Consider the following 42447-nt stretch of genomic DNA (forward strand, 5'->3'; position numbering starts at 1 on the left):
CACCGCGGGGTGTCAGGCTCCCCGCGTCATCGTTGACCTCCATCGCGAGCAAGCTCGCTCCTACAGGCTCTTCCAAGTGACCCGCCGTCAGGGCGGAACCCTAAGTGGCCGTTACCGCAGCAATGAATATGTACACCAGGAAGAAAATGGTCGGCCGTCAGTTGCCATCGCTGGCAAGTCGGATCGCCGCACCGCAGCTTCTACAGGTATCGGTGTTCCCCGGGATTGCGTGAAGAACCAAAAAAGGGCCCTTCACTGGCCCTTTTGTACTCAATCCAAATTCACTGGGTCAGCCAGGACTCGACGGTCGCGAAGCCGTGTTCTGCTTTCCATTCTTCAAGCAGGGGTAGCCTGGAGTCACAGTCCAGTCGTTACGCACATGCCCTCTCAAACACCTTCAATGCAGGCTCGCATTTGAACCCGGTGACTCCACTGGGTAGATCAATCGAGGCTCAATTGTTGGCGTATCTATCTCAAGAGGAGCCAGCGCGACTGGAAGCTTGAAGCGTCGTCGGCCCGACATACCCACGTAGACTGCAGTGCCGACGAAACAATCCTGACCAGATATCAATCCAACTGATGCCGAAAAGGTAAGTCCGGCCCGGTTTTACCGCAGGTCAGGGCAGCGGCGCTGACGGCAAAGGTGAGCATTGCGTCGATCTGTTCACGGCCCAAGCGTTGCAAGCCCTCTACCGAATCCAGCTGCTGCTCGGTCAGCCAAGCGATCAATGCCGCCTGGAAGGTATCGCCGGCGCCCACGGTATCGACCATCACCACGGCACGGGCCGGCACCGACCAAGTGCCATGGCGGCGGCTGAAAACTGTCGCTCCCTGACCGCCACGGGTGAGGAATACCAGTTGGCAGCGGTGTTCCAGCCAGCCCTCGATCACGCTCTGCGGATCACGCTCGGGGTAGAGCAGGTTCAGGTCTTCGTCACTGACCTTGATCAGATCGGCATGTTCGACCAGAGCGCCGATACGTTCGCGCCACAATTCGATATTCGGCTCTGGGTTGAGTCGCACATTGGGGTCAAGGCTGATCAGGCGTTTGCCACTTTCCCGGCAGACCAGAGCCAGCAGGGTATCGGCAATCGGCTGCACCACCAACGAGAACGAGCCGATATGCAGCCCTCGCACCTCAGCGCCCAACTCAGGCAAATGCCCCGGCAACAGCTGACGATCAGCGCAGCCTTCACCGCGAAAGCTGTAATGCGGGGAGCCATCGGCACCAACGGCGACCATGGCAAGAGTGGTCGGTGCGTCGAAATCCTGAAGGTAGTCCAGGCGCACGCCCTCCTCCTGCAATACTTGCTGTAAACGCCGGCCCAGGTAGTCGGTGGACAACCCGGCAAACAGCGCCACGTCGATACCCAGGCGCCGCAGCCCGACGGCGACGTTGAACGGTGAACCGCCGGCAATGGCCTTGTAGTTTATTTTTGAAGCTTGAGCTCCGGGGTCGTTTTCACTAAAAAAATCGAACAGCGCTTCGCCACATACCAGATACATAGTCGGTTGCTCTTTAAAAGTTCGCTACAGGTTGTTGATAGCGCTAATAGGCCTGTTGATAGGCAGCCACGCTGGCTGCAACACTCTCGCTCAAGGAGAAGAAGTGGGTTCTTCATCTGTGATCGTGAAGTCAGCTCTACTGCTGGCCGAAATCACAAATTCGGCATTCGGAAGGTCGTTGCAACGAACTTTTTCATAGGAAGCAGACTCATCGAACCCGAAGGATCGCCATCGATCAAGCAGTCGCGTCTCCAGGGTTTTACGGTCAACCTGCAGCATAATGGTGGTATCAAAACAGTCCCTTAAGGACGACCATGGGGCAAGATTCAATAGAAGGTAGTTTCCTTCTACGATGAGATATTTCACATCAGAGGAAACCAATCGTCCTGCGGCACGGGATATCTCCAGGTTACGATCGAATACTGGAACGGCAACCGTTGGTTCGTTGTTCGCACGAAGCCGCAGCAGCAGACTCCTGAAGCCACCCACATCGAATGTATCGGGGGAACCCTTGCGGTCTAAAAGGTTCAAGGATCCAAGAACCGCGTCATCATAGTGAAAGCCATCCCCGGGAATGACCGCTGCACTGCCCGGCGTAATACTATTAAGGGCCTCTACCAAGGCCTCAGAGACGGTGGACTTACCTGCACCAGGCGGCCCCGCTAGCGCAACGACAATTCGATTACCAGACAGAGACGTGACGTAGTCAAGTAGCTCTATGCTTACTATTGTGTTTGCGTTGGAAAACATGCCAGGTTTCTCGTCAGCAAGCGTTGCTCAGCCCCCCATACCGAGATACGTGAAGCTTGAACAATACTCATGGATACATAATGACAACAGGATCAGCAAACCTCTAAGAGGCCAATGACTGTTCGGCTACTGCGAGTACCTCGCAGCAGCCATTACCCGCATTCCAGATGTGGCTGGATACCCCTATGCCACCCGACTAAGCCGCCTATGAGTCATTGGTCAGCTTGCCAGCCTTTGTACTCCATAACATTAGTTCGGGTTACAAGTGAGGGTTGAAGCAGTACCGTTGTGCTTTCCAGGGATTTGCCATTCAGCAGGTCGTTACCCATCGTTACGGCCTGTTGTGCCTGGCCCCAAGGGGACTGAGAGGCAGAAGCCTGGATCTGTGTATCGCTTTTGAGTGCTGTCTCTATATCGGGAGCCCCATCCACCGATGCGATAATGATGCCTTTACGCTTGAGTTGTTTTGCTGCCAGGTCTGCACCTATGGCTTGGGGATCATTGATAGCGAACACCGCGTCGATTTTTGCAAAGCGAGTCAGGTCGCCTTGCATCACGCTGTAGCCACCTTCTCGCGAGCCTTTGGCATCCTGATTATCGGACAGTACCTTAATGTCAGGTGCCTGTGCGAAAACACTCTTACACCCATTGACACGATCCAGGACTGCTGAAGTCTGCGTACCATTCTGGATAATAACGTTACCCTTGCCACCAAGCTGCTCGGCAATGTACTGACAGACTATCTTGCCGGCTTCAACGTTATCTGTCTGTACCGTGGCGTTGGCACCCTGCACCATGACATCAACCCCCACAACCACTATGCCGGCCTTTCTGGCTTTGGCAATCGCAGGTGCAATCGCTACAGGGTCGACGGCATTGACAAGAATCAGGTTTACGCCCGCCGAAATGAAGTTATCGATCTGGGTGAACTGCTTGTTTAGATCGTAGTCGGCCGAAACTGAGGTGAATTTTGCGGCGGGGTTGATCTGCAATGCCTGCGCTTTGGCGCCATTTACCATCGCTACGAAATACGGATTTCCCAGCGAGCCAACGGTTATCCCGACGGATTTCAATTCTTGCGCTTGAGCGGTATTAAATGCCAGGAGTGCACAAGCAGCGGCCAATATTGTTTTTTTCATGAGCACAGTCTCTTATTGTTGGAGTATTAGAGGCGTTTTATAGAGTTCAGGTTCGTGCGCCGGTCTGCCGAAAACGATCGAGTGCTACCGCCCCGATGATGACGACGCCCTTGATGATGTATTGCCAGATATCCGAAACGCCCAGCAATATCAGACCGTTGGAAAGTGTCGCGATGATCAGGGCGCCAATCAGCGTACCGACGATGGTGCCGACGCCGCCGGTGAAACGTGTGCCACCCAGGATGACGGCGGCGATAGCGTCGAGTTCATAGGACTGGCCCATTTGCAGACCGTTGGCCGCCATCAAACGAGCGGAAGTCATGATGGCCCCCACACCTGCCAGCAAACCGGATATGGCGTAAACGAAGAGCAGGACTTTCCAGACCTTGATTCCCGATAACCGCGCGGCCTCAGGATTGCCACCCACTGCGTAAATCTGTACGCCTAAAACCGTCCGACGAAGAATGAGCCACGAAAGAGTCACCACTACCAGCGCGATGACAACCAGCCATGGCACCCCGAACAACGTATCGTTTCCAATGAAGGCAAATGACAAGTCGGGGTTGAACACCGTTTTGTCTTCGCCGATGAGGCGTGCGATCCCACGCATCGCCGTCAATCCGCCCAGTGTGACTATAAACGCAGGCAGCTTGCCAAAAGCGACCAATACGCCATTGACGAGCCCGAGCAACAGGCCGATTCCAAGCCCCGCAGGGATGGCCAGAGAGGACAATCCGGGAACTTGCGATACCAACAGCGCCACTACCGCGGAAACAGCCAGGATCGAACCCACTGAAAGGTCGATGCCCCCGGTCAAAATCACGAAAGTCAGGCCGGATGCCAATACCACATTGATAGAGGCTTGTTGGCTGATGATCGAGAAGTTCTGCGCCGAGAAAAAGCTGTCGCTCATCAGGCTGAAGCCCACACACAGGAGCAACAATACGGGGAGCATGCCCGCTACCCTCATCAGTTGGCGCATTTTTTCCTGTGCGCCAGGTCCGGCAATGTTCCGCGCATTGGGTGTGATGAAGTCACTTGCCACTTTGCGTTGCAGTGGGGAAGTCATTGAACTAAGTCTCCGTTGGCTAGAGTCAAGCTGTCGCTGCCTGTGGCAAACGCGATAATGGTTTCGGGTGTAATATCAACACCGCTGCGGCCACCGAGTTCGGCGACAAGTTTCCCTTCACACATGACCAATACACGGTCAGCGATTCCAACAATCTCTGGCAGTTCACTTGAAATCATCACTACACACACGCCGGAGGCGGCCAATGCATTGATTATTTTATATATCTCTGTTTTGGCTCCAATATCGACACCCGAGGTGGGTTCGTCCAGGAACAGCACTTTGGGCTTCATCTCAAGCAGACGAGCCAGCAAAACCTTTTGTTGGTTGCCTCCAGACAGCGCGCCGACATTGATGTCTGGAGATGCTTTGATATTGAGTGCCTGAATGGCTTGTTCGGTGCGTCCGGTTCCAGCCGTCCGGTCCACAAAACCCGTCAATGAAGCATCATTTCCCAATACACAAACATTGATATTGTCGTGGACACTCATATCGAGAAAGAGGCCCAAGGCTTTACGGTCTTCTGTCAGATAGGCGATACCTGCATTGCCTGCATCGCGAGGGGAGCGTATGGCTACAACTTCGCCGTCCAGTTCAATGTGTCCACCCGAGTATGCATCGACACCTGCAATTAATCGGGCAAGTTCTGTTCTCCCTGAGCCCACCAGCCCTGCAATCCCGAGAATTTCGCCGGCATACAGATCGAAACTGCAATCTCGAATTTTTAAACCATCAGTAAGGTGGCGGACACGTAGTACCGGTTGCTCGTAAGAACACGTAGCACGCTCATGGGCATAGAAACCGGAAACATCGCGACCCACCATCATCCGGACCAGGGTTTCAGCCGATAACGTGCCACGGTCCAGCGAACCCACGTAACGACCGTCCCGGAGCACCGAAACGAAATCGGACAATGCGTATATCTCAGCCATTCGATGGCTGATATAGATGATTGCGACACCGTCATCACGTAACTGGCGAATCAACGCAAATAGACTTTCAGTCTCTTTTGAAGACAGCGGCGTTGTAGGCTCATCCATCACCAGGATTCGCGTATCGGCATGAATTGCACGGGCGATTTCAACAAGTTGTTGGTCGGCGATCGACAATGTACCGACCAGCGCGTGCGGATCAAATGTGACGCCAAGTCGCTTTAGTACAACCTGCGCGCCTTCGGTCATTGCTTTGTGGTTTACAACTCCACATCGACGAATTTCCCTACCCAGGTAGATGTTCTCGACCACGCTCATATTCGCGCACAAGCTGAGCTCTTGATAGATAACTGAAATGCCATGGCGCTTCGCATCGTTCAGGCCATAGTTTCGAATATCACATCCATCGATTCGGATAGTGCCACTGTCGGCTATATAGGCTCCCGACAGGATTTTCATCAGCGTGGATTTTCCGGCGCCGTTTTCGCCCATTAACGCGTGGATTTGTCCAGGGAAAATATTGAGATCGATGTCATGCAGGACGCGTACCCCATTGAATGACTTCGAGATGGAGCGCATTTCCAATAGGGCAAGAGGTGGACTTTCAGATCCAGTGCTCAGCATAGCGGTTAACTCCTTATCTACCGATTTGAGAAGCAGTTGAAACCTCTCATCGGTGTTCTTGTTCGAGAAACATAGTCCAAAGGAAAGCGCTTGCGCAAGCGCTTTCCTTTGCGCTCGAAGGAAAGGTGAAAATGTTAGGAAAGCGCTTGCGCAAGCGTTTTCGTCTCGGCTATGCTTTTTTCAACAGCGTCCCTGCGTGCCATTAACGGTTCGCCAGGTGATCGCGACAATAATAAAAAGGAGTGCCCGGCTATGCTGCATAGCGGATTCCACCATCTCGCCTCACCCACTTCAGGTGCACAGCGCACCTCGCTGGGTTTCTCTCGAAATTGCGGGCCCGTCCCGGCATCAATTCCTGGAGCCAGCGACACATTTTCTCGCCGTGAGCTTTACAATGGCTTACCGCTGGGCATGAGTTCAGCGCTATCCATGAAATCACGTGAGAAAGGAGTGGTGCACAGTGGGCGCAAAGATGAGTGATGTAGCGCGAGCCGCGAACGTATCAATGTCTACGGTATCCCACGTACTCAACGGCACTCGCAAAGTACATCCTGACACCGTCCGTAGCGTGAATCAGGCTGTAGAGTCCGTAGGCTATATTCGAAACTCGCTCGCTCGATCTCTGGCTCGCTCCTCTTCAGGTGCTATAGGGGTGGCGATTGCTACGCTGTCGAACTATTACTTCAGTGAGACAGTACGTGCCATCGAAGCGGCATGTGCGAAAAGCGGCTTGATGATGATTCTGGTCAATACGCAAAAAGATCCTGAACAAGAGCTTAAAGCGGTCAAAGCACTGCATGAGAGACGTGTTGACGGCATTGTACTGGCCTCGGAGTATGACCCAGAAAGTAGAGTATTTAATTACTTAAAGGCCAACAAGATACCCACGGTTCTCATCGATCGACTTCTGTCGACGTCTTTCGATCAGGTGGGGGTAGAGAATCAGCAATCATCTCAGGAGTTGATTGCACACTTGATTAAACTTGGACATCGGCGTATCGGGATGGTATCCGGACGATTGACCCAGTCTTCTTCTCATGAGCGAATTGACGGTTACCGTGCAGCCTTGGTTGACGCAGGCATTCAGTACGAAGATCGATTAGTTTGCTGTGGTGAATCGGAGATTGCGCCGGCAATGGAGGCGACTCGCCGTCTACTGGCGCTAGAGCACCCGCCTACCGCAATAATGACCGCTAACAACTTGATGACCATTGGTGCAATGCAGGCCCTTCGTGAAGCCAGGCTTGAGGTGCCAAAGGACATCGCACTGGTCGGCTTTGATGACTTCGACTGGGCAGATGCTTTCAGCCCCCGACTGACAGTTATAGCGCAACCTCTCGAGGAACTCGGAGCCCAGGCTGTGAAGCTTTTATTGAAGCGTATCAAGCAACCTGATGGGAGACGTCAGACTATTCGATTGAAACCCTCTTTAATCCAGCGAGATTCTGGCGGCGTTCCCAAATGACTGTACTCAGGGATTTATCCTGAGGATCTAGCGGTTGCAGGCGTGAATTATTTTACTTTTGTCCACGTCTCGCCGCCTGGATAACTTTTAAACTAAATGACCAGCACCTGGTTTCAATTCGTCGTGCACGCATATGTATGTTTGCTTTTTCACTTAAGCGACCGGCTTTCGGTTTTTTTTGAGCTTTCAATAATTTCGCCAAAGAGATAGGCGTCTATTTAGATCGCGATTAAAAATCGCTGACCTCGTGGAACGGAGTCCGATAGCCGATTGTAACAACAAACCGCAGAACCTGTTTCTGTCGGGGCGTCTCTGCGTGTGCAGATTTACAAAACTCCCAAATTTGAATCGTTGATTGAGACGGCTGAAGCCGTATTGGCAAAGAGAGGCTGAGCATGAATAACTACAACAAAACGAATGATGTGACTGCATTGCCGGCATGGCGCAATCTGCTCGACCATCGGGAGAGCATGAAAAACTTTAGTATGCGCGATGCCTTTCAAGATGACAGTAAACGCTTTCAAGACTTCTCCTTGGCGGGCTGCGGGCTGTTTCTGGATTACTCCAAAAACCTGATCACTCACGAGACGCGCTCATTGCTGGTAAACCTTGCTCGCGAGGCTGGCGTGGAGCAGGCAGCGCATGCCATGTTCAGTGGAGAAAAAATCAACTGTTCCGAGGGGCGTCCTGTGCTGCATACCGCGCTGCGGCGACCAGTGGGGGAACCTTTGATGGTCGATGGCCGCAACTTGATGCGCGATGTGCATGGTGCTCTGGCGCAGATGACTGACGTTGTGAGTCGTATCCATAGCCATCTTTGGCGTGGTTACAACGATAAGGTCATCACTGATGTCGTAAACATTGGTATTGGTGGCTCATTTCTGGGCCCTGAGCTTGTCTCTGAAGCACTCGCGCCCTTCGCTCGGCATGGGGTGCGGTGCCATTACCTGGCTAACATCGACGGCAATGAATTCCGAGAGGTTACAGCCGATCTGAACGTAGAAACAACGCTGTTCATTATCTCAAGCAAAACCTTCGGTACTCTTGAAACGCTGAAGAACGCGCAAGCTTGTCGAAGCTGGTATCTGGCCAAGGGCGGGACGGAAGAGAAGCTGTATCGCCACTTCATTGCTGTGACAAGTAATCGTCAAGCTGCGCTGGATTTCGGCATCCGTGAAGCAAACATTTTTCCTATGTGGGACTGGGTCGGTGGCCGTTACTCACTATGGTCGGCAATTGGCCTGCCGATTGCTCTGGCCATTGGCATCGCTAACTTTAAGGAACTGCTGTCCGGCGCGTACGCTATGGATCAACATTTCCTGAATGAACCATTGGAACAGAACCTTCCCGTTCTTTTAGCAGTACTCGGCGTTTGGTATCACAACTTTTGGGGTGCGCAAAGCTATGCGTTCTTGCCCTATGACCATAACCTGCGCAACTTCGTGAAACATCTGCAGCAGATGGACATGGAGTCCAATGGCAAAAGTGTTCGTCATGACGGCACGTCAGTTTCCTACACCACTGGCCCGGTAATCTGGGGTGGCGTGGGATGTAACGGGCAGCACGCTTACCACCAGTTGTTGCATCAAGGGACGCCTCTAATTCCAGCCGACTTCATTGTGCCTGTGGTCAGCCACAACCCAGTGGCTGATCATCAGGAATGGCTGTACGCCAATTGCTTGTCTCAAAGCCAAGCGCTGATGCGAGGCAAAACCCGCGCTGAAGCTGAGGCAGAGCTAAAAGCCAAAGGCCTTTCGTCCAGTGAGATTGAACGACTGGCGCCGCATAAGGTGATTCCCGGCAACCGGCCAAGCAATACAGTTGCTCTTGAGATCATCAATCCACATAGCCTTGGTGCGTTGATCGCCCTTTATGAACACAAGGTCTTTGTTCAGGGTGTAATTTGGGGAGTCAATTCGTTTGATCAATGGGGCGTGGAGTTGGGCAAGGAGCTAGGCAACAGCGTCTACAACCTTCTGACTCGCTATGACGCGGAACCGGCAGATGATTCCTCGACGCAGGGCCTTATAGATTTCTTCCGGGGACGTCATCGTGGTTAGAGCCTCATAAGATTGGGTGGGACTAATGCCTTCCAGTCTTGGAGAAAACGAATGCCATGTAGTCGTGCCTCCGCGCATGTATTCACTCCTGTTGTACTTCTGAGGCTACAGGGTGATCGATCGGCCCTGCACCGTGATTAAGGAAGTTTGGGCTTCCAGGTTCGCGACCTGAAAATACATTCCAAAGGGTAAAACTTACGACGATCAACTAACTCATTGGTTAAGTAATCGCTTGCTTACCGTAGTCACTCCGCACTGGCACTGCCTGGGTTCTTCTCATGCTTTGGCTCAGGTAATACGGTGCGCTTTCCATTCGATTTAACCTATTTCCCATTCGGGAACTTGTGCGTGGAGCTAGCTGCGTACCTGGTTACAAAGCGTGCTGACTCGCGTTATCGACCTTGTCCAATAAATATAAAAAACAAAAGGTGTTATGAATGAACGTTAAAACTCTCAGTGCAGTTCTGGGTGTGTCCTTTGCTGTCGGCTTTCTGCCTGTTGACGCGTATTCAACAGACTTCAGTGGTTATTTCAGAACCGGAGTGGGGGATTCTACTCAAGGAGGGAAACAGTCGTGTTTTCAGCTACCGGGCGCGCAGTCCAAATATCGCCTTGGCAACGAATGTGAGCAGTACATGGAGCTGGATTTGCGCCAGGATCTGCTTTCACTGGACGACGGCTCGATGCTTAGCGTTGAAGGCATGGCACAGTTTTACAACGAGTATGGCCATGAACCAAAATTTGACGGAGAGCACGGCTATACGCGGATGAGCCAGCTCTACGCAGAGTGGAGCAAGATGCCGGCATTGAATGGCGGTTCTTTCTGGGCGGGCCGTCGTTACTACAATCGAAACGACATCAATATTTCCGACTACTTCTACTGGAACCAAAGCTCAACGGGCTTTGGGCTCGACCAGGTCGCCTTGGGAGATCTGAAATACAGCTACGTGTTCTCACGCAAGGACAACGTCTTCCAAAAGGATTTTGTTACCCGACATGATGTGACCGTCAGCGGATTCAACACAAATCCCGGTGGCGAGGTTCAGCTGGGCGTCAGTTATCTGGACAAGCCGAGCCGTGAGGATGCTCATCAGGGCTGGTCGGTGGTTGCCCAGCACAAGCAGGTCGCGTTTCTGGGCGGAGTCAACAAGTTCGCTGTTCAATACGGCCGAGGGCCGGGCACCGCATTGGGGTATACCGGTGATACCACGCTGGATGAGAGCAACAAGAGCTGGCGGCTCGTGGAGTTTTTCGATTGGCAATTGACTCATGCTTTCAGTGGTCAAGTTGAACTGGTCTATCAAAAAGACACGCGCCCTGGAGGTGATGATCAGAACTGGTTATCCATTGGTGTTCGGCCAATTTATGCGTTCACGGATCAGTTCAAGCTGATCACCGAGGTTGGGCGCGACCAGGTTGAAGCCGCAGACGGTACCCGAAAACTCACTAAGTACACCATCGCGCCGACTTGGTCACCGAACGGCCCGGGATTCTGGGACAGGCCGGAATTTCGTCTGTATTACACCTACGCTACCTGGAACAAGGCTGCGCAACGCGCCGCCAGCTTGCAATCTCCGGGATCGGCTCTGTCTGATACCGGTGCGTTTGGTACAGACCTGCAAGGCTCCAACGTAGGGGTTCAGATCGAGTATTGGTGGAAATAAACTCCCTTGTTGACGCCGATGCCGAATTGAACCACGTGCCGACGCAAGACCGACCCACCTCAAAATCAGCACAAATCCGGCACAGGCAACGGTTTGTGAGGAATCAGACGGGGTCAGTGACATCTCGGCAACTGGGTGTATTCGGCATCGGCACCAACAACGCTGACCTCTCCACGGAGCAATCACGATGTCGAATGCAGACCTGCTCCCTTCCCTACTCTTCAAGATCAATCAGAACCAGCTAGCCCTCGAAGCCGCGATCATGGCGCTTGCCCTTTGGGTCGAGCAGCGCAGTTCGGGTGAGGCTGGAGGCAATGTGCGCAGTGCGCTGGTCAGGGATAGACGTCATGCACGCACTGACGCTCAAGGACAGAAAACTCCCGGTGATTTGCATGTCGGCACATTGGGATGAAGCGACACTGGCTGAATCCAACCGCTATGAGCCCATCGAATGCTTGCGTAAACCGTTCAGCGGCGATGCCTTGCTGAGCGCCGTCGAGTTAGCGCTTCAATGCGAGCGTTGAACAGTCACGTGCTGGACGGCGATTGCGGCGTATCAGGATTGAGTTGCTGACGCCTGAATTGCCCTGGAGGCTGGCCGTGGATCTGGCGGAAGCGTCGCGAAAAATAAGCCTCGTCAGCGAAACCGCACAACCTCGCCACCTCCCCCACCGGCCGCGTGCCATTGAGCAGATAATTGCGCGCCGCGTGCATCCGGCGTTCGAGCACCAGTTCGGTGAAGGTCTTGCCGATTTCCTTGCGCAACCAGTGCGTCAGGTACGTCGGTGACAGGTAGGTCGCGGCAGCAACCTTGATCAGGTTGAGGTCGGGGTCAGCGATGTTCTTGCGCAAATACTCGGACATTCGGCTCAGTGCGTCGCGTCGGCTGACTTCGGCGGCATTCTCTTCGGCCAGCCGTTTGAGCGGCTCGGCATACAGGGCACAGACGCTCCCCACCAATTGCAGCAGCAGGCCCTTGAGGATCTCGCGGGTGCCGAAGTGACGGTTTTCATCGAGCACGCGCATCTGCTCGATCAAGCCACAGACTTTGCTGAAATCCTCATCGGCCAGAATGAAATCCAGATGCTCCTGAAAGCGGAACGGCGACAACTCCGGCGCCAGCAGAATCGAGACTTCCTCGAGGTCCATCGGGTCGCACTGCAAGTGCGGCAGCAGGAAGGTCTGGGAAAAATTGATCACCATGAAATTGCTGTCGGCCGGATGCGGAATCACGTGCACGCGATGCGGCAGGATGAAGGCGAGTGTATTGCGCGGAAACGGACGTTCGACGCTGCCGATGTGCTGCACGGTATCGCCACCGAGGTTGACCTGGATCTGGAAATACTCATGGCGATGCGGGCTGGTTTCGGCGTGCCGGCCCTTTTTGTCGCGAATGTAGAAGTCCGTCAATTCGCTGCGTTGCTGCATGACGTAGGTGGGTACTCGGCTCGGAGACGACATTTCCTGAGGATCCTCGACAGGTACATGGATAGGTTGTCGTCGCGCCGCGACGCAGGCGGCGACCGCGATGATTGTGAAGGCAGACACCGTTGGCTTCAACACGTCATAGGATGACAACAACATACAGAGAGTTAATTGTATCCATGTGTGATGTGTCGTCTGTCCAAAAAACTACGCGCACACAAAAATAATAAATCATTTAAAAACATAGAGTTATTAAACAGATGAGGCAGAACGGTGGAAATGAGCTGATTTGTTTTTTCTTGGACACCTGCATGAATCGCCTTTTTAAGGAGAAAAAACGATCTAACGCCTCCGTTGATTTTGAGAGGTTGTACGACCACTGTGACAGCCAATGCAGCCCGACCCGTCCAAAAACAATCAAAAGGTGCGCCCCCATGAATCCGCTTTTTCCCCTCGCGACCCCTCCCCCGAACGCCTCTGACCGAAGGCGTATCTGAGCGCCTGACAGCGGCTGTCCGCGTCTCTCGTTCACGTAGCGATTGCTCTGCCCCGGCACTGGAGGCAACGGCTTCGGCTGCGCGCAAACATCTCGATTCTGCTAACAATAAAAAGGTCTACTCATGTCGAATTCGCAAACCTCCCCGTCCACCGCGCCGTCGGTGAGCGTCGGCGCCCGGGACGCCGCACTGCCTCAGCGCCTGCCAACGCGCCGGCGCTGGTTCATGCTGTCGTTGCTGCTGATTGCGACCATCATCAACTACATCGACCGCGTGAACATCTCGATTGCCGCACCGTTCATGGCCAAGGATCTGGGCCTGGACAAGATCGAAATGGGCCTGATTTTTTCCGCGTTTGCCTGGACCTACGCACTCGCCTTGGTCCCCGCCGGGTTCATCGCCGATCGCTTCGGTTCCCGGTTCACCTACGGGGTGTCGCTGATCAGTTGGTCGACGGTCACCGTGTGCCAGGGCTTTGCCACGGGATTCGCTTCGCTGTTCGGGCTGCGCCTGGCCGTGGGTGCCATGGAAGCTCCGGCATTTCCCGCCAACAGCCGCGCGGTCACGGTGTGGTTCCCGGCCCGCGAACGGGGCATGGCCAGCAGCATCTACGTGTGCGGCCAGTATCTGGGCACCGCGCTGTTTACCGGCGTGCTGTTATGGCTGGCGACGACCTATGACTGGCGCCATGTGTTCTACAGCACCGGGATTCTCGGGATTGTATTCGGTGTGATCTGGCTGTACCTGTACCGCGATCCGCTGAGCTGCAAGAACGTCAGCCAGGAAGAACTGAAGTACATCGAAGCCGGGGGCGGACTGGTCAAGAGCAGTCAGGAACGCACCAGGTTCAACTGGCGGCAGATCGCCGAGCTGTTCAGCTATCGGCAGATCTGGGCGATTTGCATCGGCAAGTTCGCCAGTACCTCGGCGTTGTACTTTTTCCTGACCTGGTTCCCGACGTACCTGATCGAAGAACGCAAGCTGACCATGATCAAGGCCGGGATCTTCGCGGTGCTGCCGTTCGTGGGCGCAACCGTCGGCATTCTGCTGGCCGGCATCGTCTCCGACTTGCTGATCCGCCGCGGCTATTCGATGTCCTTCGCTCGCAAGTTGCCCTTGGTGGTCGGATCGATGCTGGGCATGTCGATTGTGCTGGTGAATTTCACCGACTCGAACGTGATCTGCATTGCCGTGCTGACCATTGCCTTCTTCGCCCAGGGAATCGCTTCGTCGTCGTGGGCAGCCGTATCGGAAGTCGCGCCCAAGGAGCTGATCGGCCTGACCGGCGGGATCACCAGCCTCGCCGCCAACATCGGCGGGATCGTCACCCCGATCGTGATTGGCGCCATCGTCCACGCGACGGGCTCGTTTGCCTACGCCTTCTGGTTCATTGGCGGCGTGGCGCTGATTGGCACCCTGTCCTATTCGTTGTTGCTCGGTCGCTTGTATCGCATCGAGCTCAAGGCACGCTGAGCCCGGAAAACATGTGCGCAGAAAAGCGTTTTTCTCCAACACGAGGCGGCTTTCGTCCAACTTCGCAAAACGAAGCCGCCGTAGGCTGATGCTTCCAACAGGACCACGACAAAAATGACTATGACCGAATACGTTTTCACTCCGGATTTACCCGTGACCTTGCCAGTTGCCGGCAGCCAGCAGCGTTTCCCCGTTGGCCGGGTATTTTGCGTCGGCCGCAACTACCCTTGGCCAGACACCCAGGGCCAGTCCCGCCAGCCGCCCGTGTTTTTCATGAAGCCGGCGAGCAACGTGGTGGATGCGTTGGGTGAAGTGGCGTTCCCGCCGCTGACCGAAGAGTTTGCCCACGAAATCGAATTGGTCGTCGCCATTGGTGAAGGTGGCGCCAATATTCCGCAGAGTCAGGCGCTGGCCTATGTCTGGGGCTACGCCGCCGGGCTTGACCTGACTCGTCGTGATGTCCAGCGCGCGGCCAAGAGCAATGGCTTGCCGTGGGAAGGTGCCAAGGTGTTCGACGGCGCCGCGCCGATGACCGCCATCGTGCCAGTCACTCGCGCCGGACACCCGGACGGCGATTTGTGGCTGAACGTCAACGGCGAAGAGCGCCAGCGCGACAGCCTCGACAGCCAGATCTGGTCGGTCAGTGAAATCATCAGCCGCATCTCGCAGTCGGTGGCGCTGCGGGCCGGTGACCTGATCATGACCGGCAGCCCGGCAGGCGTCGATGTGCTGCAACCCGGCGACATCATCAACGCCGGGATCGACGGCATCGGCCAACTGGAAATGCGCGTCGGTCAGCGACCTTGAACCCGGGCTACGCCCTCGTGAATTGAAGAAGGAGATAACAACATGAACAGTCCTTTGAAAGTGGCCCTGGTCACCGGCGCCGGTAGCGGAATCGGCCGCGCCGTGGCGCTGGCCCTGATGGCCGACGGCTTCACCCTGGTATTGGCCGGACGCCGGCCGGAGCCGTTGCAGACATTGGTCGAATTGGCGCTCAGCGAGGGACACGAAGCCTTGGCGGTGCCCACTGATGTGCGCGATGCGGCCAGTGTCGATGCGCTGTTTGCAACCATTGCCGAGGTATACGGACGCCTCGACGTGGTGTTCAACAACGCCGGGGTCAACGCCCCCGCCGTGCCGCTGGATGAGCTGACGTTCGAGCAGTGGCGCAACGTGATCGACACCAACCTCAACGGCGTTTTCCTCTGCGCCCGTGGCGCCTTCGCACTGATGCGCCGACAACAGCCACAGGGCGGACGCATCATCAACAACGGCTCGATCTCGGCCCATACCCCACGCCCGTTCAGCAACGCCTACACCGCCAGCAAACACGCGGTGTTGGGACTGACCAAATCCCTAGCCCTGGACGGGCGCGAATTCAACATCGCCTGCAGCCAGATCGACATCGGCAACGCCCTCACCGAGATGTCGGTGCGCATGACCAAAGGCGTGCGCCAAGCCAACGGCAGCATCGCCGTGGAGCCGATGGTGGACGTCAAGCATGTGGCCGATGCCGTGCGCTACATCGCCGGTCTGCCGCTGGAGGCGAACGTCCTGAACATGACCGTCATGGCCAGCGCCATGCCGTTTGCCGGTCGCGGTTGAACCGGCCTTTTTATTGCGCTACACGAGGTTTACATGAAGCCAGAAGTCTTGCAGCTCAGCCCGATCCTGATCCCCGAAATCAACGCGCGGCTCGATGAGCTGTTTACCGTCAGACGTTACTTCCAGCAGGCCGACAAGCCGGCTTATTTGCAGGCGCACGGCGCGAACATTCGCGGGGTGATCACCGGCGGCCATACCGGTATCAGCCAGGCACTCATGGCGCAACTGCCGAAACTGGAATTGGTGGCGGTCAATGGCGTGGGCACCGATGCGGTCGACCTGGCTTACGCCAGGGATCGCGGAATTCGCGTGACTGCGACCATCGGTGCGCTGACCGAAGATGTCGCCGACCTGGCCATCGGCTTGTTGATTGCCGTCTGCCGGGGCCTGTGCACCAGCGATCGTTACGTGCGTTCGGGCCAGTGGCCCCATAGCCCGACGCCGTTGGCCCCGCTGCCGTTGGCGCGTCAGGTGTCGGGCATGCGCATCGGCATCGTCGGCATGGGCCGGGTCGGCCGTGCCGTGGCGACCCGGGCCGCAGCGTTCGGCTGCCCGATCAGTTACACCGATTTGCAGCCAATGAGCGATGTGAACCACACCTTCGTTGCCGATCTGAAGCAACTCGCGGCCAACAGTGACGCGCTGATTCTTGCCGCCGCTGCCGACAAGGCTGAAGCCATCATCAATGCCGAAGTGCTGCAAGCGTTGGGCACAAGTGGGTATCTGATCAACGTGGCGCGGGGCAAGCTGGTCAACGAGGTCGATCTGGTGGCAGCGCTTGCCGCCGGCGAGATCGCGGGTGCGGCGCTGGATGTGTTTGTCGATGAACCGAACGTGCCCGAGCCACTGTTTGGTAAAGAGAACGTAGTGCTGCAGCCCCATCGCGCGAGTGCGACGCTGCAGACCCGCACACGGATGGGCGAGATGGTGGTGGCGAGCCTGGTGGACAGTTTCGCCGGGAGAATACCGCAGGGTTCTGTGACTGACTGAAGGGTGGCTACCGAGGGGACCTTGCGTCCCCTCGACGGCTCGATATCAGGTGAACAGATCGACGCCCAACTGGAAGGCGACCCACAGCGCGAGGCCTGTCGCAAACAGCAGCGCGACGTTTTCAAACAGGCTGTTGCGATACTTCTTGTCCAGCAGCGATTTCTGGTTGGACATGATCAGCAGGCCCTGGGAAATGACCGGCATGCCAATGATGTTCAGCGCGCTGACACCGATGGTCAGGGTCACGAAATCCGGCATGCCTGGCAACGACCAGACCAACGGCGTCACAAGGCATCGGTAATCAGCATCGGGACGCGGTGGTCTTGCCTGAAATACTGGCAAACAGCGTCGCGAATACGCCGATGAAGAATACGTACCAACCGATCGGGCCGAAGAAAATTTACAGTGCCTTGCCCAGGTCGCCCAAGGTCTTGAGGAGAGCGCCCTTGGGTAACCAGTATGCGAATAACTCAAGGTTATTCGTTCCTTGAATTGCCGTTGCGACCACAATTGCGGCAGCTGTTACAGCGTTCGCTGGGCGTTAAACAGGCCAAGTGAAGACCTGCCACCTTACCTGTACTTGTGACTCACGTCGTTTGAATAGGTCATAGCGATTACAGCAGGCATCCCCGATGCTTTCGCGTACATCTGTCACGAGCTTGTCCTGCTGAACTGCGGCCACTGCTTCCCAATCGTCTAACGGCAGTATTTCGGTCAGCGGCAACAGCCTTGGCGGTTTTCCGGCATCAATAGGATCACTGACTACATCGGGGACGGACACAGCACTTGGACTGACAAATGAATCAGCATGCCGCATGCTCGGTAGGGACTGCACTCCTTTGGCAAAATCCTCCCATCAAGCAGGACGGACATTGTCAGCCGAACGCTGTTCCCATGGCGGACAAGGTGACCATGCCTCTACAAGCTTATCGATGAAGAGGCGTACCTTGGGAGACAGGTGTCGCTTGCTCGGGTAGATCACACGGATAGGCTCTGCTGCCTCGACATACTCTGCAAGCAGTTGAACGAGCTTGCCGCTGCGTAGCTCATCGTTAACCACGTAGGACGGAAGCGTCGCAATTCCCAAGCCTGCGATAGTTGCTTGATGCAACGCTTCTGCGCTGTCCATCTGCAGCCGCCCAGCATGAGTGACCGAAACAGGCTGACCTTTCACACGGAAATTCCAGGGAAGCAATCTCCCCCCGCTCACGAAATGCAGGCACTCGTGCGCGGACAGATCTTCGGGTGTTTGAGGCTTTGGATGCTCAGCCAGATACTTGGGCGAAACACAGGTGATCATTTGCTGATAAGCCACCGTGCGCGTGAGCAATCGAGAGTCCTCCTTGGGAGGGCCAATGCGCATGGCTAAGTCGAACCCCTCATCGATCAGGTCTACCAGCCTGTCCGAAAACGTGACGTCGATGCTGAGCGAGGGCCAATCTTTCAAACAGCATTCGATGTGATGAAGAACGTGAAGCCTGCCCAAGGCAACTGGCAGGCTCATCCGCAATCTCCCACTAGGTGTCGAACGACGAAACGCGAGCGCGTCCTCAACATCGTCGAGATCCTGTAAGACCCCAACACATCGCTCATATAGAACCTGACCGTCATCCGTCATGCTCAGGCTGCGGGTTGTGCGGTTGAGTAAACGCACCCGCAATCGCGTCTCTAGCCTGACAATCGACTTACCCACTGCCGAACGGGTAAGACCGAGTTGCTTGGCCGCCGCAGTGAAGCTTCCAGAATTTACTGAACTTACGAAAGCGGCGATGTCGTTCAGGTTATGAATTTCCATACGACCTCAGCTTCTCACGATGGTGGGGCGCCTTTGCACCCGTTATAGGGAACCAAATTCCCTAATAACAAGAATAATATCTCAATTAGACACTCCTTTGCCCACCGATCTATTGAGGTCAATATGAATACCGAAGTACAAACAGCCGTTCAAACCTGGGCCAACAGCCTGAGCGATTTGGTACCTGTTCTTAAGGGAATCGATACCAACACGAAAATGAGCGATATCCGCGATTCCTATGCAAAAATGCTTGCGCAGAATCCGGCGCCTGCTGGGGTCAAGTTTGAAGGCGTGGACATGGGCGGTGTCCCTGGCACGCTGGTAACTCCGGATGAGGTCAAGACCGACGCAGTCTTAATGTACATCCACGGTGGGGCGTACATAGTTGGTCGTCCTGACGGCTACCATGGCATTGGCGGCAACTACGCAAAAATGCTTGGAGCCCGGGTGTACATGCCTGACTACCGCCTTGCTCCAGAGCATAAGTTTCCAGCATCCATCGACGACACTTTGCGCGCATATGAGTGGTTGCTTGAACAAAAAATCCCGGCAAACAAGATTGCATTTTCAGGCGAGTCAGCTGGCGGCGCGATGGTTGTAAGCGTCATGGTGGCGGCAAAATCCAAAGGGCTTCCATTGCCTGCGGTCGGTTCCTCCATCTCGCCTTGGGCAAACCTTGAACACACAGGCGCCTCCATGAGCAACCGTGAAGGCCTCGATCCGCTGAACTCCAAGCCTGTTCTGGATATCCTTGCCAGAGCATTCCTGGGCGACACGCTGGCCAACCACCCTTTGGCTTCTCCTGTTTTTGCGGACGTCACTGGACTCCCACCAATGCTGGTACAGATTGGCGAGAACGAGCTGATGCTAAGTGACGCTATGCGCCTTGCAAACCACTTGGCGGACAACCGTGTCCGAGTCAATCTGGAAGTGTGGCCTGCAATGTTCCACGCCTGGCACTTCTACTCCTGCATGCTGCCAGAAGGTCAGCAGGCGATGGAGAGCTCAGTACGCTTCATTGAGGCTGGTCTGGTCGACGCCTACCGCTGAGTCGAGTGTCAGAGCGCGACAGCTTTCCCGGTTGTCGCGCTTCTGCCCCATAGGGCCGCCATCACTGGACAAATGGCTAACAGACGCTGATCGCCGCCGGAGGGTCCTCGCACATCAAACCCACCGAAACACAGGTAAGATCCGAGTTGCCACGTTTTCGTCCCGAGAAGGTACGCGCCTTTGTCGAGCTATTGGAAGTTAGAGGGCAACAACGTCTGTGTAATGCTAAATAACGTTTGGCCGATTAATCACGCGGTACTCCGCACTGCGAACGCTTCCACTAACACCATCACGCTCTACTCTGGTTCGATTTTCAAGTCACCTTCCAAGGATTCTGACGCCATTTGTTCTGGAAGAACTCGATAAATACCCGAATGCGTGGACTCAGGTGTTTTCGATCTGAATACAACAAATAGATAGGTTCAATAACCCCTGACTTGAACTCCTCCAGCAGTGGCACCAGCGTTCCGGCTTTTACATCGAGTCCAATGTGGAAATCGGCAAGTTTTACGACCCCGGCCCCCGACAGGGCCATGTCTCGCAGTAGATCACCTTGAGTAAAAGACGCACTGGCTGTAACGGGGACCGAGACCCCCTCACCGTCTTGAAGAAACGACCACTTGTTCCAAGGGCTCACAAAGCTGAAGTTAAAGCATCGGTGGTCCAACAGATCTGCCGGTTTAGCCGGAATACCATGCTCGGACAGGTACTGCGGCGACGCACAGATCAGCCATTCACACTCACCTATTCGCTTGGCTATACGCGAAGAGCTGGGCAGCACTCCGCTGTGGATGGCGATATCGAGCCCCTGCTCGAAATGGTCAACGAATTGCGCGCCCAACTGAATTTCAACATCCAGTGATGGATACAAATCCAGAAACTCAGGAAGCCAAGGCACTATTTGGTGCTTGGCAAAAGAGGTCATGGTGTGAATACGAAGGGTTCCACTGACTCTCGAGGGTAAAGCTTCTGCCAGGGAGTCAGCCTCGTTCATGGCCTCAACGACTGCCTTGGCACTACGCAGGTAAGCGGCGCCCTCCTCGGTCAGCGTCAGAATGCGTGACCCTCTCTGGAAAAGCCGAACTTGCAGTCGGTCCTCCAATCGAGTGATCAATTTACTGACTGCCGATGGCGTGATGTTATGAGCGCGAGCAGCAGCCGAAAAGCTTCCACACTCGGTAGACCAGATAAAGGCGAGTAGCTGTGAGTAATTGTCCATGCCCTATCCTAACGTAAATTGTTCAGACTCATGCTCCCTGAGCGACCATAAGAAAAAACGCGCCGAAGCGCGTTTTTTTATGGTCCGAGTTACCGGATGAACTGCTCAATGTAGTCGTCTGGCAAACCCAGCGTTTTATAGTGAGCGCGGGCGGATTCGAGCTTGGTAAAAACGTCTTCATAGCCCACTGCAACACCCTGAGGATCGACGTAAGTGTAGCCACCTTGAACGTGGAACCAGGTGATCATTTCTTCGACATCTTCAGGCACGAACAGAGTGTGGGTTTCACCTGGTGGCTCATACGCAAAAGAGCCCTCTTCGGCTACCCAATCGTGTTCGAGGTAATACCAGCGCCCCTTCAGAACGATCGCATGCACGCCGCCGGTGTGCCGGTGACGAGAAAGGACGCCGGCCTGACGCACACGCAGAAGGTTGATGTAGTACCCGCCACTGGTGTTGAGCAGAAGAGGCTTGAATGAAACAGATTTGGTGACGGGAACCCACAACTCGTCATCTTCCAGCCATTGGGTCATTACACCCGGGTGAACCATGTCTGGCGTCATGTAGGGAACTTGGGGCAACTGATACGGAATCGCGAGTTCATCAGGTTTGACAGGAGTATTCATTACTGGACCTCTCAGTTTTTATTAACGAATTCACAGCACGATGATTGCGCTCTGATTTCCGCTGACTGAAAGGTTATGGCAGTGATCCCTCGATGAAAATAGCTACAATTTCAAACCACCTGTGACGCACAGTCATAGGCGGCGCGAGTCTTCCGTCGGGCATTTAGCCGGCGGAATCAGGACTTCACAGGGGCGGTGCTTTGCCTTACTACAAGGTCAATTTGAACGCGCTCACGCCTGGCAACCGGGCGGCCTTCGATCATCGCAATTATGTTATTAGCGCTACTGATGCCAATGTCGGTTGAGGGCACACAAACAGTCGTGAGCGCTGGTACTGAGACCGCCGCGAAGTCGATGTCATCAAAACCGGTAATGGACAACTCTGTGGGCACATGGATGCCTTGTAAGCGCGCTTCTGCAATGGCCCCCATGCAGGTTACGTCCGTACTACAGACAATTGCAGTTGGCCTTGGCGTCAGCTCCATCGCTATCCTGAGCCCCGCCCGGCCGCCTTCGAGCGTAAACGGCTGCTGAATGATCTGCGTGGGCGCCAGCTCAATCCCAGCCTCCTTCAATGTCTCTGCAACCCCCTTGAGCCGGTATTTAGCCCGTTCGTTGTAGGCGACTACTCCACTGATCATTGCAATATTCTTGTGACCCAGATCCACAAGATGTCTAGCCACCATGCGTCCCCCTTCTTCGTTGCTGAAACCAACGCAATGGTGAGGGTGAGAACCGTCCAATGACCACATCAGGATGAAGGGGCAATGCGAGGCATCAAGCGCGTCATACACTGCTGGACTATGTTCCGTCCCCACTAGCAACAACCCTTCGATACCCCGCTCAATCATGTTGCGCACATTGATCAGCTCGCGCTCCTGATCATACTCATGGGACGAAATGATCAGGTGGTAACCCAACTCATTCAGACGCTGCTGGAGGGCCTGAACCGCTTCGGCGAATACGGGGTTGTTGAACGTGGGAAAGATCGCACCGATGCTGTGGGTCCGGCGCGAAGCGAGCGCCCTCGCTGCTCCATCCCGGACATAGCCGAGCTTGAGGACCGCCGCCGCAACTTTTTCGAGTGTCGCAGGTTTTACCAAGTGGGGAGTTGAGAGCGCCCGGGATGCACTGCCGATGGATACACCCGCCAATTCGGCAACGTCTTTAAGTTTGGGCTTTTCATTTTTTTTCATTAGAAAGTCAGCATTCCTGGAACGACGCGGAGACCGACGATCGCCGCCAATCAGCGTCCAAGCCTCGGTTTTTCGAGGTAGGAGCGATCATCATGCTAACAATTTTTTAAATCGGAAGGGATGATTCGAGCGCACAAAAAAGAGGGGACCCGAAGACCCCCTAAAGCGTCGATTCTATTTGATAACGATCGGGTTGACCGGCGCCCCGGTGCCACCAACCACCTTCAAAGGCGCTGCGGTATAAAGGAACGTCCATTGATTGTCCTCGGCACAATCCGCCGCCAGAGGATCCAGTTGCGCTATCTCGGTCAACGTGACGCCCAGGTTACGCATCAGGGCATTGTGAAGCGGCAATGCCACACCCGAGACGGGATCAACTGTCACTTCGTTGGCAATGGTGTCGGTGACGAGGTTGGGAATTTCCATCTCGTGAAACCAACTGACCAACTCCGGGCTGTAAGTGAGACCCGGCTCGATGAAATCTTTATAAAACTCTTCTGGGTCTCGGTAGTAAAAAGAGCCGATCCAGCCAGTTCTGATGATCAGGATGTCACGCTTGTGAATCGTCACACCTTGAGCTTGCGCGGCCTTCATCAAGTCCACATGATTAAACGTCTCGCCAGGGTCAAGAACGTCCTTGCCGCGATACCGCGCGATGTCGATCAGAATGCCTCGCCCGACCACGCCTCGCTCGCCGATCGGTGCGACGCTGGCCTTGGCCAACGAACCGATCGTGGTATCGGCGTCATAACCGTTCCAGATTTGATCGTCATACCAAACGTGACCCAAGGCATCGTATTGAGTCGACCCCTGAAGATGGAAAAACATCACGTCATCGGCATACTCATAAGAGCCCGGAAAGTGCGGGCCCTTGCCGCAATTGTAGTGGCCCCTGTCCATGATATTCATCCGCTTGGCCTGCGAGCGCCCAGGCCAGATCGGGTCGCCTTTGGGATCGGCCATTCGGACCTGCAATGTGAAGGTCTTGCCTTGCTTGACCTCGGCAATGCCCTTGAGTACTTCAACGCCAGTCAAATAGTTGAGAGCGCCTACCTCGTCGTCCGGGCCCCATTTGCCCCAGTTTTTAGGAGAGTCTTTCAGCAGTTCGTGAACATGAGGCACAGTTTTTTCGTTCATTTTTTTGATCTCGTTTTTTATATTTGTAAGGCAGCACGGTGGCAGTCGATTAACGCCCAATCACAGGGCGGATGACGTCACGTTTGTCAGCCGCGAGCCGATGTTGTCAGCCGCTGCCAACCCATTAACGAGGCGCTCGTAATTCAAGGGTGGATTCATGTTTTTGGCGTAGGCAGCCGATAAAGTGGCTTCCACCATGGTGTTGATTTGCGCCGTAGTGAACGGGGTGTTCTGACCCAGCTCAGCGAATGTGACGGGCAGCTTCACGTCATGCAGCAGGCGGGCAACCTTATCGATCTCCTCCACGGGACGCCCCTCTACAGCCATCTGCACCAACGTGCCGAAAGCTACCAACTCACCGTGCAGCATCGATGCCATCGCAGGTATGGCCGTCAGCCCTCGTACCAATGCATGGGACAGAGACAGTCCACCACTTTCAAAACCCACACCACTGATCAAGACAGTGCCCTCGATTACCCGCTCAACGTCGTCATTAACCTCTTTACGACAAACAGCCTGGTAAGCCGAAACGCCATACTGCATCAGCGTGTCGAAAACCATATTGGTCAGCATCAACGCGGTATGCAGCGCCGGTGTTCCGAAGGAATTATTGCCGCCCGCGGAGTAGCACTGATGCGCTTCGAATTTTTTACTAATGGCATCGCCAATGCCCGCAGCAAAAAACCGCGCCGGTGCCTGAGCGATGACGTGGGTATCAACAATGACCGCAGAAGGGTTCATCTTCAGGAACTCCACTCCTACCACCTTATGATCGTCATCGTAGAGAACGATCAGTCGACTGGTGGGTGCATCACTCGACGCAATGGTCGGGCAAACGATGATAGGGACGTTGAGATTGACCGCCAGTCCCTTCGCCGTATCAATTGTCTTGCCTCCACCCAGCGCGATGATTGTGTCTGGCGAGTGAATCAAGGCTTGTTCCGACAACCGGGCAATGGCCGCGTGCGTGCATTCTCCTGGAAACTCGATGTGCAGAGGCTCGAAGCCATGCGCTTGCAAGGCGGTGCCAACCTCCGGCCACAGATGCCTGGCGACAAACTCATCGCAGAGTACCAGCGGACGCGATCGCCCCATGTCGGTCAGTATCCTGCCCAGCTGTTTCAAAGCTCCAGGCCCCTGCTCGTACCGTCCCGGGAAACCCATCGTTTTAACCATGGCCGACGCCCTCCAAAAAAATGTTTACCGCTTAAATTCGAGCTGTCAAAAACGCTCTGGATAGAGCCAAAAAAACTCATTACTTACCTTCACTCGTCACCGCATTAACCATCCGCCCGCGACATCAACGACTTGCCCAGTAATAAAGTCGCTTTCATTTGATGTGAGGAAACACGCCGCCTTGGCAACTTCAAGCGGTGTTCCCAGCCGGCGTAACGGCGTCTCATCGACAACGGCCTGATTGGCCAGCGCTGAAACTGTCTTGAGCAAGGGGGTTTCGATCCGCCCTGGCGCCAACGCATTGGCCGTGATTCCGAACGGCCCCAGCTCGCCGGCCAGGTGGCGGGTAAAACCAATGACCGCCGCCTTGGTCGCGCTGTAGTGAGCCGCGACAATCGGCAAAAATGCGCTGCCGGCCACTGATGACATGTTGACGATGCGCCCGAAGCCGCGCCCTACCATGCCGGGTGTCAGCACTCGGACGAGGTTAAAGGAACCATTGAGGTTGATATTGACCACCCGCTGCCACTCCTCGGGCGCCATTGTCCAGATCGGCGCAGGGGCGCCGTCGTGTTTGGGTGATATACCCGCGTTATTGATCAAGGTGTCGATGGGGCCCAACTCATGGATCAAGCGTTCACAGGCGTCAGCACATGCTTGATAATCCGCGACATCTGCCTGCGCCCAGCCGACCGTAAACCCTGCCTCACGCAGTAGCTCGGCCTGTTGCTGCACCTTCGCGGCGTCGGCATCGATCAGGGCGACAACCGCGCCTTCCTGGCAATACAACTCAGCGATCGCAGCACCAATGCCGCCACCGGCCCCAGTGACCAATACGACGCGCCCGGAGTGTCTGGAATTTGTCATAGCGTGTTCTCATCTTTGTTGCGCAGTAATAAGTGCACAGCACAGGTCGACTCGATCAGAGCCCCAGGTAGGCACGTTTGACATGAGGGTTATCGAGAAGCTCTTGGCCCGTGCCGCTCAGCACTACCTCGCCGTTTTCAAGTACGTAGCCTCGATGCGCGATACGCAGGGTATGGACGATGTTTTGCTCGACGATCAGCACGGTCGTGCCCAGCTCCAGGATCTTGTTGATGATCTCGAAAACCTGTGAGACCAGCAGCGGCGACAAGCCCAACGACGGCTCGTCGAACATCAATAGCTTGGGTTCGGCCATCAGGCCTCGAGCGATGGCGACCATCTGTTGCTCACCGCCCGAAAGCGTTCCAGCGTTCTGATCCAGGCGCTCACGAACCCGTGGAAAGAGATCCAGAACATCGTCGAGACGTTTTTTGTAACCCGCACGAGCGCTGCGTTTGTAGGCCCCCATCAACAGGTTGTCGCGCACGCTAATGAACGGAAACAACTGACGCCCTTCCGGTATCAACGTCAGGCCGGCATCGACAATCTGATCCGGACGATTGCCGTCAATGCGCTGCCCTTCGAATTCGATCGTGCCCTGGGAGGGGGTAACGATGCCGCACAGACTGCGCAAAGTCGTGGTTTTACCCGCACCGTTGGCTCCGACGATGGTCACCACTTCACCGGCATTGACCTCGAAAGAAACGCCACGAAGGATTTCAGTACCGCCATATCCGCTATGGATGTTATTGAGCTTAAGCATGGCTGTACTCCTTGCCGAGATAGGCTTCGATCACCTGTGGATCGCTGATGACATCCTTCGGCTCACCTTGCATGAGCAAAGCCCCGGAGCTGATTACGATGATGCGGTCCGACAGACTCATGGTTGCTTGCATCAGGTGTTCGATCATCAAGACGCTGACGCCGGAGTCGCGGACTCTGCGAATGACGGCGATCGCCTTGGCCACATCCGTTGGGTTGAGTCCGGCCATCACTTCGTCCAGCAACAAGATCCGCGGACGAGTCGCCAGGGCACGGGCCATTTCAAGCCGCTTCATACCGCCGACGGTGAGGTTGCGTGCCCGAGTATTCAGCAGGTTGGTGAGTTCGGTCAGTTCAGCGACTTGCTCCGCGACTGCCCTCGCCTCCTTCGCATCAGCCGTGTGCATGAATGCACCGAGCATGATGTTTTCGCAGACACTCAAATCAGCGAATGGTTGAACGATCTGGAAGGTGCGCCCGATACCGGCCTTGGCGAACTCGGCCGGGCTGTTCGGGGTAACCCACTCTCCACTGCGCAGGCGAACTTTGACCTGTCCCTTGGAGGGCACAAGGAAGCCAGAGAGCTGATTGAAGACCGTAGTTTTACCCGCGCCATTCGGGCCGATTACACCGACGATTTCGCCTTCGGCCAAGCTCAGCGACACATCGTTGGTCGCATGCAGCCCGCCAAAGAATTTGTGCAGATTTTCAGCAACCAGAATGGGTTCGCCGCTCATTACCAATTGCGGTTCAGGCGCCGGGGATTCAACTGCCCTGTCAACGGTAGCAAGTGGCCGGCGTCCACCGGGCAGCGCGTCGATCCAGCCGAACACGCGCGCGCCAAATCGCCCCACCACACCCTGCGGAATCGTCAGCACGACCACCACCAGTACAATGCCGTAGACCAGGCCGTGAACTCCGCTGCCCATGTCGCCAAGCCAGCCGCGCGCAAGCTCCGCCAATGGCAACACCAACAACGTCCCGATCAAGGGCCCCGAAACAGTGCCCAGGCCGCCGATCAGCGCGAACATCGCTATCTGAATCGACATCTCCAGCGAGAACATTGAGCCGGGCTCGATGAAGGTCAGATACATCGCGTGGAAACTGCCCACCAGGCTGGTGAGGAATGCCGATAAGACGACCGCAATCAATTTGACTTTGACCGAGTTCACACCCACCGCATGCGCCGCATCTTCACGCTCGCGAACTGCAATCAGGTAATAACCCAAGCGTGAGTTCTTGATCTTCCAGGACACCGCCAAAGTGATGATGAGAAACCCAAAAGCGATCAGCAGATAGGGCCAGCGCGGGCGAAACAACATCCACTCGACGCCCAACTTAAGCGGTACGCCCAAGCCAGCGGCACCACCGGTCACGTCATGTTGATTGATGGCCATCAGCCGCACGACTTCCAGTACCGCTATCGTCGCCAAGGCAAAAAACGGCCCGCGCAATCTGAAGCAAGGCCAACTGATCAACACCGCTACCATGGACGACAGGGCCGCGCCCACAAACATCCCGATCCACGGACTGATGCCGAGATTTATCAGCAGCAGCGTGGTGGTATAAGCCCCAACACCATAAAACACCGCATGGCCCAGCGAGAGCTGACCAGCAAAACCTCCGACAATGTTCCAGGCGCTCGCGAGCGCTGCATAACTGCAAATCAAGATGAACAGGTGGTAAACGAAAGGAGAACCAGCCGTGAGCGGAATGACCAATAGCAATGCCAGAACCAACACGCTGACATAGACACGCGGATGCAGAACATTCATGACCATTCTCCTTATTCAGAGCCGCGACCGGCGCCAAACAGGCCTGTCGGACGGAACACCAGGATGCCCAGGAAGATCGAAAAATAAACGACCTCCTTCAGGTCTGGAGCGATGTAGTAACCCGCAAGGCTGTCGACGATCCCGATCAGCATCGAGCCCGCGAGGGCCCCTGAAAGACTTCCAAGGCCGCCGAGTACAACGATCACAAATGCGGTCAGGACAAAGAACGTGCCTACCGTAGGGAAAACCGGGTATTGAGGTGCGATAAGGCCAGATGCGACGCCCAGGCAGGCGCAGCCCAAACCGAATGCGAATATGTAGATTTTCTTTATGTTGACGCCCATCAACTGCGCCGCGTTGCGATGCTGCGCAGTGGCCCGAACGGCTCGACCCAGGAAGGTGTTTTGCAAAAACCAGTGAAGGCCCGCGACCAGGGCGAGTGACATTGCAAAGGTGATCAACTGACCACTGCTTACGCGAAATGCGCCCATGGTGACGGTACTGGTGCCAAAGCTAATGTTCTGCACAGTCATGACGTCGGCACCGAAGATCAACAGCGCGCCGTTCATGAGGGCAATCGAGACGCCCACGGTCGCGAAAATCTGGATGTGCCCTTCGGCGCTGAGCAACGGCTGAATGATGAACCGTTGCATGGCAGCGCCCGCGGCAAACAGAATGATCGTGGTGGGAATGATCGCCACATAGGGATGAATGCCAAAATGAGCGTTCATCAAATACACCGCGTACAGACCTATCATCAAAAACTCGCCGTGGGCGAAGTTGACCACCCTGACGATGCCGAAGATAAGGGTCAGGCCTATGCTGATAATGGCTAACGTGCCACCGAGCAATAAGCCGTTCAGAAGCAGCTGGATGAAAATTTCCATGGTTTGCGCCCTCTTTTCGAGCGAGCGAATCCGTGAAGCTCAATGATCAAGCTTCAACAGGATTACAGGCTTCAGGGTTGATCGGAAAAGCGAGCTTTTGCTACAGCCGAAGCTTCGGGGTAGACGGTTTTCAACAGTCCGTTCTGCCACTGCATGATCGCGGTGTTGGCGCGTTGGTTCTGGCCATTCTCACCGAACCTGGCGCCGATGCCTGCGGCCGTTCCACCGACTGGAATATCCACGCTCGCAACCGATGCACGGATCGCGTCGGCCTCCAGCGACGCGCTTTTTTCCATGGCATCAAGGAAGACTTTCGCACCGACATAGTTAATCAGGCTGTGGCCTGAGCGCGGTTCGCTGCCGAAACGGTCTTTGTAGGCTTTAGCGAAGGCGTTGATACCTGGAGCGCCCTTTTCATTGGTTTGAAATTGAGGAAAATCCACGTCCAGAACACTTTCCATGTTTTCAGCGCCGACGACCTTTACGGTGTCCTGCATGGAATATCCACCACCGGCACCAATCACCGCTCTGGGTTTGAAACCGGCCTCTCGGATCTGGCGGAAAAACAATGTCGTGTCGTTTTGGTAACTGGTCTGCAGTACCACGTCCGCTTGCGCACCTTTCAAGCGAAGAATCAGCGACGAGAGGTCCACGGCTTTGGCCGAATAAGGAAGCACCTCGACCACGTTCAGCCCTTGCTCCTGTGCCAGTTGCTTTTGGAAACCGGCGATGGTCGTACCGTACAACGCATCCTCATGGATGATGGCGATCTTGAGTTGCTTGGGGTCGATCTTCAGCGAAGGCCCCACGATTTGCGTAATCGCGGTGATAGTCCCTTCAGCGAAATTCCTGGCGGTTGGGTTGCTACGCATGACGTATTTGAGGTCTCGCTCGGTGATGTTGTCGGAGACCGCACCGAGCTCGAAATACGGCACCCCGGCCATTTCCGTAACCTGCGTGGCAGCAAATGACAGGGCTGAGGAATAGCTGCCGAACACGGCGGTCACATTTTCAACAGACGTCAGTTTGCGGGCGGCACCTACAGCCTGGCCTGCGTCAACCGCATCGGCTTTGAGCAGTTTGATCTGCTCACCTTTCAAGCCTCCGGCAGCGTTACGCTCCGCGACCGCTATTTCGAGGCCACGATAGCTCTCATCCCCTAGCAGAGCCAAAGAACCGCTGAGGGGATAAAGGGCACCCATTTTGATGTCCGCGTAAACGGCAATCGGGGTCGTCAGGGAAAGCACAACGCAGGCGGTTTTAACCCGGTTTTTTGTACTCATTGTTGTTATCTCCTGGTTTGGCGCCAGCGCACTTGGGCACCATTTGAACCGCTTCATATCTTTTAAACGACGCTCATGAAAGCCTTCGTGCGCGTGGATATGAAAGGTTCTGTTTTAAATTTGTTATTAACCAAGCTCATTTATGAAGCGCTTCATTTTTATTTCAAAAAAATGAGCAGTGTCAAGTGCTCAGTTAGGATTGCCGATCTGAAAACGCTTCAAATTTTCGTGGCCCACGGGCATGAAAAAACCTGAAGCGCCCGCGACATGCAGGCGCTCCAAAAATAGGACTGATAGAGACAGTATGTGCTCGTGAAAGCATCCGGACTTAAACGCTGTGAACGAAAAATGTTGCCCTCATACGCGTGGGTTTAAATAGAACTCAATGATCGCGGGAAGAACCTGCTCGGGCGCTTCCAAGGTCGGGCTATGCCCAATCTGGCTGAGCCGGATCAATTTCGAATTCGGCAATTCTCGCTTCATTTCATCGGACCACGCTGGAGGTCGCGGCATGTCCTCCTCACCGTTGATGATCAACACCGGAATATTGATCGATGACAACAGAGCGACACAGCTTTCACGATGCATAACCCCTTTCATCGCAGGGCGCAGCGTTTTTGGCAAAGCTTCAATCCGATCGCGCCAGTACGCCAACAGCGCCTGCTTTTCAGGGTTATTGCGCGTGGTCTTGCCGAACATTACTTCCATGGTCATGTCGAGAATTTCGCCCGTGAAACCTTGCTCACCCGCATCGACAACCCATTGCGCGAACCGCGCTCCTTGCTCCGGTGGCTCACCGCAGGCTGATGACCCAGCCACCACCAGGGAACGAAACAGATCCTGTCGTTTGGCGATTAGCCGGAAGGCTACATCGCCGCCCATCGACTGAGCCATGACATTGATTGCCTTGAGTTGCATCACTTCAATCAACGCGGCCATGTCGTCAGCACACTGATCCATGGTGATGATGTCGATATCATCCAGTGCGCTTTTGCCCTGCCCCCGGAAATCTGGCCGTATGACCCGAAACTTTCCGGCTGCAGCCTGCACCAGGCCGTCAAACATAGTCCCGTCGAGAAAGCAGGAGTGAAGACAAAGAACGACTGGAAGATGGGTCTCACCTGTATCTTCGACCCAAAGCGTCGTGCCATTGACCTGAATATTTTTACCTTGCGAATTGGCGTCCGGCAGCATGTTGATTCTCCTCAAAGACAAGCTTACTAATGAGCGAACAAGGCAGTGCGTGCACTACTGCTCATTGATTTTTTATTAGGTGAGGGGGCTACTTATCGTCGCAGCCACCCTGGTTATCTTTGGACGTCGAGCGTGTCAGCCAGCATTTCCAAGCCCTGCTTCATGCAGGAAGCTTCGGACGGTGTCACAGAACTCAAGAGGGTTCTCAGTCATTGGGTAGTGACCCGTGCCTGCAAGCACTGCAATCTTGCTGCCGGGAATTCTTGAAGCCGTTTCTTCGACTTTTTCCTGGTAGACCAACCAATCAGCATCACCGCGGAGCAGCATCACCGGCGCCTTGATTTTGCCCACCTGGGAGCGTTGGTCAAAATTGGCGTAGCCTGTCAGGTCGCCGCGCATGACTTGCGGCGTCGTGCGGGAAATCTGCCAAACAACTTCTTGAGCGCGGTCGGGTGGAGTCCGATAGCCAGTCATCGAGCGCGACCATGCACCAATGATTTGCGTACCATTCATCAGCAGCATGTCGAGAAAGAAATCCGAAACTGTCGGCGTGTAATCCGCACCTTCGGCTGAAATGATCGCGCTGTAGGCGTCGGGTTTACGGGCACCCAGTTCCAACACAAGGTTGCCCCCCATGGAACATCCGATGATCGCCGGACGTTCCAGACCCAGGGCCTGCATCAACCGCTCGTTGAACTCGGCGTGGCGTGTCAGGCTATGGAACGGGCCGGAAGCCGGGAGCTCCGACTTTGAATGTCCGGGTGCATCGATTGCAATCACCCGAAACTCATCGGAAAGGCCGTCAAGTACATGGCGATACATGAGCGAGTCCTGGGACGCGGCATGGAAGCAGACGATGGGATGGCCCTGCCCAGCCTCCTCGTAATACACGCGGATGCCATCAACAGTAATGTAGTGCCCTGTGGTTTCCTTGCCCGACGGTTTGGGGCCGGGGGACCAGGAAACGGTGCTTTCTACTTTTGCCTTGCCTACACGCTTCATGGCATCAAATGCCCGGGCCATTACATCTACGTACTGCCAGGCAGCGACAACATTCCCTTCTAGCTCAAGCTTGCCCAATCCTGGCGAGAGGGCCTCGAACCAATCGATCTTGCCTTCCAGAACGCGCTGCCACTCTTCATCCGGACCGGATACCACGATGTCTGCGCCCAACGGGCTACCTTCAGGAAAAACGGCTACCACCTTGCCGCAGAGAACCGCCAGAGTGGAAAAACCGCTGTCGTGCTTAAACTGGATTCGACCATCGAAATAGCGCGCAGCAGCTGTCCAGTCAGCATCGCTGTTGAGCTCTTCGGCAAATTGATTCAACCACTGACTGTCTTTGATGAGTGACATTGTAATTTCTCCTGACATTGGACATCCCACGAGGGATTTTTTATAGATTGCAGGCGTGACGTATTGAGTTTGTTCGACGATCTCAGCTCGCCATGTTGCAAGACGCTTTGGAAACCAACGCTTTGTCGTGCTTGAGGAACCACCCCGTGGTTTCGCGAGTGAAGAAGGCTGTAACCAGCGCAGCAACGATCATCAGCCCGGAAATGAAATACAGGGCGTAGTTGTAGCCGGACACTTGATCGAATCCACCACCAGCGCCAATGAACATGCCGATTACGAAGGGACCGAAGCCGCCTGCGTAAATACCCACGTTAACAATGGAGCCCGCGATGCCGGTGGTGCCAGGCTTGGCTGAGTCAAAGGCAATCGCATACAGCAGCGTGTAAGGCGCGTTCATCGCAAACCCGGCAAACAGTTGGATGCAGATCAGCCAGGTCAGGCTCACTGACGAGAACTTGAAAAGGTACATACCGATTGCCAGCCAGGCGAACACGACGATCAGGCACAACTTGCGACCCAGCCGATCCGAGATCCATCCCCAGGCTATTTGCCCGAGCCCTCCGGTGATGGTGAACAGCACCGAATAGGCTGCCGCCTCGGCGAAGTTGTAATGGGCCACGAACGCCAGGTATTGCGGCAACCAGAAACTGATCCCGAAATAACCGACGATAGCGAGCATCGAGACCAGCGCGATGGTGCTGATATTCGGATTGCGGATTGCGGAGCGAAAAGCACCTTCGGGAGCAACGACAGTCCCTTGCGCTGCGCTCAGTGCCGGAACGGTTTCACCTGCATCACGCACATGATCAACGAAGGACTCGTAGCGCTTTTTGGTGCAGAACCACCAATAGATGGAGAAGATGATGATCATCGGTACTGGGAACAGCAGGAAAGCCAGGCGCCAGTTTTCCGGACCGTAGGCGTTCAGCAACGCACTGATCGCCAAGCCTCCAATCAGCGTACCCCATGGATAGCCCGTGTGATGCAGACCCAATGCAAAACCGCGCCGCTCGCGAGACCACCACTCGGACAAGGAGGTGACTTCGATAGCTTCACCGGCGCCACCGAAGGCGTGGGAAATCACCTGCAAGGCCACGAGCATGCCCAGCGATGCAGTCAGGAAATTCAAGCCAGTCAAAAAGGTGAACAGCGTGTAGGCAATTACGATCGGCAGGTGACGATACTTGCGCATCCAGCCCTGCCCGCCTTTATCCGCCCAGATCATGCAAGGCACGGCGATCAAGGACGTTGCGATGGTGATGAACGCCGCGAGCAGCCCCGTCAGTTCTGCACTGGTTTTGAATTCGCTCGTGATCGACGGCAACACCATGAAGAACATCTGACGTGAGTTAGCGTCCATGGCATAGACCAGCCAGAGCAAGGCCATTGCTCCCCATGAGGCAGCTCCAGCGCCTTTGGAAACCTGTGTGAACGACGCAACGGCACCAACTTTTTCTTGAGCGAGTCCCATAGGATTGTCTCCCGCTGAGTATTATTTTTATTGTCCCGACTGATGATCAGTGCAGAGCACGCGCATCCTCGGGTTTGCAGGTGGTTGCCGGACACTAAAAGCGTTGGAAACCACCGTGCCCAAGATTACGGCTCGACAAGATTTGATGGATATAGCTAGAAAAGCACACCTGCTTTGAATTTTCGGCACAGGTAGTAGGCGAACGAGATTTGCTTGATGAGGCCAGCGTGCCAATTGCGCCTGAGCACAGCTTAAGAGCCGCTCCGCGATCATAATTAGCTTTCGCAAAGCGCTTTACCGCACAGCCCAGAGGCATGTTGCGTCGCGTCGGCGAATGCCTCCAGTCACCATTCACGCTTATCTCCGGTCGCCACGTTGCCCCGGTACAGCTGCCGTTGCCCACTTCATTCGCCAACAAGTACGCAGCCGCACAGCTAATCATTCAAATTTGATTACTATCAATGATGGACGAGTGCAATCAGATAACACCGTCTTATTAATTAATAGTGGCCGCCCTATTCTTACGACCGAACGATAGTTCTCCCTTTATCTCCGTCGGAAGGCATCGCTGAGCCATGAAAACTCCTGCTTCACAATCATTGTTTCCCGCCAACCGCCGCATCTTTTGGGGTGTTCGGATATTTCTCGCTCTGGTGTTCGTCAGCGCTGGCATAGCCAAGTTGGCCGGCGTGCCGCAGATGGTCCAGGTTTTCGACGCAATCGGCGCCGGCCAATGGTTTCGCTACCTGACCGGTACGGTGGAAATCCTGGGCGCTGTACTGCTGGTCGTTCCGGCGACCGGTTTCGCAGGCGGCCTGTTGTTGCTCGCAACCATGCTGGGAGCGATTGCAACCCATCTGCTGTTGATTGGGGGGAACCCCATGCCAGCTCTTGTACTTGGCCTGCTTTCAGCCCTCGTTGTCTGGTGGTTGCGCCCGGTGCCGTTTACGCCTGTAACGCACTGACAATCCCTCCCGAACGCCTTGCACATCCAAATCGAGGACGCGCCATGAACGCGCAATCAAGCTTGAGCAGCATTCCCAGCCACGAACACAACTCGGCGACGCGCGCCATCATCCACCGTACACGCGGCAGCAAGCACGGGCCTGTCACACGCCTCATGAGCCCTGGCGACCTGGGCCAGTTGTTGAAGCCGTTTGTGTTTCTTGACCTCTTCAGCATGCAGCCGCAAGCCAAGCGTCATAGCTTCGGCATGCACCCGCACTCTGGCATTGCGACGCTGACCTTTATGATTGCCGGCGAAGTCGCCTATGAAGACACGACCGGCGAGAAAGGCGTTCTACCCGCTGGCGGCGTCGAATGGATGCGCGCTGGTAACGGGGTCTGGCACACCGGTTCCCCGATTGGAGAAGGGGCGATGCTGGGATTCCAGTTGTGGATTGCGCTGCCTCCGTCGGAAGAAAACGCGCCGGCACAAAGCGTCTACCTTGCCCCTTCGCAGATTGCGCAAGAAGGTCCCGCGTTCGTGCTGCTGGGGCGTTACGGCACCGTGAAGAGCGCCATCCCTGCACCCGCAGACATGGCCTACCTTGCCGTGCGCTTGAAAGACGGTGAGCGCTGGCGCTACACCCCTCCGGCCGGCCATACCGTGGCCTGGCTGGCAGTCAATCAGGGCCGACTTGAAGCAGACAGTGCTGTTAGCTCCGGGGAACTGGCGGTGTTTGAGGCGTCAACCCAAGCCATCGATTTCGTCGCACAGGGTGAGACCTCCTTTGTGCTCGGCTCAGCCGTAAAACACCCCCACGACCTGGTGACCGGCTACTACTCGGTGCATACCAATCAGCAGGCCCTTGATCAAGGCGAAGCGCAGATCAAGCGCATAGGTGAACAGCTTCGCCGCGACGGGCGACTGCTCTGACTTCGCTTGAATTCACGTCCTTTTTAGCCCGACGCAGCGTCCAGAAATGCTCTATCAGGCGGCTGTAGGTAATCACCTTGGCATCGAAGTCGACTTGCACGACTTCGATCACCTCAGACTTACCTTTGGCTGACCGTGCAAAACCAACCCGAGTATCGAGCACGCCCGGCAATGTCCTGAATGACGCCTCAGCACCCCAAAAACAGCCGGCACCAAAAGTCGCCTGCTCAACCAGTGTTTCCTGTTGAAGATCGCTCATGTTCCAGCGCCCCCACTGTCCGCCAACAAGTGCAGGTGCAACTGCGCGATGTGCTCTGGGCCGATGCCACAGCATCCTCCAACAATACTGGCGCCAGCCGCTACCCAGGATCTGGACCAACGCAAGTATGACTCGGGATCCAGATCGCTACGAATCTCCAGCAACGTACTATTGGCTTTGGCCTCTGTGCTGACGGGAGGAAATGCGTTGGCGTAAACCCCTAGCTCAATGCTCTGGTCGAGGCTATCAAGAACATCTCGGGCTTCGGCCAGTGCCGCGGCCATTACTTCCGGCTGACTGCAATTGAACAGCACGACTCTCGCACCCAACTCGGCCGCCACGCGTACCGCCTCGCCGACTGGCTCAGTGGAACGCAGTTGCGGTGACTCATTGACCTCATCCAGAAGCGTAAACGACACCCACAGCGGTTTGAGCTCTGCGCCCAGCGCCTGCGCTACCGCCCTGACTTCAGCCGTAGAACTCTGAGTTTCCGCTAACCAGACATCGACATGCGCCCGCAACCCAGCAATAAGCTCTCGATGGATCGTGACAGAACGTTGATGATCGAACAGGTCCGGCCGATAGGATCCGAGAGCCGGCGGTAACGAGCCGGCCACGGTCACCGGCTCGGCACTCTCAGACGCCGCCTGACGAGCGAGCCGCCCAGCCCGTTCAGCCAGCACTCGCCCCTTCGCGGCAAAGCGCTCTTCACCTATATGAAAAGGCACAACCGCGTAGCTGTTGGTGGTGATTATCCGGGCACCGGCATCCACGAACGCCCTATGAGCCCGAAGCACAAACTCGGGTGCCTCGATCAGTGCGAGCGCTGACCATTCAGGCTGACGAAACGGCGCCCCGATACGTTTCAGCTCGCGCCCCATACCGCCATCGAGTAAACGCAAAGAGACTTGACTCATTGGCTTGCACTCACTTTAGGCGCCGACGCGGACAGCCATTGATCAACCTTGGCGGTGTTCGCCTGAACCCACTCTTTGGCCGCGACGTCAGCCGGCAGTTTTTCCTTTTCGATCTTCAGGATCAGCTCATTGAGCTGCGCCGGGTCGATGGCGACATTCTTCAGGAACTCAGCAATTTTCGGGGCGCGTGTCTGCAAGGCTGCGGACGCCAGGACATGAACCTTGGCATCCGGGAAGGCACAGGTAATCTGACTTTTGTTCAGCCAGTCGGGATCGACCGTCGGGCTGATGAATTTCCAGCAGCCATCGACCTTGTAAAGCGGGTCACCTTTTTTGTTGTCCTGGGCGTAGCCGTCGAATGCGGGCTCTTCCAGGCGACGCAGGTCATAGGCCGAGAAGATCCAGTCCGGGGTGTAGGCATAAAACACCACGCCACGTTGCGCCTTGTAGGCCGAGGCCAGCTTGGCATAGGTCACCGAAGCTTCCGTGGACACCGACTCGAATTTATCGGCAAACCCGTAATCCTTGGCCTTGATCTGGCCAATGTAAGTCGACTCCCAGCCCGCCGGCCCCACCAGCAACTCAGCCTTGCCGCCGCCCAGTGGCTCAAACAGCTTGGCCACTTCGGGCTTTTTCAGGTCGTAGATGGATTTAACGCCGTATTTGTCCTGCAAATACCCGGGGATATAGAACCCTTGTTCGCCCGCATAAGGCTTGACGTTTGGCACCAGTGAACGGGGGCCACCCGTGACGTACCTGGCCCAGGCAGCCGACTGGTTGGGCAGCCAGATGTCGGTCAACACATCAACCGAGCCGTCGCCTTTCGCGGCGGCACTGAACAGCACCGCGACATCCCCGGCCAGGTACGATACATCGCCGTCCAGTCGGGTTTTGATCACCTCTGCGAGGATGTTCTGAATGGCGATTGCACCTGTCCAGTTCTGCTCGCCAATGACGATCTTGTCCTTGGCCAACACGGTTGCCGGGAGAATCAGGGAGGCCAGCAGCGCGGCTGCGCCCACAGTGCGCGATAAGTGTGTCTTCATGACAAGTCTCACGTTAGTTGTGCAGGTGATCTTGCTTGCGCAAGCTCGATTGAATGATTCGGTCAGGGATCAGCGCGCACAGGACAATCGCCACGCCGGCGAGCATGCCCTCGCCACCCTTGATATTGCGCAGTGCTGTCATCACGTCATAACCCAGTCCGCCGGCGCCGATCAGCGCGGCCACAACCACCATCGACAGGCTCATGACGATCGTCTGGTTAATCCCCAGCAACAGCGAACGGCGAGCGAGCGGCAGCTGCACTTTGATCAGGGTTTGCCAAGGACTGGCACCGTGCGCGACGGCAGCCTCGACAGCGTCCTTCGGTACTTCCTGAATACCCAACGAGGTCAAACGGATCATCGGCGCCAGCGCGAAAATCACCGTCGCGATCACGGCCGGGGTCTTGCCCACCGAGAAGAACGCCACGGCAGGAATCAGGTAGACAAAGGTTGGCAGCGTCTGCATGACATCCAGCAAAGGTGTGAGCAGCCGTCGTACCAGCGCCCGCTTCGCCAGCAGAATGCCGGTGGGCACACCGATGACCAGAGCAATCAGTACCGACGAACCGACCAGCGCCAGCGTAGCGATGGTTCGCTCCCAGAAGCCGAACAGGCCGATGTACAACAACGCCGCGCTGCTGGTCAGCGCCAACGCGACGCCAGCCGAACGCCAGGCCAGTAACACCAGCGCCAGCGCCGACACCGTCCAGGGCAGCCAGCCCAGCAGGTTTTCAATCCCTTCGATGACGGTGCGAACGGCAACGATCACGCCGATAAACGCCCCCTCGAACGTGACCTGAGACCAACCGATAAATTCGTCAATGCTCTGCGCTGCCAGCAGTAGCGCCTGGCGATTGGCCGGGAACTGCAGCACCGCATTCGTCGTGTCAGGCGTAATGACTCGCCAGACCACCAAGGCCTGACTGACCAGCAGTACCACCAAGGACAGACCCCAACCCGATGCGTTTCGTCGCACAGGCGCGCGGCTCAGCGAGAGCGCAGTGAAGCGGCTGGCAGCGAACACGGCGACTGCCGCCAGCACCGCAAACAACGATGAACTGGCAATGCCTTGACCCAGGACGGCCAATGCCGCGAGTTCGCTGGCAAACGTAAGCCAGAACAATCCGCCCTTACCCCGCGCCGCCAGGGCCGCCGGCCCCAGCAAAAGAGCTTGCCACCCACGCAAGCCAGGGGAAGCGGACTGCTCGCGCAGTTCACTTTCTGGAGCCTTGAAGCTAACGCTGTCCACGCTGTACAGAGGGGATGGTGTGGATGTGCAGTCCCGAAAAAAGTCCGCGACTTCGGCGTCAGCGGGATGTTCAAGCAACTGTTCTGGAGTGCCCAACTGCACCAGACGGCCATGGCGCAGCACAGCTATTCGGTCTGCCAGGCGTATGGCTTCGGCCGGATCATGCGTGACTAGCAAGGTGCTGATGCCGCGCTCGCGGGCCAGTGCAAGGAAATGGCTTTGCAGATCTCGGCGGATGGTTGGGTCCAGAGCACTGAAAGGCTCGTCCATCAGCAGAATTTCAGGCTCCGTCACCAAGGCCCGTGCCAGGCCGACACGTTGCTGCATGCCGCCGGAGAGCTCATGCGGATAATGCTCACCCCAACCTTCCAGCCCTACCGCCTGCAACTGCAGGGAGGCTGCCGCGTGACGAATCGACTCACGTTCGCCGCGCAACTCCAATGGAAGCGCGACGTTATCCAGCACTGTGCGGTGAGGTAACAAACCAAAATGCTGAAACACCATACCGATGCGTCGCGACCTCAAATCACGTAAAGCCTTGTGGCTCAACCCGCTGATCGCTTGACCTTCGATCAAGACTTCACCACTCGTGGGTTCGATCAAGCGGTTGATGTGACGCAACAACGTCGACTTGCCGCTTCCAGACGTCCCCATCAAGCACAAGACCTCGCCCCGACGCACCTTCAAGCTGACATTGCTCACTGCCGGTGGCGCAGAAGAACCTTTTTTTCGCAGATAAGCTTTGGTGACGTTTCGCAGCTCGAGGACCACATCATCCTCATTGGCTTGATCGTCGCAGGGTTGCGCAAGTCGTGGAGCAGACTCGGGCCGGGCAGTCGCAAAAGAGGATTGAATGATAGTCACAGGAGCTCCCGGCACACTTTCCAAGGTCTATAAAGCTAATAGATCTTAAAAAGCACAAACAAATATCTTTTTGGAATTAGCTTAAGCTGCTCCGTTCCGTCCCTTGGGTCAGACCTCGGTCCAATTGCTTGAATTTAAAATAACCAAAAAGAATTAATAAATAAAAAATCAGTATTTATAGTTATATAACTATCCGGGTACTCTTCAGTTCATCCCGTCATTTACCATCACAGTGAAGTGCCCCATGAATCCGACAGCCAACGTCATCGACTTCGCCAGCTACCGCAAACGCAAACAGGCTCAGCAACGGGCGCGGGCCATGTGGGAAATGTACGCACGCAATGCAGGTTTGCAGGCCGCTCAGTGGGTGCAAGCCGCTAAAGCCAGCGAGACGCGTCACGCGTGAATGCGCAAGAAACCTCGCGCTTTCTGGCGAGCGCCGACGAACCCGTGCTGAATTTGAACAACCTGGAACCATTGGAAGAAGACCCGATCTGCGAACGGGTCGCACAGAACTTGCAACGCCTGCGGAGCAAGCGTCATCTTTCCCTTGACGCCCTGGGCCGGCAGTGTGGTGTGAGCCGGGTGATGCTGGCGCAGATCGAGTCCGGGCGCAGCGTGCCGTCCATCAAGGTGCTGTGCAAAATCGCCAAGGGCTTGAAGGTGTCGGTGGCCGCCTTTCTGGAGCATCGGGCCTTCGAAGGGGTGGCGGTGCTGGCGGCCAGCCAGAGCAAACGCCTGGTCAGTGCCAGCGGCGCCTTTGTCAGCCGCGCGCTGTTTCCGTTCGACGTGGCGCGCCAATCGGAGTTTTACGAACTGCGCTTGAGCCCGTTGGGAGTGGATCAGTCCGAAGGGCATGGCCCGGGCGTGCAGGAAAACCTGGTGGTGGCTCAGGGTGTGCTGGAGATCAGCGTCAACGACGAGCGCTACCTGCTCTCCACCGGCGACTCGATCCTGTTCTATGCGGACCAGCCCCACCGCTACCGCAACCCGGCCGACAGTGAGGCGGTGGCGTATCTAGTGGTGACTTACCCGGAACGCCTGGACTGAAAAGCAGACATTAAAAAGGTTCTTCACGGAATCCCGGGGAACACATATAACGAAATATCTGTAGGGGCTGCCGAAGGTTCGGGCCGCGTTCTGACGATCTTTTTGATCTTAATCTTCAGTAATCTCCAGATCGCAAAAGCAAGATCAAAAGATCGTCCGAACGCGGCCCGAACCTCCGGCAGCTCCTACA

The 42447-nt window shown here is 55.7% G+C and carries 38 protein-coding genes and 1 pseudogene; 14 read left to right on the plus strand and 25 right to left on the minus strand.

Annotated features, from left to right (window positions below):
• Positions 1 to 567: 567 nt before the first annotated feature.
• The 5 genes from AC1DKH_RS26995 to AC1DKH_RS27015 all read right to left on the minus strand — a co-directional run bounded on the left by AC1DKH_RS26995 (position 568) and on the right by AC1DKH_RS27015 (position 6020).
• Entirely contained in the window at positions 568 to 1506 is a 939-nt protein-coding gene (locus AC1DKH_RS26995) for a carbohydrate kinase family protein (RefSeq protein WP_477799852.1), read from the minus strand.
• A 90-nt stretch (positions 1507 to 1596) separates the two neighbouring features.
• Positions 1597 to 2256, minus strand: coding sequence for a nucleoside triphosphate hydrolase (locus tag AC1DKH_RS27000; protein WP_477799853.1), 660 nt, complete (start codon positions 2254 to 2256; stop codon positions 1597 to 1599).
• A gap of 212 nt (positions 2257 to 2468) precedes the next feature.
• Positions 2469 to 3395 (minus strand): ABC transporter substrate-binding protein, encoded by a 927-nt coding sequence (locus AC1DKH_RS27005; RefSeq protein WP_477755565.1) that lies wholly within the window; start codon positions 3393 to 3395, stop codon positions 2469 to 2471.
• Positions 3396 to 3441: 46 nt separating this feature from the next.
• On the minus strand, positions 3442 to 4464 hold the full coding sequence (locus tag AC1DKH_RS27010) for an ABC transporter permease subunit (protein ID WP_477760306.1): 1023 nt from the start codon (positions 4462 to 4464) through the stop codon (positions 3442 to 3444).
• The gene (locus AC1DKH_RS27015) at positions 4461 to 6020 is read right to left on the minus strand and encodes a sugar ABC transporter ATP-binding protein (RefSeq protein ID WP_477799854.1); all 1560 of its coding nucleotides are present in this window, start codon (positions 6018 to 6020) and stop codon (positions 4461 to 4463) included. Before AC1DKH_RS27015 ends, AC1DKH_RS27010 begins: the two co-directional genes overlap by 4 nt.
• Before the next feature lie 460 nt (positions 6021 to 6480).
• Between AC1DKH_RS27015 and AC1DKH_RS27020 the strand changes: the two genes are divergently transcribed.
• The 5 genes from AC1DKH_RS27020 to AC1DKH_RS27040 all read left to right on the plus strand — a co-directional run bounded on the left by AC1DKH_RS27020 (position 6481) and on the right by AC1DKH_RS27040 (position 11733).
• Positions 6481 to 7485: a LacI family DNA-binding transcriptional regulator gene (locus AC1DKH_RS27020; protein WP_477799855.1), complete on the plus strand. Its 1005-nt coding sequence runs from the start codon at positions 6481 to 6483 to the stop codon at positions 7483 to 7485.
• Positions 7486 to 7880: 395 nt separating this feature from the next.
• Positions 7881 to 9545, plus strand: coding sequence for a glucose-6-phosphate isomerase (gene pgi, locus AC1DKH_RS27025; protein WP_477755877.1), 1665 nt, complete (start codon positions 7881 to 7883; stop codon positions 9543 to 9545).
• A 437-nt stretch (positions 9546 to 9982) separates the two neighbouring features.
• Complete coding sequence (locus AC1DKH_RS27030) at positions 9983 to 11209, plus strand: carbohydrate porin (protein ID WP_477799856.1); 1227 nt, start codon at positions 9983 to 9985, stop codon at positions 11207 to 11209.
• A 187-nt stretch (positions 11210 to 11396) separates the two neighbouring features.
• Positions 11397 to 11621 carry a hypothetical protein gene (locus AC1DKH_RS27035; RefSeq protein WP_477799857.1) on the plus strand — a complete coding sequence of 75 codons (225 nt, stop codon included), beginning with the start codon at positions 11397 to 11399 and terminating at the stop codon, positions 11619 to 11621.
• Positions 11557 to 11733: a response regulator gene (locus AC1DKH_RS27040; RefSeq protein WP_477799877.1), complete on the plus strand. Its 177-nt coding sequence runs from the start codon at positions 11557 to 11559 to the stop codon at positions 11731 to 11733. The genes AC1DKH_RS27035 and AC1DKH_RS27040 overlap by 65 nt, the downstream gene beginning before the upstream one ends.
• Before the next feature lie 4 nt (positions 11734 to 11737).
• Here AC1DKH_RS27040 and AC1DKH_RS27045 read toward each other — a convergent pair whose 3' ends face one another.
• Positions 11738 to 12670, minus strand: a complete 933-nt coding sequence (locus tag AC1DKH_RS27045) for a helix-turn-helix transcriptional regulator (RefSeq protein WP_477799858.1) — start codon at positions 12668 to 12670, stop codon at positions 11738 to 11740.
• A gap of 584 nt (positions 12671 to 13254) precedes the next feature.
• On the opposite strand from AC1DKH_RS27045, the gene AC1DKH_RS27050 reads away from it, so the two are divergent.
• From AC1DKH_RS27050 to AC1DKH_RS27065, 4 genes are all read left to right on the plus strand, one after another.
• Complete coding sequence (locus AC1DKH_RS27050) at positions 13255 to 14604, plus strand: MFS transporter (RefSeq protein ID WP_477764333.1); 1350 nt, start codon at positions 13255 to 13257, stop codon at positions 14602 to 14604.
• Positions 14605 to 14718: 114 nt separating this feature from the next.
• The gene (locus AC1DKH_RS27055; protein ID WP_477787473.1) at positions 14719 to 15411 is read left to right on the plus strand and encodes a fumarylacetoacetate hydrolase family protein; all 693 of its coding nucleotides are present in this window, start codon (positions 14719 to 14721) and stop codon (positions 15409 to 15411) included.
• Between the two features lie 42 nt (positions 15412 to 15453).
• On the plus strand, positions 15454 to 16212 hold the full coding sequence (locus AC1DKH_RS27060; RefSeq protein WP_477799859.1) for an SDR family oxidoreductase: 759 nt from the start codon (positions 15454 to 15456) through the stop codon (positions 16210 to 16212).
• Between the two features lie 33 nt (positions 16213 to 16245).
• Complete coding sequence (locus AC1DKH_RS27065; protein WP_477799860.1) at positions 16246 to 17202, plus strand: 2-hydroxyacid dehydrogenase; 957 nt, start codon at positions 16246 to 16248, stop codon at positions 17200 to 17202.
• Positions 17203 to 17247: 45 nt separating this feature from the next.
• On the opposite strand, the pseudogene AC1DKH_RS27070 reads toward AC1DKH_RS27065, so the two are convergent.
• Positions 17248 to 17653: pseudogene (locus AC1DKH_RS27070) on the minus strand (Nramp family divalent metal transporter); the annotation flags it as partial.
• A 405-nt stretch (positions 17654 to 18058) separates the two neighbouring features.
• Positions 18059 to 18997 carry a LysR family transcriptional regulator gene (locus tag AC1DKH_RS27075; protein WP_353740797.1) on the minus strand — a complete coding sequence of 313 codons (939 nt, stop codon included), beginning with the start codon at positions 18995 to 18997 and terminating at the stop codon, positions 18059 to 18061.
• A 123-nt stretch (positions 18998 to 19120) separates the two neighbouring features.
• On the opposite strand from AC1DKH_RS27075, the gene AC1DKH_RS27080 reads away from it, so the two are divergent.
• Complete coding sequence (locus AC1DKH_RS27080; protein WP_477764337.1) at positions 19121 to 20047, plus strand: alpha/beta hydrolase; 927 nt, start codon at positions 19121 to 19123, stop codon at positions 20045 to 20047.
• A 313-nt stretch (positions 20048 to 20360) separates the two neighbouring features.
• On the opposite strand, the gene AC1DKH_RS27085 is transcribed toward AC1DKH_RS27080, so the two are convergent.
• From AC1DKH_RS27085 to AC1DKH_RS27145, 13 genes are all read right to left on the minus strand, one after another.
• Entirely contained in the window at positions 20361 to 21266 is a 906-nt protein-coding gene (locus tag AC1DKH_RS27085) for a LysR family transcriptional regulator (RefSeq protein ID WP_477799861.1), read from the minus strand.
• Between the two features lie 89 nt (positions 21267 to 21355).
• On the minus strand, positions 21356 to 21892 hold the full coding sequence (locus tag AC1DKH_RS27090; protein WP_110749246.1) for a 2,4'-dihydroxyacetophenone dioxygenase family protein: 537 nt from the start codon (positions 21890 to 21892) through the stop codon (positions 21356 to 21358).
• A 176-nt stretch (positions 21893 to 22068) separates the two neighbouring features.
• Positions 22069 to 23088, minus strand: coding sequence for a LacI family DNA-binding transcriptional regulator (locus AC1DKH_RS27095; RefSeq protein ID WP_477799862.1), 1020 nt, complete (start codon positions 23086 to 23088; stop codon positions 22069 to 22071).
• Between the two features lie 174 nt (positions 23089 to 23262).
• Positions 23263 to 24225, minus strand: a complete 963-nt coding sequence (locus AC1DKH_RS27100; protein ID WP_477799863.1) for a cyclase family protein — start codon at positions 24223 to 24225, stop codon at positions 23263 to 23265.
• 60 nt (positions 24226 to 24285) lie between these two features.
• The gene (locus tag AC1DKH_RS27105) at positions 24286 to 25401 is read right to left on the minus strand and encodes a glycerol dehydrogenase (protein WP_477799864.1); all 1116 of its coding nucleotides are present in this window, start codon (positions 25399 to 25401) and stop codon (positions 24286 to 24288) included.
• Between the two features lie 96 nt (positions 25402 to 25497).
• Complete coding sequence (locus tag AC1DKH_RS27110) at positions 25498 to 26268, minus strand: SDR family oxidoreductase (protein ID WP_477799865.1); 771 nt, start codon at positions 26266 to 26268, stop codon at positions 25498 to 25500.
• A gap of 55 nt (positions 26269 to 26323) precedes the next feature.
• A complete protein-coding gene (locus tag AC1DKH_RS27115) occupies positions 26324 to 27028 on the minus strand; it encodes an ABC transporter ATP-binding protein (RefSeq protein ID WP_477764343.1) in 705 nt (234 codons plus the stop codon).
• Complete coding sequence (locus AC1DKH_RS27120; protein WP_477799866.1) at positions 27021 to 28802, minus strand: branched-chain amino acid ABC transporter ATP-binding protein/permease; 1782 nt, start codon at positions 28800 to 28802, stop codon at positions 27021 to 27023. The genes AC1DKH_RS27115 and AC1DKH_RS27120 overlap by 8 nt, the downstream gene beginning before the upstream one ends.
• Positions 28803 to 28813: 11 nt before the next feature.
• Complete coding sequence (locus AC1DKH_RS27125) at positions 28814 to 29689, minus strand: branched-chain amino acid ABC transporter permease (RefSeq protein ID WP_477799867.1); 876 nt, start codon at positions 29687 to 29689, stop codon at positions 28814 to 28816.
• 71 nt (positions 29690 to 29760) lie between these two features.
• Positions 29761 to 30972 carry an ABC transporter substrate-binding protein gene (locus tag AC1DKH_RS27130; RefSeq protein ID WP_477799868.1) on the minus strand — a complete coding sequence of 404 codons (1212 nt, stop codon included), beginning with the start codon at positions 30970 to 30972 and terminating at the stop codon, positions 29761 to 29763.
• A 357-nt stretch (positions 30973 to 31329) separates the two neighbouring features.
• On the minus strand, positions 31330 to 32166 hold the full coding sequence (locus AC1DKH_RS27135) for an alpha/beta fold hydrolase (RefSeq protein ID WP_477799869.1): 837 nt from the start codon (positions 32164 to 32166) through the stop codon (positions 31330 to 31332).
• 135 nt (positions 32167 to 32301) lie between these two features.
• A complete protein-coding gene (locus AC1DKH_RS27140) occupies positions 32302 to 33522 on the minus strand; it encodes an alpha/beta fold hydrolase (protein WP_477799870.1) in 1221 nt (406 codons plus the stop codon).
• An 82-nt stretch (positions 33523 to 33604) separates the two neighbouring features.
• Positions 33605 to 34909, minus strand: coding sequence for an MFS transporter (locus tag AC1DKH_RS27145; protein ID WP_477764349.1), 1305 nt, complete (start codon positions 34907 to 34909; stop codon positions 33605 to 33607).
• Positions 34910 to 35568: 659 nt separating this feature from the next.
• Between AC1DKH_RS27145 and AC1DKH_RS27150 the strand changes: the two genes are divergently transcribed.
• Together AC1DKH_RS27150 and AC1DKH_RS27155 are read left to right on the plus strand one after the other, a co-directional pair.
• On the plus strand, positions 35569 to 35958 hold the full coding sequence (locus AC1DKH_RS27150) for a DoxX family protein (RefSeq protein ID WP_477764350.1): 390 nt from the start codon (positions 35569 to 35571) through the stop codon (positions 35956 to 35958).
• 44 nt (positions 35959 to 36002) lie between these two features.
• On the plus strand, positions 36003 to 36872 hold the full coding sequence (locus AC1DKH_RS27155) for a pirin family protein (RefSeq protein ID WP_477799871.1): 870 nt from the start codon (positions 36003 to 36005) through the stop codon (positions 36870 to 36872).
• Here AC1DKH_RS27155 and AC1DKH_RS27160 read toward each other — a convergent pair.
• The 4 genes from AC1DKH_RS27160 to AC1DKH_RS27175 are packed head-to-tail and all read right to left on the minus strand — an operon-like array spanning position 36826 to position 40997.
• Positions 36826 to 37131 carry a peptide-methionine (S)-S-oxide reductase gene (locus tag AC1DKH_RS27160; protein ID WP_477799872.1) on the minus strand — a complete coding sequence of 102 codons (306 nt, stop codon included), beginning with the start codon at positions 37129 to 37131 and terminating at the stop codon, positions 36826 to 36828. The genes AC1DKH_RS27155 and AC1DKH_RS27160 overlap by 47 nt on opposite strands.
• Positions 37128 to 38048, minus strand: a complete 921-nt coding sequence (locus AC1DKH_RS27165) for a homocysteine S-methyltransferase family protein (RefSeq protein ID WP_477799873.1) — start codon at positions 38046 to 38048, stop codon at positions 37128 to 37130. The genes AC1DKH_RS27160 and AC1DKH_RS27165 overlap by 4 nt, the downstream gene beginning before the upstream one ends.
• Positions 38045 to 39094: an ABC transporter substrate-binding protein gene (locus AC1DKH_RS27170; protein ID WP_477799874.1), complete on the minus strand. Its 1050-nt coding sequence runs from the start codon at positions 39092 to 39094 to the stop codon at positions 38045 to 38047. Before AC1DKH_RS27170 ends, AC1DKH_RS27165 begins: the two co-directional genes overlap by 4 nt.
• A gap of 13 nt (positions 39095 to 39107) precedes the next feature.
• Positions 39108 to 40997, minus strand: a complete 1890-nt coding sequence (locus AC1DKH_RS27175) for an ATP-binding cassette domain-containing protein (RefSeq protein WP_477799875.1) — start codon at positions 40995 to 40997, stop codon at positions 39108 to 39110.
• Positions 40998 to 41451: 454 nt separating this feature from the next.
• Between AC1DKH_RS27175 and AC1DKH_RS27180 the strand changes: the two genes are divergently transcribed.
• Complete coding sequence (locus AC1DKH_RS27180) at positions 41452 to 41613, plus strand: hypothetical protein (RefSeq protein ID WP_414873507.1); 162 nt, start codon at positions 41452 to 41454, stop codon at positions 41611 to 41613.
• Between the two features lie 53 nt (positions 41614 to 41666).
• Positions 41667 to 42257: a helix-turn-helix domain-containing protein gene (locus AC1DKH_RS27185; protein ID WP_477799876.1), complete on the plus strand. Its 591-nt coding sequence runs from the start codon at positions 41667 to 41669 to the stop codon at positions 42255 to 42257.
• Positions 42258 to 42447 lie beyond the last annotated feature (190 nt).

The sequence above is a fragment of the Pseudomonas sp. 05L36 genome, from assembly GCF_056398125.1.

Coding starts and splice junctions, on each gene's coding strand:
- AC1DKH_RS27085 (WP_477799861.1), bottom strand. CDS start 21,266: ATGGACAATTACTCACAGCTACTCGCCTTTATCTGGTCTACCGAGTGT.
- AC1DKH_RS27135 (WP_477799869.1), bottom strand. CDS start 32,166: ATGCTGCCGGACGCCAATTCGCAAGGTAAAAATATTCAGGTCAATGGC.
- AC1DKH_RS27035 (WP_477799857.1), top strand. CDS start 11,397: ATGTCGAATGCAGACCTGCTCCCTTCCCTACTCTTCAAGATCAATCAG.
- AC1DKH_RS27000 (WP_477799853.1), bottom strand. CDS start 2,256: ATGTTTTCCAACGCAAACACAATAGTAAGCATAGAGCTACTTGACTAC.
- AC1DKH_RS27060 (WP_477799859.1), top strand. CDS start 15,454: ATGAACAGTCCTTTGAAAGTGGCCCTGGTCACCGGCGCCGGTAGCGGA.
- AC1DKH_RS27030 (WP_477799856.1), top strand. CDS start 9,983: ATGAACGTTAAAACTCTCAGTGCAGTTCTGGGTGTGTCCTTTGCTGTC.
- AC1DKH_RS27165 (WP_477799873.1), bottom strand. CDS start 38,048: ATGAGTCAAGTCTCTTTGCGTTTACTCGATGGCGGTATGGGGCGCGAG.
- AC1DKH_RS27105 (WP_477799864.1), bottom strand. CDS start 25,401: ATGGTTAAAACGATGGGTTTCCCGGGACGGTACGAGCAGGGGCCTGGA.
- AC1DKH_RS27075 (WP_353740797.1), bottom strand. CDS start 18,997: ATGGAAATTCATAACCTGAACGACATCGCCGCTTTCGTAAGTTCAGTA.
- AC1DKH_RS27175 (WP_477799875.1), bottom strand. CDS start 40,997: ATGGGGACGTCTGGAAGCGGCAAGTCGACGTTGTTGCGTCACATCAAC.
- AC1DKH_RS27040 (WP_477799877.1), top strand. CDS start 11,557: ATGCACGCACTGACGCTCAAGGACAGAAAACTCCCGGTGATTTGCATG.
- AC1DKH_RS27140 (WP_477799870.1), bottom strand. CDS start 33,522: ATGTCACTCATCAAAGACAGTCAGTGGTTGAATCAATTTGCCGAAGAG.
- AC1DKH_RS27050 (WP_477764333.1), top strand. CDS start 13,255: ATGTCGAATTCGCAAACCTCCCCGTCCACCGCGCCGTCGGTGAGCGTC.
- AC1DKH_RS27055 (WP_477787473.1), top strand. CDS start 14,719: ATGACTATGACCGAATACGTTTTCACTCCGGATTTACCCGTGACCTTG.
- AC1DKH_RS27170 (WP_477799874.1), bottom strand. CDS start 39,094: ATGAAGACACACTTATCGCGCACTGTGGGCGCAGCCGCGCTGCTGGCC.
- AC1DKH_RS27100 (WP_477799863.1), bottom strand. CDS start 24,225: ATGAACGAAAAAACTGTGCCTCATGTTCACGAACTGCTGAAAGACTCT.
- pgi (WP_477755877.1), top strand. CDS start 7,881: ATGAATAACTACAACAAAACGAATGATGTGACTGCATTGCCGGCATGG.
- AC1DKH_RS27120 (WP_477799866.1), bottom strand. CDS start 28,802: ATGAATGTTCTGCATCCGCGTGTCTATGTCAGCGTGTTGGTTCTGGCA.
- AC1DKH_RS27115 (WP_477764343.1), bottom strand. CDS start 27,028: ATGCTTAAGCTCAATAACATCCATAGCGGATATGGCGGTACTGAAATC.
- AC1DKH_RS26995 (WP_477799852.1), bottom strand. CDS start 1,506: ATGTATCTGGTATGTGGCGAAGCGCTGTTCGATTTTTTTAGTGAAAAC.
- AC1DKH_RS27095 (WP_477799862.1), bottom strand. CDS start 23,088: ATGAAAAAAAATGAAAAGCCCAAACTTAAAGACGTTGCCGAATTGGCG.
- AC1DKH_RS27005 (WP_477755565.1), bottom strand. CDS start 3,395: ATGAAAAAAACAATATTGGCCGCTGCTTGTGCACTCCTGGCATTTAAT.
- AC1DKH_RS27155 (WP_477799871.1), top strand. CDS start 36,003: ATGAACGCGCAATCAAGCTTGAGCAGCATTCCCAGCCACGAACACAAC.
- AC1DKH_RS27110 (WP_477799865.1), bottom strand. CDS start 26,268: ATGACAAATTCCAGACACTCCGGGCGCGTCGTATTGGTCACTGGGGCC.
- AC1DKH_RS27090 (WP_110749246.1), bottom strand. CDS start 21,892: ATGAATACTCCTGTCAAACCTGATGAACTCGCGATTCCGTATCAGTTG.
- AC1DKH_RS27065 (WP_477799860.1), top strand. CDS start 16,246: ATGAAGCCAGAAGTCTTGCAGCTCAGCCCGATCCTGATCCCCGAAATC.
- AC1DKH_RS27145 (WP_477764349.1), bottom strand. CDS start 34,909: ATGGCCTTGCTCTGGCTGGTCTATGCCATGGACGCTAACTCACGTCAG.
- AC1DKH_RS27010 (WP_477760306.1), bottom strand. CDS start 4,464: ATGACTTCCCCACTGCAACGCAAAGTGGCAAGTGACTTCATCACACCC.
- AC1DKH_RS27080 (WP_477764337.1), top strand. CDS start 19,121: ATGAATACCGAAGTACAAACAGCCGTTCAAACCTGGGCCAACAGCCTG.
- AC1DKH_RS27160 (WP_477799872.1), bottom strand. CDS start 37,131: ATGAGCGATCTTCAACAGGAAACACTGGTTGAGCAGGCGACTTTTGGT.
- AC1DKH_RS27045 (WP_477799858.1), bottom strand. CDS start 12,670: ATGTCGTCTCCGAGCCGAGTACCCACCTACGTCATGCAGCAACGCAGC.
- AC1DKH_RS27150 (WP_477764350.1), top strand. CDS start 35,569: ATGAAAACTCCTGCTTCACAATCATTGTTTCCCGCCAACCGCCGCATC.
- AC1DKH_RS27015 (WP_477799854.1), bottom strand. CDS start 6,020: ATGCTGAGCACTGGATCTGAAAGTCCACCTCTTGCCCTATTGGAAATG.
- AC1DKH_RS27130 (WP_477799868.1), bottom strand. CDS start 30,972: ATGAGTACAAAAAACCGGGTTAAAACCGCCTGCGTTGTGCTTTCCCTG.
- AC1DKH_RS27125 (WP_477799867.1), bottom strand. CDS start 29,689: ATGGAAATTTTCATCCAGCTGCTTCTGAACGGCTTATTGCTCGGTGGC.
- AC1DKH_RS27180 (WP_414873507.1), top strand. CDS start 41,452: ATGAATCCGACAGCCAACGTCATCGACTTCGCCAGCTACCGCAAACGC.